General features: G+C 39.7%; 57 protein-coding genes, 1 tRNA gene and 1 pseudogene (1 of these 59 cut by a window edge). 34 read left to right on the top strand and 25 right to left on the bottom strand.

All coding sequences use genetic code 11. The features are described from left to right. Positions 1–108: 108 nt before the first annotated feature. The 6 genes from B1201_RS17060 (at position 109) to rapA (ending at position 6,236) form a co-directional block, all read left to right on the top strand. Positions 109–348 carry a hypothetical protein gene (locus B1201_RS17060; RefSeq protein ID WP_213032934.1) on the top strand — a complete coding sequence of 80 codons (240 nt, stop codon included), beginning with the start codon at positions 109–111 and terminating at the stop codon, positions 346–348. Continuing rightward, a complete protein-coding gene (locus tag B1201_RS11250; protein ID WP_213032933.1) occupies positions 270–893 on the top strand; it encodes a hypothetical protein in 624 nt (207 codons plus the stop codon). The genes B1201_RS17060 and B1201_RS11250 overlap by 79 nt, the downstream gene beginning before the upstream one ends. Before the next feature lie 387 nt (positions 894–1,280). Beyond that, positions 1,281–1,613 carry a hypothetical protein gene (locus B1201_RS11245; protein ID WP_078193595.1) on the top strand — a complete coding sequence of 111 codons (333 nt, stop codon included), beginning with the start codon at positions 1,281–1,283 and terminating at the stop codon, positions 1,611–1,613. A gap of 161 nt (positions 1,614–1,774) precedes the next feature. Then, positions 1,775–2,479, top strand: coding sequence for a phosphopantetheine-binding protein (locus tag B1201_RS11240; protein WP_078193717.1), 705 nt, complete (start codon positions 1,775–1,777; stop codon positions 2,477–2,479). Between the two features lie 133 nt (positions 2,480–2,612). Then, complete coding sequence (locus B1201_RS11235; protein ID WP_078188821.1) at positions 2,613–3,257, top strand: RluA family pseudouridine synthase; 645 nt, start codon at positions 2,613–2,615, stop codon at positions 3,255–3,257. Positions 3,258–3,398: 141 nt separating this feature from the next. Further along, complete coding sequence (rapA, locus tag B1201_RS11230; RefSeq protein WP_078193594.1) at positions 3,399–6,236, top strand: RNA polymerase-associated protein RapA; 2,838 nt, start codon at positions 3,399–3,401, stop codon at positions 6,234–6,236. 111 nt (positions 6,237–6,347) lie between these two features. Here the strand turns inward: rapA and B1201_RS11225 are convergent, their stop codons facing one another. Continuing rightward, on the bottom strand, positions 6,348–6,785 hold the full coding sequence (locus tag B1201_RS11225; protein WP_078193593.1) for a hypothetical protein: 438 nt from the start codon (positions 6,783–6,785) through the stop codon (positions 6,348–6,350). A gap of 511 nt (positions 6,786–7,296) precedes the next feature. Between B1201_RS11225 and B1201_RS11220 the strand changes: the two genes are divergently transcribed. Together B1201_RS11220 and B1201_RS11215 are read left to right on the top strand one after the other, a co-directional pair. Further along, positions 7,297–7,560 (top strand): PAAR domain-containing protein, encoded by a 264-nt coding sequence (locus B1201_RS11220; protein ID WP_078193592.1) that lies wholly within the window; start codon positions 7,297–7,299, stop codon positions 7,558–7,560. Between the two features lie 106 nt (positions 7,561–7,666). After that, positions 7,667–8,464, top strand: coding sequence for an alpha/beta fold hydrolase (locus B1201_RS11215; protein WP_078193591.1), 798 nt, complete (start codon positions 7,667–7,669; stop codon positions 8,462–8,464). 61 nt (positions 8,465–8,525) lie between these two features. Here B1201_RS11215 and fabR read toward each other — a convergent pair whose 3' ends face one another. Beyond that, positions 8,526–9,200 (bottom strand): HTH-type transcriptional repressor FabR, encoded by a 675-nt coding sequence (fabR, locus tag B1201_RS11210; RefSeq protein ID WP_372491111.1) that lies wholly within the window; start codon positions 9,198–9,200, stop codon positions 8,526–8,528. Between the two features lie 168 nt (positions 9,201–9,368). On the opposite strand from fabR, the gene B1201_RS11205 reads away from it, so the two are divergent. Together B1201_RS11205 and B1201_RS11200 are read left to right on the top strand one after the other, a co-directional pair. Next, entirely contained in the window at positions 9,369–10,436 is a 1,068-nt protein-coding gene (locus B1201_RS11205) for a ferredoxin reductase (RefSeq protein ID WP_078193589.1), read from the top strand. Positions 10,437–10,448: 12 nt separating this feature from the next. Further along, a complete protein-coding gene (locus B1201_RS11200) occupies positions 10,449–11,543 on the top strand; it encodes a fatty acid desaturase family protein (protein ID WP_078193588.1) in 1,095 nt (364 codons plus the stop codon). 84 nt (positions 11,544–11,627) lie between these two features. Here B1201_RS11200 and B1201_RS11195 read toward each other — a convergent pair whose 3' ends face one another. The 3 genes from B1201_RS11195 to B1201_RS11185 all read right to left on the bottom strand — a co-directional run bounded on the left by B1201_RS11195 (position 11,628) and on the right by B1201_RS11185 (position 13,809). Then, positions 11,628–11,831: a hypothetical protein gene (locus B1201_RS11195; RefSeq protein WP_078193587.1), complete on the bottom strand. Its 204-nt coding sequence runs from the start codon at positions 11,829–11,831 to the stop codon at positions 11,628–11,630. Positions 11,832–12,007: 176 nt separating this feature from the next. Further along, the gene (locus B1201_RS11190; protein WP_078193586.1) at positions 12,008–12,637 is read right to left on the bottom strand and encodes an HAD-IB family hydrolase; all 630 of its coding nucleotides are present in this window, start codon (positions 12,635–12,637) and stop codon (positions 12,008–12,010) included. Beyond that, positions 12,604–13,809: a DUF1615 domain-containing protein gene (locus B1201_RS11185; protein ID WP_078193585.1), complete on the bottom strand. Its 1,206-nt coding sequence runs from the start codon at positions 13,807–13,809 to the stop codon at positions 12,604–12,606. Before B1201_RS11185 ends, B1201_RS11190 begins: the two co-directional genes overlap by 34 nt. A 276-nt stretch (positions 13,810–14,085) precedes the next feature. Here B1201_RS11185 and B1201_RS11180 point away from each other — a divergent pair, with 276 nt between their 5' ends. Both B1201_RS11180 and B1201_RS11175 read left to right on the top strand, forming a co-directional pair. Beyond that, on the top strand, positions 14,086–14,268 hold the full coding sequence (locus tag B1201_RS11180) for a hypothetical protein (RefSeq protein ID WP_078193584.1): 183 nt from the start codon (positions 14,086–14,088) through the stop codon (positions 14,266–14,268). A gap of 115 nt (positions 14,269–14,383) precedes the next feature. After that, entirely contained in the window at positions 14,384–14,599 is a 216-nt protein-coding gene (locus B1201_RS11175; protein WP_306670021.1) for an acyl-CoA thioesterase, read from the top strand. Between the two features lie 91 nt (positions 14,600–14,690). Here the strand turns inward: B1201_RS11175 and B1201_RS16995 are convergent, their stop codons facing one another. After that, positions 14,691–14,858: a hypothetical protein gene (locus tag B1201_RS16995; RefSeq protein ID WP_171263782.1), complete on the bottom strand. Its 168-nt coding sequence runs from the start codon at positions 14,856–14,858 to the stop codon at positions 14,691–14,693. A 317-nt stretch (positions 14,859–15,175) separates the two neighbouring features. Continuing rightward, positions 15,176–15,550 (bottom strand): hypothetical protein, encoded by a 375-nt coding sequence (locus tag B1201_RS11170; protein WP_143221693.1) that lies wholly within the window; start codon positions 15,548–15,550, stop codon positions 15,176–15,178. Positions 15,551–16,024: 474 nt separating this feature from the next. Between B1201_RS11170 and dusB the strand changes: the two genes are divergently transcribed. Further along, positions 16,025–17,029 (top strand): tRNA dihydrouridine synthase DusB, encoded by a 1,005-nt coding sequence (dusB, locus tag B1201_RS11165; protein ID WP_265734189.1) that lies wholly within the window; start codon positions 16,025–16,027, stop codon positions 17,027–17,029. Between the two features lie 216 nt (positions 17,030–17,245). Here the strand turns inward: dusB and B1201_RS11160 are convergent, their stop codons facing one another. Further along, the gene (locus tag B1201_RS11160) at positions 17,246–18,289 is read right to left on the bottom strand and encodes an NAD(P)H-dependent flavin oxidoreductase (RefSeq protein WP_078193582.1); all 1,044 of its coding nucleotides are present in this window, start codon (positions 18,287–18,289) and stop codon (positions 17,246–17,248) included. Positions 18,290–18,503: 214 nt separating this feature from the next. On the opposite strand from B1201_RS11160, the gene B1201_RS11155 reads away from it, so the two are divergent. From B1201_RS11155 to B1201_RS11145, 3 genes are all read left to right on the top strand, one after another. Then, on the top strand, positions 18,504–19,763 hold the full coding sequence (locus B1201_RS11155) for a putative DNA modification/repair radical SAM protein (RefSeq protein ID WP_078193581.1): 1,260 nt from the start codon (positions 18,504–18,506) through the stop codon (positions 19,761–19,763). A 9-nt stretch (positions 19,764–19,772) separates the two neighbouring features. Further along, on the top strand, positions 19,773–20,552 hold the full coding sequence (locus tag B1201_RS11150; RefSeq protein WP_078193580.1) for a TIGR03915 family putative DNA repair protein: 780 nt from the start codon (positions 19,773–19,775) through the stop codon (positions 20,550–20,552). A gap of 65 nt (positions 20,553–20,617) precedes the next feature. Further along, a complete protein-coding gene (locus B1201_RS11145; RefSeq protein WP_078193714.1) occupies positions 20,618–21,139 on the top strand; it encodes a hypothetical protein in 522 nt (173 codons plus the stop codon). Between the two features lie 38 nt (positions 21,140–21,177). Here the strand turns inward: B1201_RS11145 and B1201_RS11140 are convergent, their stop codons facing one another. The 5 genes from B1201_RS11140 to metK all read right to left on the bottom strand — a co-directional run bounded on the left by B1201_RS11140 (position 21,178) and on the right by metK (position 25,644). Next, a complete protein-coding gene (locus tag B1201_RS11140; protein ID WP_078193579.1) occupies positions 21,178–22,389 on the bottom strand; it encodes a YeeE/YedE family protein in 1,212 nt (403 codons plus the stop codon). A gap of 135 nt (positions 22,390–22,524) precedes the next feature. Continuing rightward, positions 22,525–23,226: a VIT1/CCC1 transporter family protein gene (locus B1201_RS11135; RefSeq protein WP_078193578.1), complete on the bottom strand. Its 702-nt coding sequence runs from the start codon at positions 23,224–23,226 to the stop codon at positions 22,525–22,527. A gap of 145 nt (positions 23,227–23,371) precedes the next feature. Then, complete coding sequence (locus B1201_RS11130) at positions 23,372–23,716, bottom strand: hypothetical protein (protein ID WP_078193577.1); 345 nt, start codon at positions 23,714–23,716, stop codon at positions 23,372–23,374. Positions 23,717–23,867: 151 nt separating this feature from the next. After that, positions 23,868–24,308 carry an SMI1/KNR4 family protein gene (locus B1201_RS11125; RefSeq protein ID WP_078193576.1) on the bottom strand — a complete coding sequence of 147 codons (441 nt, stop codon included), beginning with the start codon at positions 24,306–24,308 and terminating at the stop codon, positions 23,868–23,870. 169 nt (positions 24,309–24,477) lie between these two features. Beyond that, positions 24,478–25,644: a methionine adenosyltransferase gene (gene metK, locus B1201_RS11120; protein WP_078188779.1), complete on the bottom strand. Its 1,167-nt coding sequence runs from the start codon at positions 25,642–25,644 to the stop codon at positions 24,478–24,480. A gap of 444 nt (positions 25,645–26,088) precedes the next feature. Here metK and B1201_RS17305 point away from each other — a divergent pair. From B1201_RS17305 to B1201_RS11100, 5 genes and pseudogenes are all read left to right on the top strand, one after another. After that, positions 26,089–26,185, top strand: a pseudogene (locus B1201_RS17305) (prepilin-type N-terminal cleavage/methylation domain-containing protein); the annotation flags it as partial. 32 nt (positions 26,186–26,217) lie between these two features. Further along, entirely contained in the window at positions 26,218–26,514 is a 297-nt protein-coding gene (locus tag B1201_RS11115) for a pilin (RefSeq protein ID WP_228144781.1), read from the top strand. Between the two features lie 463 nt (positions 26,515–26,977). Beyond that, positions 26,978–28,966 carry a transketolase gene (gene tkt, locus B1201_RS11110; RefSeq protein WP_078193574.1) on the top strand — a complete coding sequence of 663 codons (1,989 nt, stop codon included), beginning with the start codon at positions 26,978–26,980 and terminating at the stop codon, positions 28,964–28,966. Between the two features lie 183 nt (positions 28,967–29,149). Next, complete coding sequence (locus B1201_RS11105) at positions 29,150–29,365, top strand: hypothetical protein (RefSeq protein WP_078188774.1); 216 nt, start codon at positions 29,150–29,152, stop codon at positions 29,363–29,365. 187 nt (positions 29,366–29,552) lie between these two features. Then, positions 29,553–29,996, top strand: a complete 444-nt coding sequence (locus B1201_RS11100) for a GNAT family N-acetyltransferase (RefSeq protein WP_227591806.1) — start codon at positions 29,553–29,555, stop codon at positions 29,994–29,996. A gap of 65 nt (positions 29,997–30,061) precedes the next feature. Here the strand turns inward: B1201_RS11100 and B1201_RS17195 are convergent, their stop codons facing one another. Then, positions 30,062–30,577: a nuclear transport factor 2 family protein gene (locus B1201_RS17195; protein ID WP_227591805.1), complete on the bottom strand. Its 516-nt coding sequence runs from the start codon at positions 30,575–30,577 to the stop codon at positions 30,062–30,064. Positions 30,578–30,863: 286 nt separating this feature from the next. On the opposite strand from B1201_RS17195, the gene B1201_RS11090 reads away from it, so the two are divergent. Further along, on the top strand, positions 30,864–31,460 hold the full coding sequence (locus B1201_RS11090) for a YceI family protein (protein ID WP_078188771.1): 597 nt from the start codon (positions 30,864–30,866) through the stop codon (positions 31,458–31,460). Positions 31,461–31,541: 81 nt separating this feature from the next. Here B1201_RS11090 and B1201_RS11085 read toward each other — a convergent pair whose 3' ends face one another. Together B1201_RS11085 and B1201_RS11080 are read right to left on the bottom strand one after the other, a co-directional pair. Then, the gene (locus tag B1201_RS11085; RefSeq protein WP_078193572.1) at positions 31,542–32,171 is read right to left on the bottom strand and encodes a LysE family transporter; all 630 of its coding nucleotides are present in this window, start codon (positions 32,169–32,171) and stop codon (positions 31,542–31,544) included. Between the two features lie 66 nt (positions 32,172–32,237). Beyond that, positions 32,238–32,945, bottom strand: a complete 708-nt coding sequence (locus B1201_RS11080) for a glutamine amidotransferase (RefSeq protein ID WP_078193571.1) — start codon at positions 32,943–32,945, stop codon at positions 32,238–32,240. A gap of 418 nt (positions 32,946–33,363) precedes the next feature. Here B1201_RS11080 and B1201_RS11075 point away from each other — a divergent pair, with 418 nt between their 5' ends. After that, positions 33,364–33,639 carry a hypothetical protein gene (locus tag B1201_RS11075; protein ID WP_078193570.1) on the top strand — a complete coding sequence of 92 codons (276 nt, stop codon included), beginning with the start codon at positions 33,364–33,366 and terminating at the stop codon, positions 33,637–33,639. A gap of 87 nt (positions 33,640–33,726) precedes the next feature. On the opposite strand, the gene B1201_RS11070 is transcribed toward B1201_RS11075, so the two are convergent. The 3 genes from B1201_RS11070 to cysS form a co-directional block, all read right to left on the bottom strand. Beyond that, the gene (locus tag B1201_RS11070; protein ID WP_078193569.1) at positions 33,727–35,826 is read right to left on the bottom strand and encodes a TonB-dependent receptor plug domain-containing protein; all 2,100 of its coding nucleotides are present in this window, start codon (positions 35,824–35,826) and stop codon (positions 33,727–33,729) included. 628 nt (positions 35,827–36,454) lie between these two features. Further along, positions 36,455–36,530 (bottom strand) — tRNA-Gly (locus B1201_RS11065). 62 nt (positions 36,531–36,592) lie between these two features. Next, positions 36,593–38,014: a cysteine--tRNA ligase gene (gene cysS, locus B1201_RS11060; protein ID WP_078193568.1), complete on the bottom strand. Its 1,422-nt coding sequence runs from the start codon at positions 38,012–38,014 to the stop codon at positions 36,593–36,595. Between the two features lie 356 nt (positions 38,015–38,370). On the opposite strand from cysS, the gene B1201_RS11055 reads away from it, so the two are divergent. The 11 genes from B1201_RS11055 to B1201_RS11005 all read left to right on the top strand — a co-directional run bounded on the left by B1201_RS11055 (position 38,371) and on the right by B1201_RS11005 (position 49,061). Beyond that, positions 38,371–39,348 carry a KpsF/GutQ family sugar-phosphate isomerase gene (locus B1201_RS11055; RefSeq protein ID WP_078193567.1) on the top strand — a complete coding sequence of 326 codons (978 nt, stop codon included), beginning with the start codon at positions 38,371–38,373 and terminating at the stop codon, positions 39,346–39,348. A gap of 4 nt (positions 39,349–39,352) precedes the next feature. After that, on the top strand, positions 39,353–39,892 hold the full coding sequence (locus B1201_RS11050; RefSeq protein WP_078188762.1) for a KdsC family phosphatase: 540 nt from the start codon (positions 39,353–39,355) through the stop codon (positions 39,890–39,892). A gap of 35 nt (positions 39,893–39,927) precedes the next feature. Further along, a complete protein-coding gene (lptC, locus tag B1201_RS11045) occupies positions 39,928–40,470 on the top strand; it encodes an LPS export ABC transporter periplasmic protein LptC (protein ID WP_078193566.1) in 543 nt (180 codons plus the stop codon). Beyond that, the gene (gene lptA, locus B1201_RS11040) at positions 40,460–41,026 is read left to right on the top strand and encodes a lipopolysaccharide transport periplasmic protein LptA (protein WP_078193565.1); all 567 of its coding nucleotides are present in this window, start codon (positions 40,460–40,462) and stop codon (positions 41,024–41,026) included. Before lptC ends, lptA begins: the two co-directional genes overlap by 11 nt. Beyond that, positions 41,026–41,769: an LPS export ABC transporter ATP-binding protein gene (gene lptB / locus B1201_RS11035; protein ID WP_078188759.1), complete on the top strand. Its 744-nt coding sequence runs from the start codon at positions 41,026–41,028 to the stop codon at positions 41,767–41,769. The genes lptA and lptB overlap by 1 nt, the downstream gene beginning before the upstream one ends. A 166-nt stretch (positions 41,770–41,935) precedes the next feature. Then, positions 41,936–43,459, top strand: coding sequence for a TolC family protein (locus B1201_RS11030; protein ID WP_171263793.1), 1,524 nt, complete (start codon positions 41,936–41,938; stop codon positions 43,457–43,459). Next, positions 43,456–45,582, top strand: a complete 2,127-nt coding sequence (locus B1201_RS11025; protein WP_078193563.1) for a type I secretion system permease/ATPase — start codon at positions 43,456–43,458, stop codon at positions 45,580–45,582. Before B1201_RS11030 ends, B1201_RS11025 begins: the two co-directional genes overlap by 4 nt. Before the next feature lie 3 nt (positions 45,583–45,585). Beyond that, entirely contained in the window at positions 45,586–46,776 is a 1,191-nt protein-coding gene (locus B1201_RS11020; RefSeq protein WP_078193562.1) for an HlyD family type I secretion periplasmic adaptor subunit, read from the top strand. Positions 46,777–46,878: 102 nt separating this feature from the next. Beyond that, positions 46,879–47,478: an IMPACT family protein gene (locus B1201_RS11015; protein WP_078193561.1), complete on the top strand. Its 600-nt coding sequence runs from the start codon at positions 46,879–46,881 to the stop codon at positions 47,476–47,478. Further along, entirely contained in the window at positions 47,471–48,088 is a 618-nt protein-coding gene (locus tag B1201_RS11010) for an acyltransferase (RefSeq protein WP_078193560.1), read from the top strand. Before B1201_RS11015 ends, B1201_RS11010 begins: the two co-directional genes overlap by 8 nt. Before the next feature lie 130 nt (positions 48,089–48,218). Further along, positions 48,219–49,061, top strand: coding sequence for a universal stress protein (locus B1201_RS11005; protein WP_078193559.1), 843 nt, complete (start codon positions 48,219–48,221; stop codon positions 49,059–49,061). Positions 49,062–49,272: 211 nt separating this feature from the next. Here B1201_RS11005 and B1201_RS11000 read toward each other — a convergent pair whose 3' ends face one another. From B1201_RS11000 to B1201_RS10975, 6 genes are all read right to left on the bottom strand, one after another. Beyond that, the gene (locus tag B1201_RS11000; RefSeq protein WP_078193558.1) at positions 49,273–49,938 is read right to left on the bottom strand and encodes an O-methyltransferase; all 666 of its coding nucleotides are present in this window, start codon (positions 49,936–49,938) and stop codon (positions 49,273–49,275) included. A 131-nt stretch (positions 49,939–50,069) separates the two neighbouring features. After that, positions 50,070–50,792: a D-Ala-D-Ala carboxypeptidase family metallohydrolase gene (locus B1201_RS10995; RefSeq protein ID WP_078188751.1), complete on the bottom strand. Its 723-nt coding sequence runs from the start codon at positions 50,790–50,792 to the stop codon at positions 50,070–50,072. A gap of 138 nt (positions 50,793–50,930) precedes the next feature. Continuing rightward, the gene (gene fdxA / locus B1201_RS10990; protein ID WP_004651686.1) at positions 50,931–51,254 is read right to left on the bottom strand and encodes a ferredoxin FdxA; all 324 of its coding nucleotides are present in this window, start codon (positions 51,252–51,254) and stop codon (positions 50,931–50,933) included. Between the two features lie 387 nt (positions 51,255–51,641). Further along, entirely contained in the window at positions 51,642–54,272 is a 2,631-nt protein-coding gene (gene mutS, locus B1201_RS10985; protein WP_078193557.1) for a DNA mismatch repair protein MutS, read from the bottom strand. Positions 54,273–55,263: 991 nt separating this feature from the next. Continuing rightward, positions 55,264–57,270 carry an esterase/lipase family protein gene (locus tag B1201_RS10980; protein ID WP_078193556.1) on the bottom strand — a complete coding sequence of 669 codons (2,007 nt, stop codon included), beginning with the start codon at positions 57,268–57,270 and terminating at the stop codon, positions 55,264–55,266. Between the two features lie 128 nt (positions 57,271–57,398). Then, on the bottom strand, positions 57,399–57,671 hold the end of the coding sequence (locus B1201_RS10975; protein ID WP_078193555.1) for an ABUW_2363 family tetratricopeptide repeat lipoprotein. It continues 642 nt past the right edge of the window; 273 of the gene's 915 nt are visible here — the last part of the coding sequence; the start codon falls outside the window, past its right edge; it ends in the stop codon at positions 57,399–57,401.

The raw sequence follows: 57,671 nt of genomic DNA, 5'->3' as shown, positions 1-57,671 counted from the left end.
AAGGTCTTTTTCAAGAATTTATTTTCGATAAAGTGGGTTTAACAGCTGATTCAGCACTGGCTGAGAGCAATTATTTATACAACTCCACAACGAATATCGGAGATACATATGGCGATTCTCAACTACGAAACAGGCCCGATTCAGGCAGAAGCAGCGTTTACTTCAGACTTCCCAGTTGCAAGTGAAATCAAGATGCATGATTTAGTGAATATGCAGGAAATTGAACGTCGCAGCATGGATGTGCGCCCGGGCATGCGCCACAAAAATATATGCCACTTGGTTTTGACCGTTTTAGTGGTGCGCTTTGGACTGGTGGACGCTACTTATTTGATACTTGGGAAAATGTAAAAGATTATGAGCGTTTCACCAGTGAAGAATTGGAATTTGAGCCGAATGTAAAGTTTTGGAGCCGTCCATTTTTCTTGAATGTACAGCGAAATATTTGGCGTGTTGCTGGTGCTCATGATTTTAAACCCTTAGCAACATCACATCATGTTGTGCGTTTTGAACGGTTTTCTACACAGCATGATCAGTTAGATCAGCTGCTAAAAGAGGTTTGGCCGACTTTGCGAGAGCATGCGCAGGCGCTAGGTTTGTCCAGTGCTTGGCTGATGTTTAATCAAGATGAAAAGCAAGTCAGTATTGTGACTGTGGCTGCCAAAGTGGATACAGGTAATGCGGCTGAAGATAGCATCAAGGCTTTGGCTAAACTTGAAAGCATGAGCTCTTTGAGTGAATTGTTACCTTCTGAATTAAAGTTAACTCCACTATTTGATCGAACCAATCCAATACTTGCACAGTGGCTGCCTCTGTCTCGTGTTGCAGGCGGTGAACCTTCGGTACATCCGATGTCACCACCTTTGGCTGCACTGAATGTCGAACCTCAGAAATAAACACGATAAGCTGACAGGAGTACTGCTCTTGTCAGCATTAACATTTAAGAAACTTGCCCAGCAAATCTTGTCGTTTGAAGTATCAGGGTTTATTAGGGTACTATCAGTGCTAGTTTTATATGCTATGTAATATACTGATTTAGGAATTACATTAAATAATGTAATTCTTGATGCGATGTATATTAGGGATGAGCTGCAGCGATACATATATTTTACAATGATGAGTATTGATGTATCTCGAATATTGTTTGGGGATGAAAAGAATATTAAAGAAATTATCGTAAAATAAAAAAATGATATTTGAAGAAAAATATCTATATTTGAAAATTTTTTATGCTCATTTAAAAAAAAATGGCTGTTATACGAAACTAAAATAAAGGGAAAGGTATGGACTCAAAAGAATTAGCTCATCTGCTCAAAAAAGGAATTATTAACGAAAACCTAGAAATTTATAAAGGATTGTTCACAGACTGCTCACCATCAGAAATAAAAGATCCTTATTTTATTGAAGCAATAAGTTTTTTTAATACTTTGCCAGACGAACATAAGAGAATTTTTTTCTCTATCTTACGACAAGTAATGATTGATTCAATTAGTAATGTATTAGGTGTTATTGATGGCAGCTCAAGTTTAGAAGAGCACGATGGTGATTTTTCTTTGCTGTATGAGGGTAAATCACTTGAATATTTACAAGATTATTTTTTATCCGAATTTGAATAAAACCAAAACTTAGGTTTATCTAATAAACTTAATAGAATTAAAAAAATCTATAAGTTTAAAGTTGACCAAAAAGTAAATTATCAGTAGCCGAAAGTCACTTTCAGATATGATTCTGCGTTAGCATATCAATTGTTCCAACTTGAGTTATGTACCGAGTCTGTATGCTTTATCCCATGCCTAAAAAAATCCAATTTGCACCATCTCAAGCAAAATGGCAGCTGTCATCAACACAGTCAGTATTGGTACTGGTTGGCTTACAAAATTTACGCATGCAGCAGGGTATACAAGATACGCAGTTGATGGAAAATTTGATCCAACTGACCAATAAAGCCAAAGCTTTAGAGATTCCAATTGTCGATTTATATGGTGATGATTTACTTCAAGGCATGCAGCAGCTTGGTGAATATGCAACAACACACCCGCAGCTCATCTTTGCAGGGCAAATCACGCCTATGCTGAAACAGATCTTGCCGTATCTATACAGCGTAACAGAGCAAATCTGTATTGTTGATGACGCAATTGTGCTAAATAATCAGGAACAGCATATTCAGTGGGTGGACTCCATGTCAGGCCAAGGTATTCATCACATGAGTAGTTATAATTTGATGCGACTTTGGAATCTGTCAGCACCAACTGAATTCGTTTTGTCAGCCAAAGGCATATTATTGGCTATTGCAGAGCAGCTAGATATGGACGCATTGGAAATAGATCCCTTAATCGATTTACGTAGTTATGGGCTCGATTCCGTTGCCATGGTCAGCTTAATTGGTTTGTGGCGTGCCAATGGTGCAAACATCCGTTATGAAGACTTTTTAGATGATGCAAGTCTAAAAGCATTGCTAGAAAAATTACTCAGTACAGACTAAACAAAGCCAATTGGAATTATTTTTGTTCTAAATCGGAAAATACGTCGGGAAATATGCCTTTGTGCATTGTAATTGTTGGCTAAGCTTTTTATTATTGCCGCCTTGTTTTTCGAGATCAGAACTGGATTGAACTTTGAGTAATTTTCTAACCGAACACCTGATACATCGTGACACTGACTTTATGGTGATCCATAAACCAGCAGGTTTACTCACAGTTCCGGGAAAAACAGCAGATTTACAAGACTGTGTTATCAATCGATTATTAAAAATTGAACCGAATACCTTGCTCATCCATCGTTTGGATCGTGATACTTCAGGTATTTTGGTTTTTGCATTAACCCGTCAAGGGCAAAATCGAATTTCACGCCAGTTCCAAGAACGTCAAACTTCAAAAACATATCAGGCATTGGTTGCGGGTACGCTCGAAGGTGAAGGTACTGTTGATGTACCCGTCGTGTATGACCCAGAACATCCGCCACTGCATATTGCCGATCCTGCACATAATAAGCCTGCACTTACGCATTGGAAAGCCACTGAACATTTTGAGATTCAGGGTCAAGCCGTAACACGTGTAGTGTTAACTCCTATTACCGGTCGATCCCATCAGCTTCGTGTTCATATGCAATATTTAGGTCATCCTATTGTTGGTGATACTTTGTATGCAACACCTGAGCAACAGCAGCTGATGCCGCGCTTATGTTTACATGCTGAGCGTTTAAGTTTTAACCATCCTGAAACAGAGCAAACAGTGGAATTTCACTGTCCTGTCCCATTTTAGGAAAATCATTTAAATCCCTAAGAATTCTGCTCACTATTTAGTGGGCTTTATGTCAAAATATATTGCTTTATGGTCTAGATTTTTGCTCAAATAACGTTCACAGTTTGAGCATAATATTTTCAGACCGAACTTGAGAAAAAGGTGGAAAAATTGCAGCAGTTTGCTATTGGTCAACGTTGGTTATCAGATACAGAAACGGAACTGGGTTTAGGTGTTCTTATTGATGTTGATGAGCGATCGGTCAGCATTTTATTCCCGAAAAGTGATGAAACTCGTGTCTATGCCCGTCACAATGCACCTTTATCTCGTATTGTTTTCAATGTAAATGACGAAGTCCAAGACCAAGAAGGTCAAATTTGGATTGTCGAATCGCTTGAAGACCGTGGTGGTGTGGTTCGTTATAACGCGGTACGTAAACTTGCCGATGGCACAGAAGAGCGTAAAGCACTGAATGAAACACGTATTGGTGCAAGTATTCAGTTAGCAAAACCATTAGATCGTTTGCTTGCAAGCCAAGTGGACTATAAAGAATGGTATGACCTGCGTATCGAAGCACTGCTTCTTCAAGCCAATATGAAGTCTAGCCCTCTACGTGGCTTGGTAGGTTCACGTGTGGGTCTCATTCCACACCAACTGTATATTGCGCATGAAGTGGGTAAACGTTTTGCTCCACGTGTATTACTTGCTGATGAAGTGGGTCTAGGTAAAACCATCGAAGCAGGTCTGATTATTCATCAGCAACTCAAAACGGGTCGTTCAGAACGTATCTTGGTCTTAGTACCTGATTCATTGCAATATCAATGGATGATTGAAATGCGTCGTCGTTTCAATCTTGAGTTCTCATTATTTGATCTGACACGTACAGCATCGATTAAAGAACACGATCCAGATCTCAACCCATTCTTAACAGAACAATGCATCATTGCCAGTGTCGATTTGATGATCGACCATGATGACTTGCGTGAACAAGCGCTTGAAGCTGGGTTTGATTTGCTCGTAGTCGATGAAGCCCATCATTTAATGTGGTCAGAAGAAGAAGGCGGCAATGACCGTTATGACCTTGTTGAAGAACTTGCTGAAAAAACGCCGGGTGTCTTGTTATTAACCGCAACGCCTGAACAATTAGGTGTGGAAAGTCACTTTGCACGTTTGCGTCTGCTCGATCCACAACGTTTTAGTTCGCTTGATCGTTTCTTGGATGAAGAAGAGCAGTATCACCAAACAGCTAAAATTGCTGAAGTGCTAATGTCTGATCTGCCACTCGAAGAAGGGCATTTGGCAGCGATTGAAAGCCTATTAGGTCATCGTATTACTGATGAACCTGAACAACGCTTCCGTGCCATTCACGAATTATTAGACCGTCATGGTACTGGTCGTATTTTATTCCGTAATACCCGTGAAGCGATTCAAGGCTTCCCAGGTCGTGATTGCCAACCAGCACCATTACCAGCACCTGAAAACTGGTCAATGGATGGTAAATTGCGTGAGCAAATGTGGCCAGAAGAAATGCAGCTTGATGGCTCGTGGATGGAAACTGATCCACGTGTGATGTGGCTGATGGAACGTCTGCGTACAGACTTGAAACACAAAAAAGTGTTATTAATTGCACGTAGTGGTCCAGTGGTTGAGTCTTTAGAAAATGTACTTCGTTTGCATGCGGGTATTCGCACAGCGATGTTCCATGAAGGCATGAGCTTATTAGAGCGTGACCAAGCAGCAGCTTATTTTGCTGAAGAGTCATACGGTGCGCAAATTTTACTATGTTCAGAAATTGGTTCTGAAGGTCGTAACTTCCAGTTTGCATCGGACTTAGTTTTGTTTGACTTGCCTGCAAACCCAGATGTACTTGAACAACGTATTGGTCGTTTAGACCGTATTGGTCAAGAAAATCGTATTCAAATTCATGTGCCTTATCTGGTTGGTACTGCTCAAGAGCGTATGTTCCGTTGGTATAACGAAGCATTAAATATTTTCTGTAATATCTCGCCGACTGCGCAAACCTTACAAGAAAACTTCATCGTCAATCTGAAAGATTGCTTGTTGGCAGATAAAGGCCAAGAGTTTGAAGATTTGCTCGAAGCGGTGAGTGTACAACGTGAAGCACTTGAAGCTGAACTTCAAGAAGGTCGTGACCGTTTACTTGAGTACAACTCTTGCCGTCCAATCGTGGCACAAGAAATTGTGACTGCACTTGAAGACTACGACGACAATACTACGTTACCAATGTTCATGAAGCGCTTCATGGCGTCTACAAACATTGATTTTGATGAGCAAAGTAATGGTACCGTGATCATCAAGCCAACGGATCAAATGCAAGTTCAAGGTCTGACTTTGGACGAAGAAGGTATGACGGCGACGTTCTATCGTGACCAAGCACAGATCCGTGAAGATGCTCAATATTTAACACTTGAGCATCCATTCACTGAAAGTGTGATGGAAATGATTAATACGCAAGGCTTTGGTAGTACCAACGTTGCTGTATTGAAATCGGCCGCTTTACCGCAAGGTTCTGTGTTAATGGAAGTGTGGTTTAAAGTCGATGTCGTTGCACCGAAAGCATTGAATTTGCCATCAAGTTTGCCACAACAGTTGGTTCGTGTATTACTGAGCGAAAAAGGTCAGGATTTATCGCAAAAAATTGCACCTGAAATTTTACGTCCTTATTTACATCATCTTGATGGCAACAGTTGCCGCCAAGTGGTTAAGGCGCGTCGTGATGTCATTGAACAGCGTTATACGCAAGCGCTTGAAATTGCTCGTGGTGCATTACCGGGCTTTAAACAACAAGCCAAAGAAATCTACGGTAGCAAATGGCAATATGAAATTGACCGTTTAACTTATTTGAAGCAGTTCAACCCAAGTATTCGTGAAGACGAAATTGCACGTTTACAAAAACTGCAAAAAGAAGGTTTAACACTGCTTGATGGTTTGGCAGTTACACCAGAAGCAATTCAAATTATGGTAGTGGTTAAGCCATAAGCTAAGAATATTAAAAAAGCACCTTAGGGTGCTTTTTTTATGGCTAAAATTATAACTGTAAAATTAATCACGACAGATTTACGCTAAATCTAAGTTTTGTATTGTTTATTTTTAATCTAAATTGTCGACATCGGCATAAAAAAAGTAACTATTCTTCAGCAATTCTACAGCTTGATCAAAATCTTCATTTTCATCCAACATATAAAATATGCCATCAAGCTTTGTATAGTCAGGATGATTTTTTGCTAACTGAATTTGGATCGTACTTCGTTCTGCTTGGCTGCGTGTTACATAATGAACACTAAGTAAATCAAAGTCGATGTCATTACATAGCGGCTGTTTTAAGGCAATGGCACCACAATAATCATGTATTTCAGGTAATAAGCGTAGAACTAAATCAGCCTCTTTGCTTTCCGCCACGATGAGCTCTGGGTCTGCAGTCTTACACAAGGCCAGTATTTCTGTTAATAGGGTTGTTTCATCTAGTGTATGGTCTAACACGATGACTTTTTGTGGTTGGGTTAAATCAAAGTCATTTATTAAAATCATAAAACCTCCTGAAAATAGAATGGTTATGCTTTATTTATCTGCGTTATAAAATGAAATGGTGCTACGTTTGGAATCTAAAATTTATAAAAATAGTTTTGAATAATGTGTTTAGTCTAAGAATGTTCTAAAGTTAATCATGGCGTAGAAAAGCGCCATTTTCTGATTCGAAGCTCAGTTAAATACTGAAATTGTAAAATAGGGTGCTACGCTTCATGCTCATTGCGATACCCAATATACATGCTTTGATCAGTAAAAGAATCGGCATCGCGACATAAGCTGTCGTGATTGATGTCGATTGAATTATGAAAGTGAAATGATTAAATATATTTGGACATATAGCGATAGCATCATAATCAAATGATTGATCACGAACTGCCTTAATGTCGTGTTTTGATGCTTTAGTTAAGTAAAGTTTTGGCTTGGTTAAATTTATACGTCGATGCTAGCGAGTTGTGGGTAGTTCCGTTAAAATGCTTCAAATTTCAGCAGTTCGTTAGAAGAAAATAAAAATATGAAATCCTTAATTACCTTAGGTAGTAAAACGTCACACGGTGGTGTGGTTTCAGAATGTGAACCTTCATTTGTGATTAATGGTATTGCGGTGCATTTAAACGGCATGAAACATTATTGCCCGAAATGTAATTCGACTGTGGCTGCGATCGCGGCAGATCAAAGTACAACGGTAAAGGGGCGAGGTGTTGTGGTTGCTGGAGATAAAACCACTTGTGGCGCAACATTTTTACCGAATCAATCAATGGTCGGTTCACAAAAATAATCTGCAAACTGACTTTGAGGTCATCTAGATAAACTCATTGAGTCCTGTTTAAATCGTATTGATCTCTTTATGATGTGGCATCATCAGTTGATTGGATGAGTTTTAGATGAAAAGCGCGATCCATTTTACCCATGCCAATGGTATTCCTGCTGCAAGTTATCGAAAGTTTTTATCCTACTTTGCACCGCAATTTGATGTGAAGGCGATTCCGCTTATTGGTATGGATGAGCGCTATCCGATCACCAAAGATTGGCGATATTTGGTCGATCAAGTCATAGCAGATATCGAGCACCAATTTCCAAAACAAAAAGTGATTGGGCTTGGGCATTCTTTTGGCTCTTTAGTCACCCTTATGGCGGCTTATAAACGTCCAGATTTGTTTTCACAACTGATTATTATGGATCCACCTTTCGTAATCGGTCCTAAGTCTGCCATTTTTGAAGGTATGCAAAAATTAAAGCTCAAAGCTGTCGATAAACTTACCCCTGCAGCAATTACGCTGAAGCGTAATGACCATTGGCCAAATTTGGATGAAGCCTATACGGCACTACGGAATAATCGTTTATTTAAAAGTTTTGATCCGCAATGTTTTGAGGATTATTTTGCACAAGGTGTTCGCACTGATGAAAAACGCGGTGGCGTGACCCTCAGCATTCCAAAAGCCGTGGAAGCGCAAATTTTCCGTACAGTACCTGCATGGTGGTGGCGTACTCCACGTAAAGCCCCTCAAATGCCTGTACACCTTATTACCGCAGATAACAGCCATTTTTATAAACAAGGTTTGCCTGACGGAATGAAGAAAACCTATGGTATAGATTATAGTGTAGTTGAAGGTGGGCACATGTTTCCACTTGAGCAGCCGAAACAGACAGCGCTACACGTCATGCAGTACTTACAGCATTAGAAAAATAAATTTTGCTCATAAAAAAGGAGACCTGAACGTCTCCTTTTTTGACCGTTAATTTTTAGCGAATCTGTGCTTCGTCTAAATGGCGAGCGCCTTCCAGGATCATACGAATCATAATCATGGTTTGTTCGGCAACTTCTTTGCGTTGTTCTGTCGGTAGATCAATGACTTTTGCACCCATGTTAAACACCAATTGGGTAATACCACGTGCCACGATGTCAGGATGAGCCAACTTGCTTTGATTTAAACGTTCTAGGACGATTAAATCTTCTCTTAATTCTTGTTGGAAATAGTTAAGTTGACGCTCAACTGCATTTTTATAGGAATGCGAACCAGTATAGCCTTCACGAAGTAAAAGGCTTAAGTTGCCTTCATCGGCATCTAGCTGCTGAATAAATACTTCAACTGAACTACGAATAATACTGCTTTGGCGTGATGCCTGAAGGCGTGCTTCATGCAAAATTTGACGTAACACACCACCAGCTCGATCAATCAACTCAATGGCTAATTCATCAATATCTTTGAAGTGACGATAAAAACTATTTGGAGCAATGCCAGCTTCACGTGCAACTTCACGCAAACTCAGTGATGAAATACTTTTTTGTGGACCAATTAAATTAAGCGCTGCCTGAAACAGTTCTTCCTTGGTAATTGTTGCTTTACGACCTACAGTGCGAACTGCAAGTGGAGTTTCAGCTTCAGAATGTAATTCTTCCTGGTACATGTTAACCATATTCGTCTGTGCAGACTGAGTCATATTTTTTAATAGATTAAAAACATTAACATATTATAGCCTCTGCTAATAGCTTTTGTGAAAATGTCGATTAAATGCACAAGCGTATATACAAATATATATACATGTGTATAATAATTAAAAACCTCCCATGAGTTGTATTTGATTATGCATGTACTCGAAAAAGCGAAAAAGCCTTTAAACGCACTCAAAGACAGTGTTATAGACGTCAATGCGGTGAATTTCTGGTTGCAGAAATTTAATCCGTTATGGTCTGGTAATCAGGCACTCGGCAAAATTGTACAAAAAGAAAATGCAGCAAATGAGATGGTCAGCCTAACTATACAGGTGAACCGTTTGTTTAAAATGGGTGAAGCTGGTCAGCATCATCCTGTTTTTGCTCGTGTAAATGGGATCCGTTACGAACGTACTTATAGTTTGACTCAGTTAGATGATCAACACGTATTGCTAAGTGTAAAAAAAGTGAATACGGGTATTGTGAGTACTTGGCTGGTAGAACAAGCACAAGTTGGTGACATCTTAGAATTTGGTCAGCCTTTTGGTGATATGACTTTGGTGTCAAATTCTACACCGTTGCTACTATTGGCTGCGGGTAGTGGTATTACGCCAATGTTGAGTTTGTTGAAAGCGATGAGCAAAACTAAGCAAATTGCGGAGCAACCAATTCAGTTAATGTATTGGGTTAAGTATCACGATGATGCCGCATTCAAATTACGCTTCGAAGCTTTGGCAAATCAATATCCAAACTTTAAATTTCAAATTTTCTTTACCCAAGAAGAAGTTGCTGATCCACGATTAAATGCCGCTCACGCTGCTCAAATTGACGACATTGAGCACAGTACTGTGTTTGCATGTGGTCCATCGGGTTTCGTCACTCAGGCCGAAGCGTTATTTGATCATGCACAATGCTTTATGAGTGAAGCATTTAGCATGAGCCCAATTGCAACGGATGACATTGGCTTTGTGAATGTCACGCTTACACAATCCAATAAAACCGTCAGTATCCCAAAAGGCCAATCAATTTTAGCCAGTCTTGAACAGCAAAATATCAAACCAAATCACGGTTGCCGTATGGGCATTTGTAATAAATGTGCCTGCAACAAAGTTGAAGGTTCGACTAAAAATATGGTCAATGGTAGCCAAAATACAGAACCGGGTAATTTACTCAAAATTTGTGTGAACTCAGCACAGTCAGATCTCGTTATTGATTTATAAGGTAGAAAAAATATGAACATGCCTGTAAAAATTGAATATTTTAAAAATCCTAAAAACCGTGAGTTAACCCAATCGCAATTAGATGAACTTGCGCGTGAGCTTGACGCGATTAAGCAAGAAGTTTTAGATGACTTAGGTGAAAAGGATGCGAAATACATTCGTCGTGTGTATTCGACTATTCGATATTCATCTATGGCAGGTCGTGCATTATTGTTTGCAGGTTGGTTTCCGCCAGCATGGATTTTAGGCACAGGTCTTTTAGGTTTTGCCAAAATCATGGAAAACATGGAATTAGGTCATAATGTCATGCATGGTCAATATGACTGGATGAATGATCCTAAATTCAATGGTCAGACTTATGAATGGGATATTGTGGGTACTGCAGATAACTGGCGCCAAACTCACAATTTTAAACATCATACCTATACCAACATTAAAGGTATGGATGATGATATTGGTTATGGTCTCGTTCGTTTATTCCCAGAACAGCGTTGGAAGCCGGGCTATCTATTACAACCGATTTATAGCATTCCATTTTGCTTATTGTTCCAATGGGGTGTTGCCATTCAAAACCTTGAATTGGGTAAATACTTTAAAGGTCGCAAAACAAAACAGCAGACCAAAGAAGAATGGAAGCCAATGCAAGCCAAAATCGGCAAGCAATTATTTAAAGACTATGTGTTCTTCCCGCTTATTGCAGGGCCTGCAGCATTGCCGGTGCTTACAGGGAACCTAGTGGCAAATGGTCTTCGTAATATTTGGACGTTTAGTATTATTTTCTGTGGTCACTTTACCAAAGATGTTGAAGTTTTCCCGAAAAAAGTACTTGAAAATGAAAGTCGTGGACATTGGTACATGCGCCAAATTCGTGGTTCTTCAAACCTTACCGGTTCAGAAGCATTTCATATTTTGACAGGGCATTTAAGCCATCAGATCGAACATCATTTATACCCTGACGTTCCTGCACGTCGTTATCGTAAAATGGCGCCAAAAGTACAGGCCGTATGTGAAAAATATGGTTTGAACTATAACAACGCAAGTTTAGTGAAACAGTACGGCAGTGTACTAAAACGTATTGTGAAATATGCGTTTCCATTTAAAAAGTAATAAAAGCTACGCTTGAGTGACTGGATCAAAAAAGCCATGCATTTGCATGGCTTTTTTATATTAACTTTGGGGGAAATATTTACTTCACTTTTTGATATGTAAATTGAGGATCTTAATCAAATTCATATAATTTCCTTTTTTAGCCATACGAATGACCAATTCAATTTCTTCTTTCGTCCACATCTGGCGAGTGGCTGAGAAGGCAAATTGAGCAAGGAGAACAAATGGATTTTCGCCAAATTTAATATGGAGGCCTTTGACATATTTCGGTGGATTGAATTGATTCATATTCTTTTCCCGCTTTTAATATTTGACCGCATTATTTCTAATTAATGAGAAAAATAGCACACTATAAAGTCAAAATAAAAGCAGAATTTTCAAAATTTAATCATATATTAGAGCGACTTAAATTTAAGTTTGTGATTGTTAACTTTGATTAATAAACCAAACTAAATCACTCGACTTTAGTCGAGTTCCGGTAGGAGCTTATCCTGTCCATTCATGAAATGGTGGGTGGCCAATTCAAACATGGCGAGGTCTTCATCGCTATTTCCATAGGCATAAACATGCTCATAGTCTTGAAGGTTAAATTGCTCCAAAACTCGAATTTTCTTTTGCTCGCCACTACAGTCTAAGGTTTGATACAAACCAGTCAGTATTTGGTCATTGGCTGCTGTTTCGGTACAAATCAGTTTGACCCCAAGCTTTTTGGCCACAGGTTTAAGATATAAATCGACGGATGCAGAAACCAATACGACTTCATGACCGCGTTTTTGGTGTTGCTGTAATTGTTCATACAGTGAAGGATTGAGTTCTGCCATCAAATGTTCAGCATATTGCGCTGCTTGATTTAAAACCTGCTCATGATTGGCTTGGCTAAACATTGCGGCATATAGGCGAGGACGCATTGCATGTGCAGGATATAGCTTGAGATAATAGCCTTGAATCCAAGGGAGAATTTTAATCCCTTGGCGCACGATATGCCTTTTAGGCAGGGAATAGAAGATGAACCCTGTAAAACTGTCTTTGTTACACAGGGTTCCGTCAAAATCAAATAAGGCTAGAGTTTTAGGTTTTTGATGCGGCGCATGCATGTTTGATAACGTCCATCGACTCGTGTGGCAAACCAATTGGTATTGTAATCACGGCTTAATTTCGGCCCAGAAATTACGACTTCAGGCATCATGGCATAAAATGGTTCTTTTCCGGTCTTTTCTTGGTACAACTTTTTGACCGCTTTATACGTCAAAGTATCTTCAAAGTCCTGATCTTTTTCTTTTTTAAGATCTGAACGAATTTGACGTGGCGTCGCGATCACATTGTTTTCTGCAAAAACGGCAATCAGCGCGGTTTCAGACTGGCTTTTTGCTGAACGTGGAGAACCATCTTTATTATAAAGTAAGAGGTCACCATCTAAGCCGAGCTCAGCAGGGGTTAAGTCATTCAACATGCTCTGGAATGCTGCATTACGACTTGAATAACGACCCGAGTTATAATCTGCAAAACGATAAATCGGTTTGTCATATTCAGCCGGGTACATCATTAAACGGTGAATGCCGTAATACAAACCGCCATATTGGCTATACATGTCTGTACGGAGTGCCGCAATATTTCCACCTTGGCGCTTATGGTCTTTGGCATAGCCTATATGGACCTGCATCGAACCTAAAGTGGTAATGGGGTTGAGCTTTTCACCAATATCTTGTCCAACCAATTTCGCCGCGCCTGTTAACGCACTCACGTGATAGTGTTTAGACATATAGTCAAAAATTTCACGATATAGCTCGTCTAGCTCACGTTCAGTTTGAACGCGGCGCATTTGGCTCAAATAGTTATCTTCAGGACTCGGCTGATTTTTTAACACATCTTGGAAATAGCCAGCGACTGTACCACCGATGCCATCACCCAATTTATCTTTAAACTTTTCTTCAAGACGATCTTGAACTTCTTTAACGGCTTTTTCACCGAGCCCCGGCACATGCGGATCAGCAACAAAATTGGACTCTTGATCGACCACAGCAACAATCGTACAGACATTTTCTTTCGTGGTCGGAATACCGAGCTGATCACTAATGTCGTAGATATCATTGGCCCATGACAGACGATCATTCACGCGAGGTGGAATGGCTTTTTTAATCTGTTCCGCTTCCATAGTGGGTTCATCTTTGCTCCACCATGAACCATTACCACAGGCAGCCAAGCCAATGGATAAAGCCAGTACAGAAAGGGATTTAAAGCATAATGTGGTCGAAAAAGTTTTGTTCATATTTTCCAATAAACTCAGCCATATGGGGGCGACAAAGCAGGAGCAGTATACTATGCAAAATACATAAGTAATGAATAAATATGTATATGCCTCATAGGGGACTGTCAATCTATTTATGGAGATCTACGCGTGTAAAAACAAGCAGTTTGGTTAGGATGATTGGAAAAAGAATGCTTTTTGAGCTAAATAGATGAATATTCCAATATCATTTTCAACAGATTATAAAAAATGAAGGTATATACTAGCTGAAATCCATAATTTTTTAAGGGGATTATTATGCCAGCTAAATTTTTCAGTCGTTTCTTAGGTTTGATTGCGTTAGTTATGGTATTGGGGGCAATCGTTATTAACTTTGTTGTGGCTAAACCGATGGTGGAATATTGGATCTTACTCTTACTACCTTGTTTTGCTGTTCCAATTTTAACATCTGTGATGATCACGAAGGATGAAAATCTTTAACGTCATTGCACAGTGAATCAATATTTCAATCTATATAAATGAAGAATAAACAGTCTTTGCGTAAAGCTCACCTAGGGTGGGCTTTTTTGTGAATTAGGCAAAAGTCTTTTATACTATGCAAATGAGAAAGTTAAAACGTCAGCACAAATTAACGGTATCAACCGTGATTTGGTCAACGGAACAAGATGCCGTGTTGATCGAACATGCAGATTTAGCTATGTCTGAATTAATCCAGCGCTTGGGATTTAGTGAAGAAGACATTTTACAAAGAAAAGAAGTATTAGGTTTAAACCGGCGGGCACGTCAAATTCAACGTTTATATTTTAAATAATTGAAATCAAATTCATTGAATGCTGCGACAGATCTAAAATGTCTGTGAATTTAAAAACCCACAAACTGTGGATTTTTAAATTTTTGCTCAATTATTTTGCAACAGCTTCAGAAGCAGAGGCTACTTCAGTCGCGTCCTGAGCAACTTCAGTCGTTTGAACTTCAGATGCAGCAGCTTCAACTTTTTGTTCTTCAGCAGCAAATGTAGTTGTAGCAGCAGAGATAAGTGTAGCGAAAAGTACTTTGTTTAAAGTTTTCATGATTCAATATTCAGTCTATTTTTTTGGAAAAAACAACTTAATGTATTAATCATGAGAAAAGTGTAATTAAAATGGGTTGTTATGTGGCTAGATTGTGAACTTTAACGAAAAATTTATCACAATAAATCAATGGCTTGAAATCCATCACAAAATAATATGTGTCATTCAAATATCGTTTAATATTTTAAAGACTTTAAAAAAAGAAAAACCCGAATAAATCGGGAAGTGTATTTTACGTTGTTATTACAGCGAAACTTACACACTTTTCGCTTAATAACAATTTATCGCACAATTATGACGCCATGATGAAACGGAGGTTATTCAGCAGGGCATTCAATTTTGAGTTTTTCTTTGTAATAGTCCTGTGCAATCTTCAAATCATTCAACATTTTATCTTGAGTATAGTCTTGGGCTGCGAGTTTGAGCATGGCAGGCATGTAGTTAGTTTTATATTCATGAGGGTAGTCATGACATAAGACTTGTGTTTTTTCCTTAATAGATGTGCTTGGGGTATCTAAAACATCAAGGTATTGACTGATTTGCGCATCTGACTGCTCAAATTGTTGAGTCGCTTGTTCCGTTGTTAAATCAGCGTTTTGGCTTTCAGCTGCAGCCGCATCGTCATTGGGTTGTTGGCAGGCAGTCAAAAAAGTAGCGAAAAATATAAAAGAGAGAATTTTCAATTTTTTCATAAAGTTCAACTCACTGATGTGAATTTATAGATTTAAGTTTTCAATGATTTTAGCAGTATCCCTCTATAGTAACACCTGTACAGGCAGATCTGCTGAAAGTCTGATGTTGAATCGATAGTGTGTTAGCTAGAAGGTATATGCATAACTTTCAACGACTCTTAAGCAAAAGCGTAGAAATTTTTGTTTGGAATTACTAAACTATCGCATTGCAAATTTGCCGTCCAATTCCGAAGCTTCAAATTCCTCAATTCAATCGTTGAGCAATGTTGATATTCATTGTCATCATTCAATTGCATAATCATTGCCATGAAACGTTTTTACGCTCAACAGATTTTGCGAACATACATTTGAATTTAGCATTGTAAAAGTGGCTTGGAAGATTTCGAATGTGGTTCGGGCATCATTTGCTAAATATAGCTAGAGGTTAAAACATTGAGTCAACATCCTGTCATTCAAGAATTATTCGATCGTCCCATCGAGAGAAAACTGTGGGTGGCACCTATGGCAGGGGTTACAGATCGCCCATTTCGTACACTTTGCAAATACTTTGGCGCAGGTCATGCTGTCAGTGAAATGATGACGGCAGATAAGACCTTACGCATGAGTAAAAAGAGTCTTTATCGTGCCAATTTTGATGGTGAAATAGCGCCTATTTCTGCTCAAATTGCAGGGTCAGATCCAGCTGAACTGGCTGAAGCTGCACGCTATCAAGTGGCAAATGGTGCGCAAATTGTCGACATTAATATGGGATGTCCGGCGAAGAAAGTCTGTAATAAATTGGCAGGTTCAGCGCTACTCAAAGATGAAGACTTGGTGGCTCGTATTTTAGATGCTGTGGTCGAAGCAGTTGATGTGCCTGTGACCTTAAAAACCCGTTTGGGCTATCTCAATGGTCATGAAAACATTATGCGCGTTGCGAAGCGTGCCGAAGAAGCTGGGATTGCTGCGTTGGCGCTTCATGGTCGTACACGTGAAGATATGTATCTGAATACGGCGCGTTATAGCTTAATTAAAGATGTGAAATCGTTGATCAATATTCCTGTGATTGCCAATGGTGATATTGATACACCTGAAAAAGCTAAATATGTATTGGATTATACCGGTGCCGATGCAGTCATGATTGGTCGTGCAGCTCAAGGTCGCCCATGGATATTCCGTGAAATAGGACATTACCTGACGACAGGTGAGCATATGGCGGCACCAAGTATTATGGAAGTCCGTGACGTATTGCTCGGACATTTATCTGAGTTATACGGTTTTTATGGTGAATATTCAGGTTGTCGAATTTCACGCAAACATATTGCTTGGTACACCAAAGGTTTACGTTCTAGTAATGAGTTCCGCCAAAATATGTATAAAGTTGAATCTACAGCAGATCAATATAAAGTCGTCGAGAATTATTTTAATCACTTACTTGATCATGGTCAGATCATGAGTGATGTTCAAGTTGATCAGGTCAATTTGCTTGAAACCAAATAACTTAAAGCCAAACGAAATATGTTCAATTCGATAGAATGTAGGTCGACTTAAATTAGCTGGATTTATTTGAAATAGATTTAACTAACTTGATTCACATGATCTGAAACAATTCTTGAATTGTGCATCGATGATGGCCTAAATTACATAAAAAAAGCCCTCGTTTTAGAGGGCTTTTTTTATAGGCATTCATGTTTGAATGTCGCGTTGAGCGAGGTCTTAGTTAAAGCGCATTTCTAAAATCAATTGATTGATCAAGTCAGGTGCTTCCAATTCACGTATTTGAGAGACGTTGGTTCCCGCCCAAAAAGCACCATATTCATGTACACCATGCTTGCTAGCAGCGGCATGTAATTGTTTGCCTAAATCATAGCTATATGGGTAAGCCGGAACGGTCGGGCGTGTTGGTGTGTCAATATCTGTGTGCCAGTTATTGATAATGCCACGAGCAGGGCGGCCTGAAATACTTGATGTAATCTGCGTGATGGGTGCATCAAATAATGCTTTGCGATAAGCTTCATTTGCATTTGATGTTTTGCATTGCACAAAAGCAGTGCCCAATTGAACAGCATCTGCACCCAACTCCATAATTTGATAGGCCTGATGTCCATTCATAATACCACCAGCCGCAACGACTGGACATTGAATATGGCGTTTCAAGAGCTGAACCAAGTCACGTGTCTTAACGCTACTATCAAAGTTTTCATTGAAAATGCCACGGTGACCACCAGCTTCAATACCTTGAGCAATCACGATATCAATGCCTGCAGCTTCGATCAGTTTAGCTTCTGCTAAGTTGGTTGCAGAAACTAGAGTCAAAATACCCGCTTGTTTCAAGGCTTGGATTTGATGTGGATGTGGAATACCAAAATGGAAGCTTACCGCTTTAGGGCGCGTTTCCAGTACGAGGTTTAGAAAATGGTCATTGTCTTTAAAGCTTGGATAAATACAGTTCAGTGCTTCTGGAGCTTCTGCATTATATTGAGCAAAGCGTGATTTAAATTGCATGATCCATTTGGCAGCAACTTGTTCATCGAGTTCTACTGTGTCATGACAAAAAAAATTGACCTGAAAAGGTTGTTCAGTGAGTTCTTGAGTTTGTAATATTTGTTGACGTGCATTCTCAACACTGCTTGCACCTAAACCCAGTGAACCAAGTCCACCTTGATTTGACACTTCTGCAGCAAGTTCAGGTGTAGAAACACCTGCCATTGGGGCAAGAAATATAGGGTGTTTGATGCCAAGTTTTTCTAATAAAGTCATGTGCATACTCCAATCACTCTAAATACTTTGCCCAAGCGAGTGAAATTAAGCAAATAATATTCATTATTTCATATCAAAATGGTCTTATGCTTACACGAAAGTTGTACTTGAAATTAAGCGACACCTCGTGTCGTAGTAATGATGTATGACCCGACTTTTGAGGTGGATCCTTTTAAAATAATGCTGTGTTCACTTTAAATTTTATAATTCTCCCATGTCTGAACGTATCCGTGAAAAACTGCAAATTTTAGCCGATGCTGCCAAATATGATGTCTCATGTTCTTCGAGTGGTAGTAAGCGCCAAAATAAAGACAAAGGTCTGGGTAATACTGGAAACGGTATTTGCCATAGCTATACCGAAGATGGTCGCTGCGTTTCGTTATTAAAAATTCTATTTTCCAATGTCTGTATTTTTGACTGCGCATATTGTGTGTCCCGTCGAAGTAACGACGTAAAGCGCGCAGCATTTACGGTACAGGAAGTGGTCGATTTGACTATGAATTTTTATCGTCGGAACTATATTGAGGGGCTATTTTTAAGTTCGGGGATTTTTAAATCGGCGGATTACACCATGGAACGTATGTTGCAGGTGGTAAAAAAACTGCGTTTAGAAGAAAATTTTAATGGTTATATTCATCTGAAGACTATTCCGGGGGCATCTCAGGAAATCATTACCGAAGCAGGTTTATATGTTGACCGTATGAGCATTAATTTAGAAATGCCGACAGAAGATGGTTTAAAAAAATTTGCACCTGAAAAAAGTCATGTCGAAGTCCAAAAAGACTTAGGTATTGTGCGAGATCGTTTGATTCAATTCAAAGATGAACGAAAAATAATACGTACAGTCCCTAAATTTGTACCCGCAGGACAAACGACGCAAATGGTGGTGGGCGCACATCAAGAGTCTGACCGTGATGTAATACTGATGGCAGACCGTCATTACAAAGAGTTTAAGCTCAAGCGTGTGTATTACTCAGGTTATATTCCCATTAATGAAGAGGAGCGTGCGCTGCCAGCTGTGGGGTCTGCGCCACCTTTATTACGAGAAAATCGGCTGTATCAAAGTGATTGGTTAATGCGTTTTTATGGATTTGAAGCGACAGAGTTGGTCGATGAAGAGCATCCAAATTTAGAATTGGATATTGACCCTAAGTTAGCGTGGGCACTGCGTCATCCCGAGCAATTTCCCGTGGATATCAATCGTGCTGAATATCAAATGATCTTACGTGTGCCGGGCATCGGTGTGCGTTCTGCTAAAAAAATTGTTCAAGCACGACGTTTTGGTAAAATTCATATCGACCAATTAAAACGTATGGGTATTTCCTACAACAGAGCACAACATTTTATACGCTGTGAAGATTCACCTAAATTTATTCGTGAACAACAGCCTCATCAAATAAGACAGCAGATTTTGCAAAGTGGCCAGTCGAAATATACGCAGCAAATTTCTCCACAATTGAACTTCGGTTTTTAGGATACAGTCGTGAGTATTTATGTCTTTGATGGCACGATGACAGGATTGTTGAGCTGTGTTTTTCGGGCCTTTCAATTTAAGCAATTTGACATTCAGATTTGTACAGATGGGCAAGTGCAGGCAGGTCTTTTCGCCGAAGTCAGTGATGTGGCTAGTCACGATGAACAAGCACAGCGGGTATGGCAAGGATTAAAGCTTAAAGCATCTGAAAGTGCTTTGAAGCAGTTTTATTATGCGTTTTTATCCGAGCAGCAGCAGGCTTTTCAACATTGTTTTAATTTTGCGATTTATGTGTTCCAGCAACAGCGTGATGTGTCTAAAAACTATGGTCATGCTGATGTATTAGGGATGAGTCAGTGGGCGAAGCAAGTGGGGCGTGAAAAGCACCGAATGGAAGCTTTTGTGCGTTTTAAAAAATGTCAGGATGGCTTGTTTATCAGTTTAGTCTCACCTGACTTTAATGTATTGCCTTTGATCGAACGGCATTTCAAATCACGCTATCAAGATCAACGTTGGCTGATTTACGATGAAAAACGCAATTATGGCATTTATTATGATTTAAAACAGGTGCATCAAGTGGATATGGATGCCACAACCATAGATAGGCAAATACAATCAGGCCATAATCAATCCTTTAATATCGAACTGGATGATGATGAGGTTTTGTATGATCAGCTTTGGAAAGATTATTTTAGAAGTGTCAATATTGAAGCCCGACGTAATATGAAATTACATGTGCAGTATGTGCCACGTCGTTATTGGCGTTATATGAATGAGAAAGCGATTTAAGTGTGAATCATCTAGTTGTTTTCGGGCATAATGATCGAGCTTTTGATTGTTTAAGTGAGACTTTGATGAAATTATTTCTTGTTACAACCGTTCTGACGGCAATGACGCTCACGGCGTGTTCTGCAAATGAACAAGAAAAGAAAACATTCAATCCAAAAAGTTATCAAGTTGCCGATACAGCGGGATTACAACAACGCTTTGAACAATTAAATCAAACTCTAGCAGCCGATTTTAGTCAACTAAAAAAAGTAGAAAGTATGGCTTTTTCAGATCAATCCGCTTTAGATGTTCAGAACTTAAAAACTTTAAATCAGCATTTTGTTGCTAATACCGCTTTAAAAAGCTCCAAAATTGCCTATTGCGAAGTAATGAATCATTATTTTTCTGAAATGTATCATCTCGGACATGTGAACTTAGCCTTGGTGAAAGACGTTAAACTGCCAAATGCCGCAAACGAAGATTTGAGTCAGGTATTTGCGAATGCAGACCAATTTTATGATTTTATTATCAACCGCTATACCACATATAAACAGGCACAAGAAACCATGCAATATGGTTGTAATCTAAAAGCCGCACTAGCAGATTAAAAAAAAGCCCCTCAATGAGGGGCTTTTATTTACAGAAATTAGCAGCCTGTTAACTTTTCCGGTTGTGGACGTTCGCCAGGGAAGAAGATTGGACGTAGTTTGACGCCAATACCGTTCCCAATGAAGGCAAATACTAACCATAACCAACCGTGTAAACTACCTGAAGCAATACCGCTGAAATACGCACCAATGTTACAGCCGTATGCTAAACGTGCGCCGTAACCCAACATCAAACCACCGATCACAGCCGCTAGCAGTGAACGTTTTGGGATATTAAAGTTTGGTGCAAATTTACCAGCTAGGCTTGCTGCGAGTAAGGCACCGAGCATGATGCCGAAATTCATCATCGACGTGATATCAAACCATAATGATTCGGTGAGTGCTTTGGCATTTGCAGGTTGCTGCCAATATGCCCAAGATGCAACATCAATCCCCATAACACTTGCTGATTTTGCGGCCCAAACGGCTAAGGCAGAGGTCACGCCCCAAGGACGGCCTGCAAGTGCGAGTGTGGCAAAGTTCAGTAAAGTTAGGATAATTCCGCCCCAAACCAATGGCCATGGTCCACGTAGAAAACGTTTCCAGCCGTGTTGCATTGCTTGCGGCTCAACCTCAAGCTGACCATGGCGTTTCTTTTCAAAGTAAACTGTTGCTGCGGCAATCAATATAAAGAGCACAAAGTTTAATGCCAGTGCAGGGACTACACCAAAGCTTTTGACTAAAGAAATCGGCTCAAAGTGGGGAAGGTCAAACCACCATTGAATATGTGAAGTTGCAATCAATGAACCTGTACAGAAGAAGATTAGCGTTACAATCATACGTGCGCTACCTGCGCCCACAGTGTACAGGGTCCCTGATGCACAGCCGCCGCCAAGTTGCATACCAATACCAAAAATAAAGGCACCGATCATCACGGACATTGAAACAGGATTAACGTTACCTTTGACTGGGTTGCCAAATAATTCACCCGCACCTAAAGCAGGGAAGAAGAGCAGTACAGCCAAAGCCAACATGATCATTTGTGCACGCAAGCCACGACCACGACGCTCTTTAATAAAGACACGCCAACTCGAGGTGAAACCAAAAGATGCGTGATAAAGGGTCATACCCAAAGCACCGCCAATTAAAAATAGCAATGCTTGGTTAACGCCTACAACCAGATAAGCACCAATGGTGCCTAAAATTAATAAAACAAAAGCCACCCAAATCGATACATTGGATCGATTGGCTGGCGCAGCAATAACAGACATGGAGAAAAAAGCTTAAAAAATGTAGCTCTATTTTACGGTTTTTATATATTGTAAAAATGAATATTGTTGAAAAATCACACAATTATTGCTGCGTATAATTGATTTAACATATATAAAAAACTGATAAAGCGAGCGTTAAACTGGATTTACATTAAATAAAGAACCAATCCAACTAGAAAAAAGCATGGCTGCAATGCCCCAAAGCGCAACACGTAGACTGCCTTTCAACATAGAAGTGCCAGCTGCATAACTGGCTAAAGCACCGAGGAGTGCTAGGGAAATCACGCCAACGGCCATAACAGTTTTTTCAATATGCATGTCAGCACTGACCATGATCGCAACCATCGGAAATATTGCACCTATTGAAAAGGCTAAAGCCGATGATAGCGCTGCTTGAACAGGTTTTGCTGCTGTATTGTCATGGATTCCAATTTCATCTCGGGCGTGGGCTTCAAGTGCATCATGTGCAGTTAATTGGACTGCGACTTCATGGGCAAGTGTAGGCTCTAAACCACGTTGAATATAAATTTGGGTAAGTTCTTTAAGTTCTAGCTCAGGGTTCTTTTGTAGTTCTTTATGCTCCATGTGAAGATCTGCTTTTTCGACGTCTTCTTGAGATTTCACAGAGATATATTCGCCCGCCGCCATAGAGGTTGCACCAGAGATGAGTCCTGCAATGCAGGTAATGAGTAAGGTATGGCTAGAAGCACCACTTGCAGCCATGCCCATAATTAAACTAGTGACGGAGATAATGCCATCATTTGCACCGAGTACAGATGCACGTAGCCAACCTGTACGTTCCATAAAATGTTTTTCGGCATGATGTGAGTAAGACATTATTTTCTCTAAGTTTGTTATTTATATGACCTCATAAGATTGACCTGACATCAGTTAAATTTCAAGTTAAAAATAGATTGAAACAGTAAGTTGAATAAAATACAGATGTAAAAAAAGCACCCGAAGGTGCTTTTTTATAAAATGCTTATTGCTGCGCTTTTTCTTTCACGTCAGCTGCACCTTGTTCAACAGCACCTGCTGTTGCAGCAGTTGCGTCTTTAGCTGCTTCTTTGGCATTGTGTGCAGCAGCTTCAGCATTTTCTGCAGCATTTTCTGCAGCTGTCGCAGTTGCAGTTGCAGCATTATCAACAGCAGTCGCTGTCGCAGTTGCCGCATCTGAAGTTGCATCAGCGATGTCATGGCCTGCTTGGTCAGCAGCGTTTTCTAGGTGTTCACCAGTTGTTGCACCTGTTTCTGGCGCTTTGTCTTTATTACAGCCAACAAGTGCAACAGTTGCAGCCAAACCTAAAGCAACAAGTAATTTATTCATTTTGATCTTTCCTTTTTTTGTTATGCCCGTAGCATGGGCTGAATTTATATTAGCTGAAAAAATATTCGATATTTGATCAAAAATTGTTGATTTAGTGTAATTTTATTCAGCTTATTTTGTAGTTTGAAAGGCTTTATATCTGCTTATGGCGTTAAGGGTTTTGAGTAAATAATTCTTCAATTGAGTTAACAAGTAGATAGATAAATTCACTGTCTTCATGGCGCCATAAATATATTTCTTCCCCCAATTGTGTATCGTCTACCGTACGCATCAATAAATAATCGCCATCGCCGTTATGTGCAATAGCAATGCTGTTTTCAGGGAAGTCTTCAATTTCACTGATGGATTGATGTTCTGCGGCTAGATGATTCATCGTACGCTTTATTCTTTTCACATCGCTGGTGTCTTGGAAGGGAAAAAGCCACCATGCTTCGATGTCATCACCATCTTTAAATTCATCCGCGCTAGAAAAGCTAATGCCGAATTCGCCACCATTTTCAATTTGCATTTTGACTTTATATTTTTCTGGAAACTTAAATCCTAATTGTTCTTCAGTTGCAGTAATAAATTTTAAGTCTAATGGAAAGGGCATGATGTTGTTCTTAAATTATTTTGGTGTTTTATGAATAAGCTAGGCGTAAATTTTAGTCAATATTTTTTACACTCGTTATTTTTATCCTAGATGTTTTTGTTATGGACATACGGGCCATAAAAAAGCCTGCAATCAATGCAGGCTTTTTTGAGAAATTAATCTACTAAGATTAAAGACCAGCAGATGCTTTAAGCGCTTCCACTTTGTCAGTTTTTTCCCATGTGAATGCGGTATCAGAACCTTCACGACCAAAGTGACCATACGCAGCAGTTTGTTGGTACATCGGTTGGATCAAGTTCAACATACGAGTAATACCGTATGGACGTAAGTCAAAGTGTTCACGTACAAGTGCAATAATCAAATCTTCAGATACTTTTGCAGTATTGAATGTGTTGATCGAGATAGATGTTGGTTCTGCAACACCAATCGCATATGACACTTGAATTTCACATTTGTCAGCTAGACCAGCAGCCACAATGTTTTTAGCAACATAACGGCCTGCATAAGCAGCAGAACGGTCAACCTTTGATGGATCTTTACCAGAGAATGCACCACCACCGTGACGAGCCATACCACCATAAGTATCTACAATGATTTTACGGCCTGTTAAACCACAGTCACCTACAGGGCCGCCAATGACGAACATACCTGTTGGGTTGATGTGGAATTTAGTGTCTGCATGGAACATTTCAGCAGGAATCACTTTTTTCACGATTTCTTCAATTACCGCCTCTTTCAATTGAGCTTGGGTAATTTTTGGATCGTGCTGAGTTGAAAGTACAACTGCGTCTAAGCGAACTGGCATACCATTTTCATAAGCAAATGTTACTTGGCTTTTTGCATCAGGACGTAACCAAGCAAGTTTGCCTTGTTTACGTAGTTCAGCTTGTTTTTCCATTAAGCGATGTGCATATGAAATAGGTGCCGGCATAAGCACATCAGTTTCACGACTTGCATAACCAAACATTAAACCTTGGTCGCCCGCACCTTGATCTTCAGGTTTTTGACGGTCAACGCCCTGAGCAATTTCAGGTGATTGTTTACCGATCATGTTGATCACGGCACAAGTTGAACCATCAAAGCCAAGATCTGAATGGTGGTATCCGATACCATTTACGGTATTACGAACAATCGCTTCAAAGTCAACATTTGCAGTTGTTGTGATTTCACCGGCAAGTACAACCGCACCCGTTTTTACAAGCGTTTCACAAGCAACCCGTGCATATGGGTCTTCTTTTAAGATTGCATCCAAAATAGCATCACTGATTTGGTCAGCCATTTTATCCGGATGGCCTTCGCTTACAGATTCCGAGGTAAATACAGCGTACTCGCGCATAAGTCCTATCACAGTTAAATTTAAAGACGCAATATGTTACATCGAGAAAGCGTTTAGGACTAGCTTAACATGACCAAATTGGATGAAATTAATTCATTTCAATGACTTTTTAATTGATATGGGCATCTAAAAAATTGATATGAGCTATGGATTTATCAATTTAATTTTTTATGATGAGATAAAACTGAGATATTTTGTTTTGGCACAAGCAACAATGTGATTAGGCGTTAAAATGCCTAAAGTGGCATTTTAAGTGAATTAATTATAAGAAAAAATCAAATCAATATCCTGAGATTTATCAATAATGAATGTCATGAACTGCCAGAATATGACTGTAAACGACAATTATTCGTTTAATTTGAAAAATAAAACACAATAAGTGCGGGCTTTTGAGACTTGGTACGCAAATTGCCTATTTGTCATTACGTTGAATGGGGAAACGTAATGAAACAGTCTGGTTTTACACTCATTGAAATTATGATCGTGGTGGCAATCATCGGTATTTTGGCTGCAATTGCTACTGTATCTTACAATGGCTATGTCGCTCGGGCGCAAGTAGCTGAAGTATTAACAATGATTTCATCCTATAAATTGAAACTGATTGAAAATTATTCAGAGGAACAAAGCTGTGTAGATTTGAATACAGCGCTGAATGAAAGTATCAGTACCAAATATATTGCGAGTAGTGACATTATTGATGTGGCAGGAACGTGTTCAGTGGTTTTTACGTTTAAATCAACAGATGTCAATTTTGCTCTTCGCTCAAAGCAGATCTATTTTAATATTCCAGATGATTTAAATGGTGCTTGGAATTGTCAATCGGATGATATTTCGAAGCGAAATTTACCTGCTACATGTCGTGGTATCTAAAGTTCTGTATCTAGGGTCTCGAAGATATTGGATCAGTGTTGATTTCACAGGGATGAGTATGCTCTTAGAGTTTCATAAATATTCATAGGTTTTTTTATTGAATATATTTCATATTTCTAATGGCCATTTATCTGGATCGGCTTTGGCTGCTATTTATATTCACAATTTCCATTCGATGTATTGGACTTTTATCAATTACGAAGCGTTTGCTTTCGCCACTAAACTCTAAATATGCATTGCGCTGTCATTGATTCGCCATATAAAAGCGTCACTGTATACAAAATAAACGACATGCATAGGCTTGAAATTGAGCAATAAGCGCCCAAAATACAGGTGGTGCAGGAATAATTAGCGAAAATTTGCCCCTGAGGCTTTACCCATTCCGCTTTTTTTAAGACAATATGCGCATCTTTGAATTCTTATTCATCTTACTCTTTTAAACCATTTGTTTGGACTCTGACCTATGACAACCCCGCTTAACGAACGTCGTATTGCAAACGCAATTCGTGTATTGGCAATGGATGCTGTGCAAAAAGCAAATTCAGGACATCCAGGTGCTCCAATGGGGATGGCAGATATTGCTGATGTGGTATGGCGTGAATTCCTCAACCACAACCCTGCAAACCCACAATGGGCAAACCGTGACCGTTTCGTATTGTCAAACGGCCATGGCTCTATGCTGCAATATGCGTTATTGCACTTAACAGGTTATGACCTTTCAATTGAAGATTTGAAATCTTTCCGTCAATTGCATTCTAAAACGCCAGGTCACCCAGAATTGGGCTATGCACCGGGTATCGAAACAACGACTGGTCCATTGGGTCAAGGTATTGCAAACGCTGTAGGTTTTGCACTTGCTGAAAAAACTTTAGCGGCTCAATTCAACAAAGAAGACATCACAGTTGTAGATCACAACACTTACTGTTTCTTAGGTGATGGCTGTTTAATGGAAGGTGTTTCTCACGAAGCATGTTCATTGGCTGGTACTTTGGGTCTAGGTAAATTAGTTGTTTACTACGATGACAACGGCATCTCGATTGACGGTGAAGTAGAAGGCTGGTTCTCTGATGATACAGAACAGCGTTTCCTTGCATACGGCTGGCAAGTACTTAAAGTTGACGGCCATGATGCAGACGCAATCCGTGCGGCAACTGTTGAAGCAAAATCTGAAACTGCGAAACCAACCTTAATTATCTGTAAAACCATTATTGGTTTAGGTTCACCAAACAAACAAGGTAAAGAAGATTGCCACGGTGCGCCGCTTGGTAATGACGAAATCGCTTTGACTCGTGAAGCTTTAGGCTGGACTGAAGGTCCATTTGAAATTCCTGCTGATGTTTATGCAGCTTGGGATGCAAAAGCCAAAGGTACTGCTTCTGAATCTGCTTGGAACGACACATTTGCTGCTTATGCTGCTAAATATCCAGCAGAAGCAGCTGAACTAAAACGTCGTCTTTCTGGTGACCTTCCTGCTGACTTCGTAGCAAAAGCGGATGCTTATATTGCTGAAGTAAATGCTAAAGCTGAAACAATCGCTACTCGTAAAGCTAGCCAAAATGCCATTCAAGCATTTGCACCACAGCTTCCAGAAATTCTAGGTGGTTCTGCTGACCTTGCAGGCTCTAACCTGACTTTATGGAAAGGCGCAGAAGGCGTTGAATCTAACCCAGCGGGTAACTACGTTCATTACGGCGTACGTGAATTCGGTATGACTGCGATTGCTAACGGTGTTGCACTTCATGGCGGTTTCGTTCCTTATGTAGCAACATTCCTGATGTTTATGGAATATGCGCGTAATGCAGTACGTATGTCTGCATTGATGAAACAGCGTGTGATTCATGTGTATACCCATGACTCAATTGGTCTAGGTGAAGATGGTCCTACACACCAACCTGTAGAGCAAATTGCATCTTTACGTGGTACACCAAATCTGAACACTTGGCGTCCATGTGACACTGTAGAAGCGTCTATTTCTTGGAAATCTGCGCTGCTTCGTTCAGAAGGCCCTACAGCATTAATCTTCTCTCGTCAAAACTTGCCATTCCAAACTCGTACAGCAGATCAAATTGCTGACGTTGCGAAAGGCGGTTATGTACTTGCAAAAGAAAAAGGCGAATTGAAAGCAATCATTATTGCGACTGGTTCAGAAGTTTCATTGGCAATGGATGCTTACGCACAGCTTGACGGCGTACGTGTTGTTTCTATGCCATGTGCTGAAGAATTCGTAAAACAAGACGCTGCTTACCGTGAAGCGGTTCTTCCTGCTGCGATCCGTGCGCGTGTTGCTGTTGAAGCTGCGCATGTGGACTACTGGTGGAAATTTGTAGGTCTTGATGGCCGTGTAATCGGTATGACGACTTACGGTGAATCTGCTCCAGCAAAAGACTTGTACAAACACTTCGGTATCACAGCTGATGCTGTTGTTGCTGCAGTGAAAGAAATTACCGCTTAATCTATAAAGATTAACAGTAAAAAAGACGCCCCAGAGAAGGGGCGTTTTTTATTGCAGAGATTAAATATATTTTTTAATTGTGAAATAACGATTTGTAACGAATGAATTAAAGCATTGGTTTAAAATTAATTCATTCATGCAGTATTCAGCCACGGGTGCAATGTTGCCCCAAGTGAGGAAACGATGAGCCTTTACGATCAGATAAATGATGAAATTGTACTGATGGATGCTGGTGAACAGAAATGGATAGGCACGGACTTAGAGCTTGAAGCCATGGTTGCAGTAGAATTGATGTTGCAAGATTTGCAAGAAGACAAAGTGATTAAGATTCGCCGTAAGAACCATGAAAAGCATACAGGTTTAAAGCAGGTAGATCGGATCTTGGTTGAAAAGCTATAAGCTGAATGGTTAAAAAGTCCGAATCTTCGGGCTTTTTATTTGTCTATTGTATTTATAAAACAGATAAGAAAACGTTCTTTCAAGACTCATCATGTTTAAAAAGAGCGCATAAAATACAGTGTTTTCAACACAAAAAGCTTTATTTCAGTTATAAAAATCCAGTGATCATTTAAAAAAGACATTGAATGTGCAAATACAAATTAAAAATTTAACTGAAATTTCAAAAAGCCAATGGCAGCCGCTCTGGGAGCTGTATTTAGAATTTTATAAAAGTCAGGTGGCGGATGCAGTGACCGAGCGAACATGGCAAAGGTTACATGCTGCTGAGTGCGAACATATGTATGGCTTTGCAGCCGTAATTGAACATCAAGTGGTTGGGATCGTGCATGTCATTGAACATGAGAGCTGCTGGACATTGCAGCCTTATGCCTATTTGCAAGATTTATATACGCTTGAAGAATATCGCGGGCAGGGTATTGGCAAGGCGCTGATCGCGAAAGTGAAAGAATATTGTGATCAGCGGCAGTGTGACCGTGTGTATTGGCTTACGCATCAGGACAATGAAACAGCACAAAAGCTGTATGATCAAATCGCGAGAAAAACTGGGTTTATCCAATATCGCTGTCATTAACTTAATGTAAAAGGCCATTCCAAATCAACAGCAGCTCTTGCGTGAAGAGCTGCTGCATCTAAGTATTAAGCTGAAACTTTAAAGTTTTTAGCTGAGTCTGCATCTTGCTGAATGATCCATTCTCCGCCTACGCGGAAAGATGATGCTGAGGCATAGGTATCTTCCATGAATTGGAAATAGCTGATTAAACCATTTTGAACTTTGGCTTTGATTGAAAAAGGCGAGGTAAATGTATTTTTAGCATACACTGAGGTGTAGGTGAATTGACCAAATACAGCTACGGTTTCATCTTCAGCGATCATATCCGTGATTTGAAAGTCATCGATATTCCAGTAAGTGCCGACATTGGCAAAGGTATATATATAAATGTCTCTACCTGTGCCAGACCCAGCCCATGGCTCAATTTGTTTCAGTTCTGGGTTGCTAAAGTTAAGGGAAACATATGCTGCGTCTTCGGCTACCAGTAGCTGAGTTGCATTTTCAATGAGTTCTTTTGAAGTATTCATAAGAAATGCCAAAACCACATCTTTGGGTGTTTTAGTGTTTAAGGCTTTTTCAATAGCCAGCGATTGTTCTGTCATTTTTCGGTACTCAGATTTTTATGATGTCTAAAAATCTTAAGTGGATTTGTATTGAAAACCTACGACTCAGATGGGTTGATGTTTCCTAAATTTAGGATAAATAGCTCATAGCCTAAATTAATTATTTGAAATATATGGGAAATTTAATAATTGAGAGTAGTTGTGGATGCTGCTACAGATTTTACAAAACTATCGTTCTAAACATGCAACAAAACGTTTTATCTTTAAAGCTGTAATACGGCTAAAAATCTATAGACTTAATGGTATTCGAAAGTGAGATAAAAACATGAACTTTAAAGCATTAACAATCGGTTTGGCGGTAGCATCAGTTACAACAATTTCTATGGCAAAACCTGTTGCCTATCAAATTGATCCTACTCATACAGCAACAGTATTTACTTGGAATCATTTTGGTTTCTCAACGCCTTCTGCAAACTTTAGTGACATTCAAGGGACAATCAATGTCGATAATGCAAAACCTGCAAATTCGTCTGTGAATGTGACGATTCCATTATCGAGCTTAAATACCAATGTCAAAGCATTAGATGATCATTTAAAAACAGCTGATTTCTTTGATGCTGAAAAATATCCAAATATCACGTTTAAAAGTACAAAAGTTCAAGCGATCAGCAAAACTAAATACAAAATTACGGGTGATTTAACAGTTAAAAATGTGACTAAACCAGTGGTATTGGACGCTGTATTGAACAAGCAAGCCGTTCATCCAATGACTAAGGCTGAAACGATTGGTTTCAATGCAACGACTTCTTTTGATCGTTCAGCATTTGGTGTCGGTGCATATGTACCAAATGTAGGCGACAAAATTACGGTAAATATTACGACTGAAGCCGCTGTGTCTACAGCAAAGGCAGCAGCGAAATAAGATTTAGCTTCCTCAGCTAAGTTAGGAAAGCACCCATTTGGGTGCTTTTTTATGTCTCGTAGATGAGTATTTGATGAGTGGTCAATCGCGATTGAGCAGCAATAGGCAGCCAAAACTGATGAAAATTCCACCGGTAATGGCGTCAATTTTTTTACTAAATTTTTGATAGTAATGGGTCATTTTAGGTGTTGAGAATAAGACCGCAACCAATGCAAACCAAATCAAACTTTCAATAAAGACTAAAGCCAATAAAGAGCTTTGATCAAAAATGCTGACCTTTGCACTGATCCCAATGGAAAATACACTAGTGAAATAAACCAATGCTTTAGGATTGGCCATATTGGTCAAGAAACCTTGGAATAACAGCGTCAAAGGCGATTTTTTCTGTATGGCTTGCTCGGTTGGTTTTGTTATTGTGCCGAGGTCTTTACTCCACGCGGACTTTAATAACTGAGAACCTAAATATAAAAGATATAGACCACCCAAAATCATGAGGCATTGTTGTAACCAAGCCATTTTTTGAAATAGAAAATGTAAGCCACTTATTGCACAAATTGACCAAACTAAAATACTGAGTGATATACCTAATGCGGCAAATAATGCATGTGATCTGGATTGTCGAATAGCACTTTGAGTGACAAAAAAGAAGTCTGGGCCTGGGCTGATGAGAGCAAAAAAGTGGATGAGCGCAATGCTGAGTAAGGGAGTCATTCTAATGGCTTATACGTTTTGAAGTGCAACTGTTATAAGCCATTTAGCTTTAAATTAATAGCTGTTTTAAAGCTCAAGCTGTTGTAAGAATTGTTGCAAAATAAGGGGAGCAACACGTTCTAAATGAGGTGCATGTTGTTGGCTTTCCATGCGTAAATTTGGGATGTTAATTTGTGCTTTATGCAGTTCACATGTATGCCCAATTAGCCATTTTTCCATGGCCTGTGTTTCTGCTTCAATATGAAACTGTAGAGCTAGAATATTGGGCCCATAGCTAAACGCTTGATTTGGATAAATTGCTGAGCTGGCGAGTAACTGTGCATTTACAGGTAAATCAAAGGTATCACCATGCCAATGCAGTACAGGCACTTGATCTAATGGCGCTAATATATTGTGAGTAATATCATCAAGTTCTAAGTTGCTCCAACCGATTTCTTTGCTATGACCTGCATAAACTTTCGCTCCCAATGCATGCGCAATTAGCTGAGCACCTAAGCAAATGCCTAAAGTCGGTAAATTACTCTCTAAACGTACTTTAAGTAAGTCTATTTCTTTTTGTAGGAAAGGGTAGTCATTAGTTTCATAAACTCCGATCGGGCCGCCCAAAATGATGGTAAGCCCTGTATGTTGCATAGCTTTACTGAGGTCATCGATACCAGCTTCGAAGTATCTCACCCGATAACCCAGTTGATAAAATACATCTTCCAATGAACCCAAATCTTCAAATGCAAGGTGTTGAATGACGTAAATGGTTTCGTTTAATGCAGTACTCATAGGGATTTTTCAGGATTAAAATTTCAAAATAGAATGTAGCTTGAATTGTCGGAGATTAAAAAGGAAAACTGTAAATTTTTCACAATTGCGAAAAGAGATAAATATAGAAGTTGGCTGAAGCATATTTTTTTTTCTTTGAATGATTAGGTTCGATCGTTGAACTTAGCATTTAAAACCTTTGTATTGTGAATTAGGGGATTCCCGAAAGGCTTTATTGGTAAAATTTATGAGAAAAAGTGCATGATATTTTGATAAAGCTTTGGTTTGCTATAAAAAAAAGATGAAAAACCAATGGAAAAGCGTTTAGAGATGCGTATGATGAAATCTTCGACAAACAACAGTTCATTTTTCTTTTAATATCATCACATAATTAGATAACTGATTTTAAAAGTAAAAAAATATAAGCCAGGGAACTTGTATGCAGTCAAAACATAATCGAGATGCCAGTCTCTTGCATGCGATACATAAAATTTTATTGAAGGAATGGGACCCGTTAGGGATTCGCCGTATTCCTGCTTTACGTGATGAATATGATGATTATTTGCCCAATATTTTTAAATTAATTCAAGAGGATTCAAGTGAATCAGAAATTTTTGAATATTTATGGTGGGTTGAGCAAAAGGTCTTAGAGAAAAAAGGGCAGAAGGAACATACCCTAAAAATTGCGAAAATGTTGAAGGCAATTGAGCGCTAGTTTGCGGTCGTGTACGCATAAAAAAACCGATACGTTGCTCGTATCGGTTTTTTATTTTGAATTTCTTAGCAGTCCCTTAGAAACGGTTTAGAATTTCTTTTCTAAGGTAAACATAAAGCTTGGAATGGCTTCATTAATACGAGATTGGTATAGCGCGCCAGAACTTTGTTCTTTTAACACTTCTTTATAATCTGAGCTGAGAATATTACGTGCATTGACCGATGCAGACCAATTTTGATCAAAGCGTTTAGTAAAACTCACATCCATGTTGACACGTTCATTGCTGGTGCGATTGTACGGTTCGTTACTCAGCGCACGTGTATATTCAGGGGTATAATTGAGGTTCACACTTGTTGCAATACGCCACGGTTGATAGTTATAAGATAAACCAGCACTTGCGGTATAAGGTGCAACATCACTTGCCAAACGGTCAGAGCCGTCAGTTTCTTCAATTTTTGCACGTACAGTTGAAAGTTGAGCATTCAACATAAATGAATGGCCAATCTCCGTTTGCTTCAGTGCATAGCGTCCAGAAATTTCCACACCATAGGTGGTTGCACTGTCTTGGTTATAAGGACGTTCGACAAAACGGCAATCGGTATTTCCTGTTTCACAACGACCGCCTGTAGCATTTTCTGACAGGATCGATTTTTCGATATAGTCATTAATTTCTCGATAATAGGCAGTGATATTTACACCGCCAGCAGGGGTGTTATAGCCTAAGGTTGTTTCGTAAGCATTAATAGTTTCAGGTCTTAGGTCAGGATTACCACCACGATCAGGGTTGTTTAGTGTCCCTGCATCGCTATCTGTAGAAACTGAAACCGTCGGCATTAATTGATTGCTACGTGGGTTTTTAAAAGCCTGACTCAAATTGGTTTGAAGTGACCATTGGTCATTAAAGTCAAAACGGTGTGCTAATACAGGACTTAAATGCTGATCTTGATAATCCACTAAACCTGAACGATCAATCCACTCTTGGCGTACACCTAAAGTTAAGGTTTGGCGCGGCGTATATTTCCAACTTCCTTCAACATAAGCAGCATACAATTGTTCATCTAAGGTCTCTGCAATATTGCTTTCAAGTTCATTGCTTCGTAGGTCGGTACCAAATTTTATTTGGCGTTTTGAATCGAACTTTCGGACACCGTCGTAGCCTAAACCATATTCATTAATTTTTTCATCAATATATGATTGGGAATCTCTATACTCTGTTAATTCTGTTTCATTTTGCTGCTCAATTGATAAGCGAATTTTGTCGGAATTACCTTGGTCTTTACGCTCATATCGTGTGCTGAGTCGAATACTGTCATTTTTATCTTTTTGGACTTGGGAGCCACTTGTGCCTTCGCTTTCATTGTTGCGATAAAACATTTCAGCGACCAATTTTTGTTGATCATCAAGTTGATATTCAACACGTGGGGTGAGCATTTGCGACGTACGATTGGTGATGCGTTTTTGAGTTTTCGTCCCTGTTGCATCTTGTGTGCGGGTGAGCGTATCTGAATCATTCCACATTTGGCTCCCAGATAAACTATAGATCCACGGGTCTGAACGACCATCCATTTGAAAGTTTAAATTGGTGCGATCTTCTTCACGTGTATTTGACTTTGTTAGGCCATAACCAGCTCGTACAGATCCACTCAAACGCGTGCCATTCAATGGTTCTTTTAAAATAATATTAATGATAGCAGATGAAGCAACCGAGCCTTGAGCAACGCTCGGTTGTTTGGTGATTTCAAGGCGTTCGATCATTTCGGGTGTAATGCTATCAACAACTGACATGCCACCACGAGGACCACCTTGTACAGGTTCACCATTGATTAAGAACACGGGTGCGCCACCACCACGAAAACGCATACCGCCAGCACCTGCACCACCACGTGGACCACCGCCAGCACCGGGGAGTTGAAACCCTGCAGCACGACGCAGTGCATCATTGATGGACTGATCGCCAAATTTCAACATTTCATCACGGCTTATGATGGTTTTTGCGACAGCACTGATATCTGGGTCTTTGGGTTTGGTGCTTGCTGTTGGAACTTCAAATGTTAAAGCTTCCATTTGCTGAACTGCTGCAGATTCTTGGGGATTTTGAACAGTATCTGCGGCCCAAATTGATGTTGAGATCGTAAGTAATGCGTAACTTAAGCTGCTCAGTTTGAGTGTGGTGTGCGCGCCGTGCATTATTTGGTTGTCCAAATGTAATTTTGGCAAAGAATAACGGAAAATTATGGAGAAAAATTGAGGAAAATAACCAAGATGAGCATTTCATCAGATTATTTTTTAACAGGTAGGCGAAAGGTCATATTGCAATAAGGAAAGCCTTAATCTTTGAGAGGAAATTAAGGCTTATTAACGTCGCTACAATATAATAAATCACTGATGTTACACAGTAACATCAGAAGCGAACTTTGCTTCAAATAAAAATGATACGCGGTAATGTCATCCGCAGTTGTTTGAGACAGGGCGACTTCTAATCAAAAGTGTTTTTGCTATACGTTGAATAATTTGACGGTAGTGAACGAGTTTTGTCTGTGAGGTGCATTGCGCCGCAAGATGGTTTCCTTGCGAAGCTTCGCAACTCATTTTGCCGAGTGAGAAACAATGTTTTGTAAGAGTGCTTCCAGCCGAAAGCTAATCCCTTTATTTAATTCTTAAATGTAAGACTTCGTCGAATAGATTTAAAATTATTTTAAAAATGCGAAATGGCTTTCATATGCATAACATGAGTAAATAAATCTAAAAATAAGCCTTTGAAGAAAAATTTAGACATAAAAAAACCCTCATCTTTCGATGAGGGTTTTTCGTATTCTGGAGCGGGAAAGGAGACTCGAACTCCCGACCCCAACCTTGGCAAGGTTATGCTCTACCAACTGAGCTATTCCCGCAATGAGGTGAATTATAGAGAATTTCACACAACTGTCAACTCTCTATGCTTCTGTTTGCTTAATTAATCAGCACGACGCCAAATAGTGCCTTGACGAGTATCTTCAAGAACAATCCCTTGATCTAACAAAGATTGACGAATGTCATCTGCTTTGGCAAATTCTTTGGCTTTTTTCGCATCTTTACGTTGTTGAATTAAATCTTCAATTTGCTCTTCAGAGAGACCTAGTGCTTCTTGACCAATATCTGATTTTAAAAATTCATCAACATTGTGCTGAACCAAACCTAAAATATTGGTCAAGTGACGCAATGTCGAATAATACACAGCCGCTTGTTCAGCATTTTCATCTTTTACGGCACGGTTCAATTCTTTGTTGACTTCAAACAATACCGCAATTGCTTCTGCGGTGTTGAAATCATCACGCATAGCTGCATTAAAGCGCTCAACCAAAGCATCATCTAAAGTTTCTACGGTTTTTTCACCATAGGCTTGTTGATAAGCTTTAAATGAATGATAGAAACGGGAAAGGGTATTTTTCGCTTCTTTTAAAGCAGTGTCAGAGAAGTTTACTGGGCTACGGTAATGTGATGACACAATAAAGAAGCGAATCACTTCAGGGTGGAATTTATCCATCACATCACGAATAGTGAAGAAGTTACCTAAAGACTTCGACATTTTTTCGCCATCGACATTAATAAAGCCGACGTGCATCCAGTAATTGACATACTGTTCGCCAGTAGAGGCCTCAGATTGCGCAATTTCATTTTCATGATGCGGGAAAGTTAAGTCTGAACCGCCACCATGAATATCAAAATGGTTACCTAAGCAGCAGGTCGACATCGCTGAACATTCAATATGCCAGCCCGGACGGCCATTGCCCCAAGGCGAAGCCCAAGAAGGTTCATTTTCTTTGGCATGTTTCCAAAGCACGAAGTCAAAAGGATGTTTCTTTTCTACTTCTACATCAACGCGTTCAGAAGCACCAGCCTGCATATCGTCAAGTTTACGACCCGAAAGACGACCATATTTGGCAAACTTTTCAACTTCAAAATAAACATCGCCATTTGCAGATGGATATGCTGTACCTTTGTTGACTAAGTTACCAATCATATTCTGCATTTGATCGATATAGTCTGTTGCACGTGGTGCTTCATCAGGTGCTGCACAACCTAAATTGGCAGCATCTTCGTTCATGGCCTTAATAAAACGGTCGGTTAAAGCAGTAATGCTTTCGCCATTTTCATTGGCACGGGCAATGATCTTATCGTCAATATCGGTAATGTTTCGAACGTATTTAACGCTCCAGCCCTGACTGCGCAGGAAACGGATAATATAGTCAAATGCAACTATAACTCGAGCATGACCAATATGACAGTAGTCATACACAGTCATTCCACAGACATACATGTCGATATGTCCTTCTTTGCGAGGTACGAATTCTACTTTTTTACGTTGCTCTGAGTTATATAGAACAAAAGGTTGCATAGGTCTTCAAATTGTTTCTACCAAAAGATGGCTCATCTTAACCTAAGCATTTTTTTTCATAAAGTTAAAACCCAAAAAAGCAGATATTTTTTAATGCTTGATGTAATTGTACTGCTGGAAAAAGAAGTTGAAGGCTCATTTGATTCGGGCTGAATTTCATTTTAGAGTTTAATTCAATTTATCTGTTCCTAAGATAAAAAAGAAGAAATGCATCTTTTCTGCATAATTCATGAATTCTTATACATTTGGAAACGTGCTATTTGCATAGATATGATAAAATTGTGAAAATTTTTTATTTTGAAAGTGAGAGCGCACCTCTCACGGCTTAAGGTATAACAACTTTGAATCCACCAAATATGCCGAATCAAGTCGATTTTCAGAAAGTCGCATTAGAAACTTTGCGTATTGAAGAGCATGCTTTACAAGTATTAGCGACGCAAATAGATGATCGTTTTAGCCAAGCCTGCGAAATCATTTTACAGTGCAAAGGGCGTTTAGTGATTACTGGTATGGGTAAATCGGGTCATATCGGTCGTAAAATGGCCGCTACGTTTGCCTCGACAGGTACGCCATCTTTCTTCATGCATCCGGGTGAAGCTGGACATGGTGATTTGGGCATGTTGGTTAAAGGTGATGTGCTCATTGCAATTTCAAACTCAGGTAAGAGTGATGAAATTATGATGCTGATGCCATTGATCAAACATTTGGGCATTCCTCTAATTACCATGAGTGGCGACAATAAAGGCCCAATGCCACAAAATGCCGATGTCGCATTGACCTTGGGTAATATTCAAGAAGCATGCCCTTTGGGTCTAGCTCCGACCTCCAGTACCACTGCAACATTAGCCTTAGGTGATGCACTTGCAGTTGCATTATTGGATGCACGTGGCTTTACTTCAGATGATTTCGCACGTTCTCATCCTGCTGGAGCGTTGGGTAAACGTTTGTTATTGCATGTAAAACATCTTATGCATACAGGTGAAGACTTACCAAAAGTGTCGCCAGAGACACCAATGAATAAAGTTCTGTATGAAATTTCAAATAAACGTTTGGGTCTCACCACGATTGTCGATGAAAACGATACCTTATTGGGTATCTTTACTGACGGTGACTTACGTCGTTTGATTGATAAACAGCAAGGCTTTGATGTGAATATGAAAGTCTCAGAAGTGATGATTAAAAATCCTTTGACCATTTCACAAGAAGAACGCGCGGTACATGCTTTAGAACGTATGAACGAAAAGAAAATTACACAATTTGTAGTTGTTGATGATGTCAATAAAGTGATTGGGATTATCAGCATGCATGATTTGATTCAGGCTGGGGTAAATTAAGAAAATGGCATCGTATGTATTGCTAGAACAAGCGCGTCACATAGAAGCACTAGTACTGGATGTAGATGGAATTTTAAGTGATGGATTTGTAACGTTGACCAATAGCGGCGATGAAATCAAATCCTTTGATATTCGAGATGGCTTAGGCATGAAGTTGGTGCAAAAAGCGGGTATCAAAGTCATCATTATTACTGGCCGTAAAAGTAATATTGTTGAAAAACGCATGTCTGACTTAGGTGTGGACTTGGTTTTTCAAGGTCGTGAAGATAAAGGTGTTGCCTTGACTGAAGCCTGCGCACAGTTTGGTATTGATCCTTCAGATTGCCTATATATGGGCGATGATTGGCCCGATCTTTCAGCCTTTGCTATTGCAGGGATGAAAGTGACCGTACCGAATGGACATTTAGAAGTACGTCGCCGTGCAGATCTTGTTACTCAGGCGATGGGTGGACGTGGTGCTGTTCGTGAAATCTGCGATATGCTTTTAGTTTCTAAAGGTGTATACCAGGAACTACTTGAAAAATATGCAAGTGCACCTTATTAATAAATTGATGCAGTCATTGGATTGAATCTCCGCTTATGGATACTAAAGTTTTATACGTGACAGCTGTGGTCATTGCTACAGTAAGCGGTGGTTTTTACTATTTCGGTGGAAAGGGTAATAAGCTTCAGGCGGACTCTTCGAAAAGTATGACTTACTCAGCTGAAAACATTAACCTGACGCAGACTGATGAGCAGGGAAAATTGCATATTCGTGCGCAAGTCGATCGACTTGAGCAGGATTTGCAAAAGCAAACGTCTCATTTGGTGAATCTGAAAGCATCGACCTATCTGGATGGTGCTGTCGATGCCACGTTCTTTGCCAAACAAGCCAATGGTATGGATGATAACCAAAAAGTCGTACTGAGTGACAATGTGGTTGCAACGAAATTGATGCGTGAAGGGCAAATGGAGTTTCGTACTGAGGAACTCACTGCTTTTCCAAAAAAGCGTGAAATAGAAACGGACAAGACTGTAACGGTGATTTCACCACAAGCCGAATTTGTCAGCCAAGGTTTAAAAGCAAATTTAAACGACGGTCAATACGAATTTTTTAATATTCGAGGAAAGTATGAACCATAATTTTAATCGAAAAACTGCAATAACTTTCCTAAAACGTACAGCGCTACTCGGTTCACTGGCGTTATGTTCGGTTGCAGCTTTTGCTTTGCCTTCAGATCGTAATCAACCGATTTCATTGGTTGCCGATCGTGCAACGTTTAATGAAAAAACCGGGATTACGACGTATACCGGTAATGTCATCATTGAACAGGGTTCAATGAAGCTGCAGGCAAACTCAATCGTTGCGAACTTAAACAGCAAAAAAGAGATCAGTACGATTACAGCAACGGGTGGGCCAGCACATTTCCAACAAAAAACTGACCCTGCCAAAGGCTTTGCAAAAGGCCAAGCTCAGAAAATCGTCTACAATGCTGAAACGGGTATTATCACCATGACGGGTGGTGCTTTGTTGCAACAAGATGGTGCAAGTATTCGTGGTAATAGCCTGAAATACAGTATGAATAAAGGCGATATCGTTGCTGAAGGTACACCAAATAAATCTGGATCTTCTTCAGGTCGTGTTCAAATCGTGATTCCACCGTCAAGCACTAAGTCCTTCCCAGGAGCACGTGATTAATGGAGCAAACCTCGCAAGTTCAAACTTTATGTATTAAACATTTAGCCAAAAACTACAGTAAGCGTTGGGTGGTAAAGGATGTATCCTTTAGCATGCAAAGTGGTCAAATTGTGGGTTTACTTGGTCCAAATGGTGCAGGTAAAACCACAAGTTTCTATATGGTTGTTGGCCTGGTGCGTATGGATAAAGGTGAGATTCATTTAGATGATCTTGATTTGTCTGACTTGGCAATGCATGAGCGCGCACGTAAAGGTATTGGTTATCTACCCCAAGAAGCATCTATTTTTAGAAAATTAACCATTTCTGAAAATATCATGTCGATTTTAGAAACCCGTAAAGATCTAAATAAGCAACAACGTCAGCAACGTTTAACGGAATTGCTTGCCGACTTTAAAATCACACACATCAAAGATTCTCTTGGTATGAGTGTGTCGGGTGGTGAGCGTCGTCGTGCGGAAATCGCGCGTGCGTTAGCGGCAGACCCTAAATTTATGTTGCTAGATGAACCTTTTGCAGGGGTTGATCCTATTTCAGTGGGTGATATCAAAGACATTATCAGAACATTGAAAGATCGCGGTATTGGTGTATTAATTACCGACCATAATGTGCGTGAAACCCTTGCGATTTGTGAGCATGCCTATATCGTGAGCGAAGGTTCAGTGATTGCAGAAGGTACTCCAGAAGAAGTGCTTGCAGATGAAACGGTACGTAAAGTTTATCTTGGTGATGATTTTACCGTTTAATTGAATAAAATAAGAAATTTCCCGTTGAATGGTGCTAGTTTCATTCAGCGGGTTTATGTTATTGTCTGAAATGACAAAAACTGAGCGATTAATCTAAAAAATTAACAAGAATTCAGTATACTTTAAACTAAAAATACGACCTGCAAAAATCATGCGATTACGAAAGATGAATGGTCCAGAAGTTGGGCGTCCGCGTAAAAATAAGTGCAATTTCTTTTGTATATTATTATTACCCTTTTCCATTGGTTCAGTGTATGCAGCAGATACTAGCACTACACAATCGACCATTCAAAAGACATTAGATAAGATTTTTTTACCTAATAAGCCTAAACCTTCTGCTGAAAAAATTAACGTCACCGAACTGAGTAAATATAATCTTGATACCTCACGTGTCCAAGAAATGCCAGCCGTTGCTTATGGTCGAACGCAACAAGGCAGCTATAATCCAAACACAGTAGCGAAGAATCTAAGTTTTATTGATGCGATACATATCGCCGTCCAAAGACGTCCAGAAATCACACAAAGTATTGCTACAGTCGCATCGCAAAACGCCAATATTGACCTTGCGAATGCTGCATATTATCCCCAAATTTCAGGTGGATTAAGTACCGCAGATCTGACAAAAGGCGAGCGTGGACGTCAGTTGGTGTCTTTAAATGCGACGCAGATGTTATATGACTTTGGTAAAACCAAAAGTGCTGTCGGTATCGAAGAAGCAAAAATGTTACAAGAGCAGGCTAATGTACTTGTAAATTTAGATGAAGTTTCTTTTGATGTTGCAAATGCAATTATCAACATTAAACGATATCAAGAAGTGGCTAAAATTGCGCAGCAGCAAATTGCCGGTGTGAGTCGGATTGCTGAGATTGCTAATTTACGTGCAACCGCAGGGATCAGTAGTCAAGCAGACCCTATTCAAGCCAAGTCAAATTTAGAAGCTGCAGAATCAAATTTAATTGTGCAAGAAACTCAACTTCGACAGTACCAACAGCGACTTCGTACCTTGTTAGGTTTTGATGTAAGTCAGATCAATTGGGTGATCCCAGATCGCATCTTAACGGCTGCAGCTCTATATGAAGATCCGGATTTCAAGATGATTCCGAGCATGATGAAAGCACAGGCTGGGGTTGAAATTGCCAAATTGCAAAAGCAACAGTCAAAATTAAGTGCTTATCCAACCCTCAATGTCAAAGGCAGTCTGAGTCAGGCGGTGAATGGCCGTAATCCAAATAATGATGAAGATGATGGTTTATATAATTCAATCATGTTGGAAGCCACCAGTAATTTTTACCAAGGTGGAGCAATCGCAGCACAAACACGTGCCGCAAGCTATGCTGAAGAAGCAGCTAAAGCACAAGTGAATACAGTATATTTGGATGTGATTGATCAAGTCCGAATGATTCGAGAACAAATCGAAAATAAAAAGCGTCAAATGTCGATATTGGTGCAGCGGCGTGAAACAACGGTAAGAACCAAAGAGCTGTATCAAGAACAATATAAATTAGGAACTCGAACGGTTGTCGATCTACTGAATGCAGAGCAAGCCATACATAGTGCCGCACAAGAAATTGTGACATCGCAATATGATATCTACTCAGCACTTGCACAGTACATCCAAGTGACAGGGCGTTCACGAAATATCTATGAACTTAATAATATATCTATTCAGGGGTTTGAAGTTCAGCCATGAGTAATACAATAAATTATCAACCGTGGCTGCAAGCGGTTCTGAATATTGCAAAGCATTATCGAATTGAACCCTCTGAAGAACGTATACGGTTGCAGTTGGACTGGGATCAACACAAAAATGCCGATGAACTGGTCGCAGTTATGGCACGCCAAATTGGATTAAGTGTTCGTAAAAACAAATACGACATAAATCTGCTCAATCCATGGCGCTTACCTGTATTGGTTGAGTTTATCAGTGGTGAAGTGGGTGTGGTAGAACGCATCGACGTAGACGGTAATGCCAGTGTCCAATTGAGCGGAGATGAAGGTTTATCTCAAGTCTTCTCTATTGAACGATTGAGCCATGGCGTTCGCAATATTTATATTCTGCGTCCAGAGTCATCTGTACCCGATGCACGTGTCGATGAATACATCAAGCCGTTTGAAAAAAATTGGTTCTGGTCGATCGTTTTAAAAGACTGGAAACGTTATATAGACATTATGTTTGCTTCATTAATGGCGAATATTTTGGCCCTAGCCACTATTTTGTTCTCAATGAACGTGTACGACCGCGTCATTCCATCTCAATCTGTACCGACTTTATGGGTACTTGCGGGTGGGGTGTTAATTGCAGCGATATTTGAGTTTGCACTACGTGTTTCACGAATTTATTTGTCGGATATTATTGGTAAACGTGCCGATTTAAAAATATCTGATCGTGTGTTTGGTCATGCATTAAGAATTAAAAATAGCGAACGCTCAAAATCTACAGGTACTTTTATTTCACAGATTCGTGAATTAGAAGGGGTACGCGAAATGGTCACCTCGACGACTGTTACTGCGATTGCCGACTTACCGTTTTTCTTCTTGTTCCTGTTCATCTTCTGGTTAATTGGCGGCAATCTATTTTGGGTTATGCTGTTGGTGGTTCCTTTGATGATTATTCCAGGGATTTTGGCGCAAAAACCATTGGCTAAACTTGCACAAATGGGTATGCGCGAGTCTTCGATTCGTAATGCCTTATTGGTTGAATCTGTGCAAGGTATGGAGGATATCAAATTACTTCGTGCTGAATCACGTTTCCAAAACCAATGGAACCACATGAATGAAGTGTCTGCTGATGTCAGCATGCGTCAACGTAAAATTGTAGGCTTAATGTCGGCATGGACGCAAAAAATTCAGGGTCTAACGTTTGCAATTGTTGTACTTGTCGGCTGTTTTGCTGTGATGAAAGGTGAAATGACCACAGGTGCTTTGGTGGCTTGTTCGATTTTGTCTTCACGAATGTTGGCACCGATTTCTGCACTGGCAGGGGTATTAGGTCGTTTACAACAGGCTAAAGTGGCAAAAGCCGGTCTGGATGAGCTCATGAAGAAACCTGTCGATCAACCGGATTATTCTCATCTTATTCATCGACCATCAATTAATGGTCATTATGAACTCAATGGTGTGTCATTTAAGTATGGTGAAGATGACCCACGTCCAAGTCTTTTAATTCCAAAACTGGAAATTAAGGCTGGAGAAAAAATCGCAATTTTGGGCCGTAACGGTGCTGGTAAGTCTACGTTACTCCAATTGTTATCGGGTATGCAAACGCCAGTACAAGGCAAAGTTAAATTAGATGGGATTGAGCTGTCTTTAATTGACCCCGCAGATGTACGCCGTGATATGGGGCTATTGAACCAAAATGCACAGTTATTTTATGGTACGATTCGTGAAAACTTGACCTTGGGTGCTCCGCTGGCCACGGATGAACAATTGATTGAAGTACTGAAAATTACGGGTGCAATTCACTTTGTTCAAGAGAAAAAAGAAGGGCTAGACCATATCATTTTAGAAGGTGGTGTAGGCTTCTCTGGCGGTCAACGCCAAGCTTTGTTGCTTGCACGCTTATTGATTCGTCAACCCAATATTCTATTGCTTGATGAACCTACAGCAGCCATTGATGACGTATCTGAGAAGCAGTTGATCGATCATTTAAAAGGTTATTTACAAAACCGAACTATGGTGGTAGCAACACATCGCCGTGCGGTACTTGAGTTGGTTGACCGCATTATTGTGGTGAATGAAGGTAAAATTGTCATGGATGGGCCTCGTGATCAAATTCTGAATCAGAATGCTCAGAAAAAAGTAGCTGGGGCTTAAATCATGAGTGAAAATAAACAAGAAATACAACGCTCGACCAAAGTCAGCTTTAAAGAGCCACCATTACCGAAATCGAGTTTAATCATTTGGATTATTACGATTGGTCTGGCAATCCTTTTAGTTTGGGCTTGGTTGTTTAAATTAGAAGAAGTCTCTACAGGGACAGGTAAAGTGATTCCATCTTCGAAAGAACAAATTGTTCAGTCGCTTGAGGGAGGGATTTTAACCAAGTTGAATGTGAAGGAAGGTCAAATTGTTGAACAAGGTCAAGTCCTTGCGCAACTCGATCCAACACGCTTCGCATCAAATGTTGGTGAAACCGAGTCTTTACTTGTGGCATCACGTGCGACAGCAGCACGTTTACGTGCAGAAGTGAATGGTACACCATTAACCTTTCCTGAAGATGTTCAAAAGATTCCAGCTTTAGTGAAGGAAGAAACAGCTTTATATCATTCACGTCGTGCAAACTTGGAAGAATCTGTTGCCGGCTTAAAACAGGCATTGGTGTTAGTTCAACAAGAATTGGCCATGACTGAGCCGCTTGTTGCCAAAGGGGCAGCAAGTGAAGTTGAAGTACTTCGTTTAAAGCGTTCAGCGAATGACTTACAAAATCAGTTAAATGATGTCCGTAACCAATATTTGGTAAAATCACGGGAAGAATTGTCGAAAGCCAATACTGATATTGAATCGCAGCAACAAGTGGTGAAAGGCAAATCGGATACGCTGAGCCGTACCGTTTTTAAATCTCCAGTTCGTGGTGTGGTCAAAGAAATTGATGTGATGACATTGGGTGGTGTGATTCCGCAAAATGGTAAATTGATGACCATCGTACCTTTGGATGAACAGCTTCTGGTTGAAGCACGTATTTCACCGCGAGATATTGCTTTTATTCGTCCGGGTCAAGAAGCCTTAGTGAAAATTACGGCATATGACTATTCGATCTATGGTGGTCTAAAAGGTAAAGTGACCGTCATTTCACCAGATACTTTACGTGATGAAGTGAAACAAGATCAGTTCTATTATCGTGTTTATATCCGTACAGATAGTGATAAATTAAGCAATAAAGAAGGTAAAAGTTTTAGTATCACTCCGGGTATGGTGGCGACAGTTGATATCCGTACCGGCTCGAAAACTGTACTTGAATACTTAATCAAGCCATTCAATAAAGCAAAAGAAGCACTTCGCGAACGTTAATAGCGCAGTGCCAATCAAGCCTCCAGCATTGGGGGCTTTTTTGTGGATGTAAGTCTTTCAAAAAACGCTATAATATCCTTTGATACAGGATCTAAAGACGTTATGCCATTTACACTCGCCGCACAGTTTGAATATGAAGAAGACATTAAAAAAAGTCGTTTTCAAGCCATCGCAGTTCCTGTGGAAAATGAACAAGCCGTTAAAGAATTTCTCGAAGCCAATAAAGATATCTCAACAACACATCAGTGTTGGGCATGGAAAATTGGACATACCGTACGTTTTAATGATGATGGTGAGCCTTCAGGCACAGCAGGTCGGCCCATTCTAGCAACCATAGAAGGGAATGATCTGACCAACGTGTTGGTCTTGGTTAATCGTTGGTATGGCGGAATTAAGCTCGGGACAGGGGGATTGGTACGTGCCTATGGTGGCTGTGCAGGTCAATGCCTTTTACAAGCTGAAAAAATTGAACTTATTGAGAAGAAAAAAGTGCAATTTAGTTGTCAGTTTAATGAATGGGCAATTTTCCAATATGAACTCAATCAGCAGCAAATTGAATTTCAGGAAGAATATACAGCGCAGGGCGTAAATGTACTTGCATCATTGCAAATTCATCAAATCCAACCGCTACAGTTAAAGATTCAAGATGTAACTCGCGGACGTGAACAATTGCATATCGTTGAGGCTGCTGAAGATGAATGAACAAGATCCATTATTGAAATATCGAGAGCAACATAAGCATCGTCTAAATTATATGCCTTGGTTGTATTGGTCACTCAAACCGAAAAATCGTGGTTGGGCCGAAGCTTGGCAACAGGAATATCAAGACTATCTCAAATCGATGGAAACTGTTGAAATTGGTGAAAACTGTTTTATATCGCCCTTGGCTCATATTTTTGCCGAACCGGGACGTAAGATTGTTATTGGAGATAACAGCTTTATTGCGGCGGATTGCACTTTGCATGGCCCAATAGAAATAGGCAATGAAGTGGCGATCAATCATCACTGTATTTTAGATGGTGGGCGCGTGGGCATCAAAATTCATGATCAAGTTCGTATGGCGGCATATTGCCATTTATACGCTTTTGATCATGGAATGGATGCCAATCAACCGATCTATCAACAAGCTGTACGATCACAAGGGATTGAGATAGAGCGTGATGTTTGGTTAGGTACGCATGTTGGAATTAAGGATGGTATTCACATTGCTGAGCAGGCTGTAGTCGGCATGAACAGTATGGTGACGAAAAATGTTGAAGCGCGTGCAATCATTGCGGGAAATCCTGCAAAATTCATTCGATATCGTGAATAAATAATCGCCAAATACTTCATAAAAATTTTTTATGCTTACACAAATGCATGCACAGTGAAACAGAGTTGTGATAAGTTAAAAATAACAAACAACATTTTATAGCCAAGCAATAATAAAACGAGGGTTAATCATGAAACGAGTTATCGCCTGTATCGACTCTTCTCCATGCATTAATGCACTAGCTGATGCTGCTGCTTGGGTTGCTAAACAAACTCACCGTGAGTTGGTTTTACTGCAAATACTTGATTACTATCCGGCAAGTTATCACTTAGGTGAAATTAGCGGCGTGATTGGGTTTGAAAGTAATGCCATGCTCTTAAAAGAACTGGCGGAGTTAGAACAAAAACAAAGTGATTTAGCGCTAGATTATAGTAATAACTTGCTCAAACACATTTCTGAAATGATCCAAGATAAGCATGGGATTCAAACCACCCATATTCAGGAAAAGGGTGACTTCTTAGAGCAAAGTTTTAATATTTTGCAAGATGACGATATTGTTTTAATTGGTCGCGTTGGTGAACGTTCAGCAGAGCGTAATAAGCCGCTGGGTAGTAATGTTGAAAACTTTATTCGTGGTGCAAGTTGTACAGTTATGACCGTAGGACCAACGTTTAAACCACCGACTCGCTTTATTTTTGCCTATGAATATTCGCCTAAATGCGTTGAGTTAATGAAGCGTGTGGCACAAAGTGATCTACTCAAACTCTTACAATGTCATTTGGTTTATGTTGGAGATCACCCACAAATCTTGGATGATCCAAAAAATTATTTAACCAATGCCGGTCTCGATGTGGTGACAGAATACCGTTATGGCGATGTTTCGGAAAATATTCTGGACTATCAACAAGAGCATGGCATTCAGTTAATCGTACTTGGCGCTTTTAGCCACAGTAAAATCCATCAGTTCTTCTTGGGCAGTATCACCACCAGTATTTTCAGAAATTCGAGTGTTCCATTGTTGGTTGTAAAATAAGTTGAGCAAACGAACAGAGTTGATTTAATAGACGGACAATTACGAGTAAATAAATAATAAGTTGTTGATTTAAAAATAATCAGAGTTATCCTCAAAAATTGTGGATAACTCTGTGTGTAGTATTTGTAGGTAATTGTTTTTAAAATAAAATATTATATTGATTGTTTTTTATACCTTTATTCGAGGTGTTTAAAAAACACCTCGATTGAGATTATTTAACGATTGCAATCGCAAAACCATCATGACCTTTACAACCTACAGTTTGAAGTGCCGTGCAAGATAAAATTTTTGGATGATTTTGCATAGCTTTGAACATATCACGGATACCTTCAATGCTTGGTTTATGGTTTTCAGCGTTCAGAATCTCGCCTGCACGAATCACATTGTCTAAAACTATCACTGTACCTGAATGAGATAAATTTAAACTTAATTCTAAATATTCAGGGTAGCTCTGTTTGTCTGCATCGACAAAAATAAAGTCAAAAGGTTCGGTATCTTCAGGAAGGGCACGTAAAATATCTGCCGCACGACCACATTTCAGTTCTATCGTTTGTGCAAGCTTTGCATTATCAATATTTTCTTGACCGAGGGCAGCATGTGTATCACGACCTTCAATGGTCAGAATGTAACCATCTTCAGGTAATGCACGTGCTAACCACATGGTGCTATAGGCTGCAAAAGTTCCAAGTTCTAAAACGCGTTTACACTTGTTCATTTGGATTAACATTTGAAGCAGCATGCCTTGATTAGCCGCTACAGCAAGATGATCAGGAAAGCCACGTTCATCCGTATGTTGAAGTGTTTGGGTCAATATTGGATCTTCAGGAATTAAATGTGAATCGATGTAAGCATCAATGTCTGTCCACATTTGTTGCATGTTGTCGCACCTCGTGATTGATGCAAGCATTTTAAACCTTTCCACTAACATCGCAATTTATTGTTCTGTATTTGAATATTTTATGTACAAAAAAGACCTCCGAAGAGGTCTTGATATGACGATGTAATGTTTTAGTAATTACACATTGAAGAGCGACTTGAGTGATCAGGTCCCCAAGTACGGTAGCCTTGAGTATCAATATGAATTTGTCCGCTGGCATATAAACCTAATCCCATATTGAGACTCTGCCCGTGTTGTGACCAAAATTGGCATAAACGGAACTTGGTATTTTCAATATAACTGTAGTCTTCGGGCTGCGGGTACGCAGGTCCAATACGGAAATCAATCGCCGAGTTATATAGGTGACGAGATGAACTTGCACCACCGGCACATTGGTTCAAAGGCAAATCACGATAAACCGAAGTCACTTCAAAGTCCGTTAAAATATTGGCCGCAACTAAATATTTAAAGACACGTAAGGTTGCAATTTGGTTTTGCCATAATTCACGGTTAGGCACCATATATTCTGAGCGACCACATTTTTGCCAATCACGTGCAGTACGCATCAGCTCAAATGAAGGGATGATATTGCCTACACCATTTTTCTCTAAAAAGACTTCATAGTCTCGAACGCGACGTAAATTATCAACAGACGCGACCCATGAGTTGTATGCATAAGGCACCACTTTAGGCGGGGCTTGTCTGATGGTCGTCACTTTTTCTTGAGGTATGTAAATACGTTTACCGTCGGGAGTTGTAATAGTGTGACCTTGTTTTTGTGGTGTAGTTGTACAACCAATGAAAACAAGCGGGAATATTGCAACGGACAATAATCCCTTGAGTAAATGCTTCATTATAGAAATCAATTATTTATAAACTCGTTCTATTTTAATCCAATTTGATTGATAAAATTTGAATAATTTGCAATGAAATGTGTGCTTTAAGTATAAAAAAAGATCAGCATGTGCTGATCTTTTCATGAAAGCGTAAAATTACTTTTCAAGATATTGTAATTTATCAGCTTTACCGTTCCACTCTTCACGGTCGGCAGGTTGATCACCAATTTGAGTGATGTTCGGCCATTTTTGAGAAAGTTCAGTATTAAGTTCGATAAATACTTCTTGACCTTCAGGTAACTCATCTTCAGAGAAAATCGCGTTAGCTGGACACTCAGGTTCACATAGCGCACAGTCGATACATTCATCTGGATTAATAACAAGGAAGTTTGGACCTTCATAGAAACAGTCAACAGGGCAAACTTCTACGCAGTCTTGATATTTACATTTAATACAGTTTTCAGTGACAACAAAGGTCATGGCGACAGCTACCTAAAAAATATGGTTCTAATAAACTAATGGTGTATTTTAGGCAAAAAATAGGGTAACTAACAATTCCTTTTATTGATAATTATTATATGCAGTGCTGTTAAAATCACTAAAAACTGAACAATTTATGTAAATTTCACAATGAATGAGAATCATACTCAAAAACTGATTAAATTACATCTGTTTATCGAACAATATTTTTAATGTGGATTTTAAGCATGAAACATTTTAGAACACTAATTTTTTTATCAATTTATTGCTGAGTAGCCGCATAAGTAAATAGCAAACATTCACTAATTTACGCGCTTGAATGGTATCAATGCAAAGAATACCTTCATAGGTGTTCTTTGCATATCTCATCTATCGCTTCTGCTCAATTTAGATCTTAAGTAAATCCTTTAAAGCGTAAAGCTGTTGTAATGCTTCACGTGGACTTAAGTTATCGATATCAATATCTGCTAAGGCATCAAGTACGGGCGATGTTTTTTCAACTTCAACTACGCGTTCGATGACTTCAGGCTCTGCGAGTGCCGAGAATAGATCGGTTTGTACAGCCGTATTGAGTTGCTGTTTTTGTTGAGTTTCTAAAATACGAAGTCGGTTTTGCGCTTCTTTGATCACAGCTGCAGGAATCCCCGCAAGCTTTGCCACTTGTAGACCATGACTTTGACTCGCAGGGCCTTGTTGGACCTTATGTAATAGGATCAAGTTGCCATTAAGCTCACGAGCAGTTACATGATAGTTATCGATATTAGCGTCTTTGCCTAATTCAGTGAGCTCAAAATAATGCGTTGCAAATAGGCATAAACATTTAATGCGACGGGTGAGATCGAGCACACATGCCCACGCTAGTGATAAGCCGTCATAGGTACTCGTACCACGCCCAACTTCATCCATCAGTACCAATGATTGATTGGTCGCATGATGAAGAATTTGAGAGGTTTCAGTCATTTCCACCATGAAGGTTGATTTGCCTGTAGACAAGTCGTCGGCAGATCCTATACGGGTAAATATCCGATCGATCGGCCCTAAAATGGCAGATTGGGCAGGGACAAAGCTACCACAGTAGGCCAATAAGCTGATTAAGGCAGTTTGGCGCATAAAGGTCGATTTACCGCCCATATTTGGCCCTGTGATAATCGCCATGCGGTGATTAAAGTCCAAACTAGTATCATTTGGAGTAAATGCTGATTTGCTCAGAGATTCCACAACTGGGTGACGACCGGCTTTGATTTTGATCCCAACTTCAGGGCTATATTCAGGACGTGACCAATTTCGTAATCGAGCTTGATGGGCAAAATTAGCCAGTAAATCAATTTGCGCTATAGCGGCGCTCATCATTTGTAAGTTGCCAATATCTGCACGTAACTCATCAAGTAATAGCTCAAAGAGCATTTTTTCGCGCGCTAATGCACGTGACTCACTTGAAAGCACCTTATCTTCAAAGGATTTCAGCTCAGGGGTAATGTAGCGTTCAGCATTTTTAAGGGTTTGGCGGCGTATATAATGATCAGGCGCTTGCTCAGCCTGCGCTCGAGTGAGTTCAATATAGTAGCCACTGACACGGTTATAGCCAATTTTTAAGGTTGAAATTCCGGTTTGTTCACGCTCTTTAATTTCAAGATCAATGAGGAATTGTCCTGCATGGTCACGAATTTTGCGTAGTTCATCAAGTTCAGTGTCGAAACCCTCAGCAATCACATTTCCATCACGTAAAAGCACTGGCGGGTTTTCTACGATGGCAGACATAAGACGCTCATGTAAGCCGTGAAAATCACCCATTTCATCATTTAACTGAGCGATCAGCTTAGATTGGTGTGACTGAATGATCGGTTCAAGTGCATGTCGAAGATAGGGAATTTGTGCACAAGTTTGACGTAACTGAACTAGGTCTCGTGGTCGAGCGCTGCCGAGCGCTACACGAGATAGCACACGTTCAATATCACCAATTTCTTTGAGAACTAAACGTATCGGAGACTCATGATAGCCTTGCAGCATCGCTTGTGAGGCATCTAAACGCGCATCCAATAAAGCGGTATTTCGTAAAGGCTGCATCAAGGTACGACTCAATAGGCGGCCGCCCATCGCAGTTTGGCAATCATTGATTAGTTGGAACAGGGAAGTGCCATGTTCAAATAGGGGATCAATCAGTTCTAAGTTACGACGAGTGACGGGGTCGAGCGCCACAAAATCACTACTTTGTTCGAGTTGAATGCTGCGGATATGTGGTAAAGCAGTTTTTTGAGTCACTTTTGCATAGTGAATCAAAGCCGCTGCGGCAGCTTTCGCCAAAGGTAAATGGTCAATACCAAAACCTGAAAGTGTGGCAACTGCAAATTGGTCACACAGCGTTTTTTGTGCGTTATTTAAATTGAAGTCGACGTTTGGACGCTTGGTAACAGGGCAGTCTAATTGACGTTTAATTTGTTCGACAATATTCGGATCAATAAGATCTTCATCAATCAAAATTTCGCTCGGCATTAAACGTGAAAGTTCGATTGCCAATTGTTCCAGCTGATAGTCCATTTGCTGAACTTTGAAAATACCTGCACTGAGGTCTAGTAAAGCAATCCCGATCTGATTTTGTTGTAAGCAGATCGCGACTAAATTTGAACTTTGATGAGAGGCAATTAGTGCATCATCCGTTAATGTCCCCGGGGTAATGATACGAACAATGCCGCGCTCAACTGGACCTTTACCTGATACCTCACCAATTTGCTCGCAGATCACCACCGTTTCACCTTTTTTTACAAGGCGGGCTAAATAGCCTTCAGCTGCATGGTACGGGACACCAGCCATAGGAATAGGCTCACCATTGGCTTTACCACGATGTGTTAGTGTAATTCCTAAAAGTTTTGCTGCTTTATGCGCATCTTCAAAAAAGAGCTCATAAAAATCACCCATCCGATAAAACATCAGTGAATGCGGATTTTGCATTTTGACTGACATGTACTGTTGCATCATTGGGGTCAGCGTTGAAAGGTCAACTTTGGAATTATCAGCTTGCATGAAACGAAATACCTTAAAATAAAAATTTGTGCGCTGCTAAACGAAAAACACTGTTTTGATGAAAATTGGATTTAGAAAAAGTCCTTATATTTATATTGTCTCTTCGTTCAAAACCACAGGTGTACGTTAACAAATCGTGTTGCTGATTCTAGCAAAAAAAGTGACAGGAAAATGCCAGAAAAGGTTTGTCTGCATGTAAAAAAAGCAGTCAAAATATTATTTATAAACGCTAAAAAAGTCTGTGTGTAAATTCAACAATGGATAAATTAACAATGCGATAAACTGACTCAAACATCAAGCTGCGCTTCAGCCTGAGCTAATCGATATTGGTTGCGACCGCTACCTTTTGCAAGGTAAAGTGCACGATCGGCAGCCTATATAAATTTCTGAATTTGATCAGATTTGGATGGAATGATCGTTTCCGTACCGATGCTAATCTTCACAAATTTAGACATATGGCTGGCTGGATGTGGAAGTTCGAGTGATTAAATTCTGCGTAATAAATCGGCTGCCAAAGGTTCAATTTTCAGCTTCAGTTAACACCCTAAAGAGGAGTAAAAAACCTTCGCTGCCATAGTGTGCAGCTAACTCACCATTTCGATTGGTGATTTGAGACAAAACCTCACGGTAGAGCGGTTGATAAATGGATTATAAACTTGACGTAAAATATACTTAATTTTATATAGTTATGATTTAACCCCCAATTTCATCCAGATGAAGTGACTTTAAGCCTTATAATTTCATAATTCGATATGCTCATAAAATAATTAGGAAAAGCGCACAATATTTTGTCTTTATTTTACAATAATTTATCTCCAATATAAGGTTTATATAAAGTTTAACGAGTGCCTATGAGTTTTAAAATGATTAAAAAAAAAGCTTATATAGTAATTACGTGAATAATGGCATGTTCAAGTAAATGCAGAAATAAAAAAAACCAATCCTGAGATCGGTTTTAAAATATGTAGATCGATTTAAATGCTGTATTGCCTTATGGTTTATAGAGGCCAAGTTCAATCAAATGCAAACGTAATATACGGCGTAGTTCGAGTACAGCTTCAGGGGTTTCTTGAATCGAATGCCCCCCTTTAATGATTTTTTCTGAAACAGCACCCTCTAGATGAGCACTAGTGTATGGTACAATATCATCCGTCATAATATTTTTATCTTGACTGTTGGTGTTATTTCCCATAATTGAATGAAACTTCAAACCCTTACGCGGCTGAATATCTTCAGTGAGCGCGATAAATTTTGATTGATGACTTAAGTCACTTGGTCCATTTTGGATCAAGCCATGGTCAATTTCACGAAATAAATCTTTCAGGTCTTCTTCTTGAGTTAACACATCACCCATAGCCGATAAAAAAGCTCCTGGGAGTTTAATAATTTTTCGAGCGGCTTTGGTAAACCAGCGATCTGCATATTCTGTACCACGATGAGGTGCAGCCAAAAAAATTGCACGGCTGAAATTAGGAATATCATCAATCACCATACGTTGCTTCACGACTGGAATATTTCGGTACTGATTTAATTGACGTGAATTCATCATTTTCAAAGCTGCTTGCGTGGTATCGGCTTGGCTGACCAGTAGTCGTGCAATAATGCCGCCCATACTATGACCGACTAGAACAGCATCTTTTTTAGCTGCGGCATTGGCGTCTACTTTGCTAAAGGTCTGAGTCAAAATGGAATAAATTTGGAAGCGGCTTTCAATAATCGGCATATTCGTTGAATAGAAGACTTGCCACACTTGATAATGTTCACGTAGCACTGAATCGCCCATAATATCGTTAGTCAGACGAATCCATGCTTCAGGGCTGCTAGCAAGACCATGTACCAAGACGATAACTTTCTTGTCAGGATTATATGGTTCAAGCATGTAGAGATGCGGCATCGTCAGTTTTTCATCTCGGTCAATCAGTGATAAATAAGCTGCCTTACCCAAGTTATTTTGTGCTAACCAAAGACCATATGGAGCAGAAAAATTGGCAGCAAGCGCATAGTTTTTATTGGCAATATTGACCTGTTCATACTTATACGGGTCGTAAGCTTTAATTTGAAACTCATGTTGATTCAAAATTTGATCAACTGTAGTTGCAGCGCTTAGTGGTTCAGCCGTTAAGGTTGCAGCTAAATAGCGCGCTTGATGGATATTAGGATTTGAACCAGACGGATATTTAAAATCAATCGGATTGATAATATATTTGGCTTTGCCTGTTTCAATCGTATGTTCTTCGGGTAAAACCACAAGAAATTCGGAGCCAAAACCATCTCGACGGGTAATTGAACGTAAACCTGAGAAGTTAAGATTATAGGTTGACATCAATTGTTCAATTTTACGATTTTTGAGTTCTGGGTAGTGGCTGAAGTCTATGTGATAGGTGGTTTGTCCGACTTTAATCTGTTGGGTGACTTCTTGCGGCTTATAACGTAGTGCATAGCTGCTAACCAATTTGGCAATCCCTTGATTATAGAAATCACGGATTTGAACTTGACGGTTATCAAAAATACGATCAGCAGGCGCACGTTTGGTTTTAAACATGTACGCATAGCTATAGCGAATACTTTTATCGAGAAGTATCAATTGTTGATCTAAGCACTTATTATAAGTGTCTTGTTCAATTTTTTGTTTTTCTTCAGATTTGTGACTACTGAGCACACCTAACTTGCAGGCTGAAGAAGATTCATATTCTATAGCTTTAGCTAAATATAATTCACTTGCTGTAGAAAGTAATTGTTCATCTTGAATCTGAGGAATTTGTTGTAACTCATCAACACAGGCTTTCGGGTCTTCTGTGCAGGCTTTGGCTTCCCGACCTGTCATCGACAAGACATTTAAACTGGCTTCGCTAAGTTTGTTTCGAGAAATAATACTTTCACGTTCATTGGCAATCGAAACATTGAGTTTTTGATTTTTGACACTGACGACCTGACATCCACTCAGTACGCTTGTACTTATGATTCCAAGGAGCAGTATTTTTTTAATATTTTGCTGCATAAAGAGGCCGCGCATAAGGTTAAGTATTTTCAAATCATACGATAATTGTCAGGATTTTCAATTCACCTTAAATGAAAAAAGACCGTTAGAACGGTCTTTTTTCAAAAGAATTTTTTAAATCGTCAGATTTAAGACGCAGCTTTAGGTGGATTTAAAACTTGCCAAACATTCCAGCGACCTTGCTTTTCAATTTCTTGAATTAAACGATCAGCAACTTCTGCTTCTTGTGGATATTTAACTTTATAGTTCTTTAAAACCTGAATGGCGTTCTTTTTTTGTTCCATGGCAATATAGTTATTTGCTGCAGAAAGATACGCTTCTTGAACACCGGCTTTCATTGCTTTGTCTAAGTATGGAATCGCTTCACGTTGACCACCACCTTCAGATAAACCAAAACCGAA

Source organism: Acinetobacter sp. ANC 5600, assembly GCF_002018395.1.
GTDB classification, from domain to species: Bacteria; Pseudomonadota; Gammaproteobacteria; order Pseudomonadales; family Moraxellaceae; genus Acinetobacter; species Acinetobacter amyesii.
Note: the sequence above shows the minus strand (reverse complement) of the source record. Positions and strands in the feature narration are given on the sequence as shown.

Bases quoted from the DNA above. Each gene is read 5' to 3' on its own strand.
- B1201_RS17060 (WP_213032934.1), top strand. From the start codon at position 109: ATGGCGATTCTCAACTACGAAACAGGCCCGATTCAGGCAGAAGCAGCG.
- B1201_RS11250 (WP_213032933.1), top strand. From the start codon at position 270: ATGCCACTTGGTTTTGACCGTTTTAGTGGTGCGCTTTGGACTGGTGGA.
- B1201_RS11245 (WP_078193595.1), top strand. From the start codon at position 1,281: ATGGACTCAAAAGAATTAGCTCATCTGCTCAAAAAAGGAATTATTAAC.
- B1201_RS11240 (WP_078193717.1), top strand. From the start codon at position 1,775: ATGCTTTATCCCATGCCTAAAAAAATCCAATTTGCACCATCTCAAGCA.
- B1201_RS11225 (WP_078193593.1), bottom strand. From the start codon at position 6,785: ATGATTTTAATAAATGACTTTGATTTAACCCAACCACAAAAAGTCATC.
- B1201_RS11220 (WP_078193592.1), top strand. From the start codon at position 7,297: ATGAAATCCTTAATTACCTTAGGTAGTAAAACGTCACACGGTGGTGTG.
- B1201_RS11215 (WP_078193591.1), top strand. From the start codon at position 7,667: ATGAAAAGCGCGATCCATTTTACCCATGCCAATGGTATTCCTGCTGCA.
- fabR (WP_372491111.1), bottom strand. From the start codon at position 9,200: ATGGTTAACATGTACCAGGAAGAATTACATTCTGAAGCTGAAACTCCA.
- B1201_RS11205 (WP_078193589.1), top strand. From the start codon at position 9,369: ATGCATGTACTCGAAAAAGCGAAAAAGCCTTTAAACGCACTCAAAGAC.
- B1201_RS11200 (WP_078193588.1), top strand. From the start codon at position 10,449: ATGAACATGCCTGTAAAAATTGAATATTTTAAAAATCCTAAAAACCGT.
- B1201_RS11195 (WP_078193587.1), bottom strand. From the start codon at position 11,831: ATGAATCAATTCAATCCACCGAAATATGTCAAAGGCCTCCATATTAAA.
- B1201_RS11190 (WP_078193586.1), bottom strand. From the start codon at position 12,637: ATGCATGCGCCGCATCAAAAACCTAAAACTCTAGCCTTATTTGATTTT.
- B1201_RS11185 (WP_078193585.1), bottom strand. From the start codon at position 13,809: ATGAACAAAACTTTTTCGACCACATTATGCTTTAAATCCCTTTCTGTA.
- B1201_RS11180 (WP_078193584.1), top strand. From the start codon at position 14,086: ATGCCAGCTAAATTTTTCAGTCGTTTCTTAGGTTTGATTGCGTTAGTT.
- B1201_RS11175 (WP_306670021.1), top strand. From the start codon at position 14,384: ATGCAAATGAGAAAGTTAAAACGTCAGCACAAATTAACGGTATCAACC.
- B1201_RS16995 (WP_171263782.1), bottom strand. From the start codon at position 14,858: ATGAAAACTTTAAACAAAGTACTTTTCGCTACACTTATCTCTGCTGCT.
- B1201_RS11170 (WP_143221693.1), bottom strand. From the start codon at position 15,550: ATGAAAAAATTGAAAATTCTCTCTTTTATATTTTTCGCTACTTTTTTG.
- B1201_RS11160 (WP_078193582.1), bottom strand. From the start codon at position 18,289: ATGACTTTATTAGAAAAACTTGGCATCAAACACCCTATATTTCTTGCC.
- B1201_RS11155 (WP_078193581.1), top strand. From the start codon at position 18,504: ATGTCTGAACGTATCCGTGAAAAACTGCAAATTTTAGCCGATGCTGCC.
- B1201_RS11145 (WP_078193714.1), top strand. From the start codon at position 20,618: ATGAAATTATTTCTTGTTACAACCGTTCTGACGGCAATGACGCTCACG.
- B1201_RS11140 (WP_078193579.1), bottom strand. From the start codon at position 22,389: ATGTCTGTTATTGCTGCGCCAGCCAATCGATCCAATGTATCGATTTGG.
- B1201_RS11135 (WP_078193578.1), bottom strand. From the start codon at position 23,226: ATGTCTTACTCACATCATGCCGAAAAACATTTTATGGAACGTACAGGT.
- B1201_RS11130 (WP_078193577.1), bottom strand. From the start codon at position 23,716: ATGAATAAATTACTTGTTGCTTTAGGTTTGGCTGCAACTGTTGCACTT.
- B1201_RS11125 (WP_078193576.1), bottom strand. From the start codon at position 24,308: ATGCCCTTTCCATTAGACTTAAAATTTATTACTGCAACTGAAGAACAA.
- metK (WP_078188779.1), bottom strand. From the start codon at position 25,644: ATGCGCGAGTACGCTGTATTTACCTCGGAATCTGTAAGCGAAGGCCAT.
- B1201_RS11115 (WP_228144781.1), top strand. From the start codon at position 26,218: ATGATTTCATCCTATAAATTGAAACTGATTGAAAATTATTCAGAGGAA.
- tkt (WP_078193574.1), top strand. From the start codon at position 26,978: ATGACAACCCCGCTTAACGAACGTCGTATTGCAAACGCAATTCGTGTA.
- B1201_RS11105 (WP_078188774.1), top strand. From the start codon at position 29,150: ATGAGCCTTTACGATCAGATAAATGATGAAATTGTACTGATGGATGCT.
- B1201_RS17195 (WP_227591805.1), bottom strand. From the start codon at position 30,577: ATGACAGAACAATCGCTGGCTATTGAAAAAGCCTTAAACACTAAAACA.
- B1201_RS11090 (WP_078188771.1), top strand. From the start codon at position 30,864: ATGAACTTTAAAGCATTAACAATCGGTTTGGCGGTAGCATCAGTTACA.
- B1201_RS11085 (WP_078193572.1), bottom strand. From the start codon at position 32,171: ATGACTCCCTTACTCAGCATTGCGCTCATCCACTTTTTTGCTCTCATC.
- B1201_RS11080 (WP_078193571.1), bottom strand. From the start codon at position 32,945: ATGAGTACTGCATTAAACGAAACCATTTACGTCATTCAACACCTTGCA.
- B1201_RS11075 (WP_078193570.1), top strand. From the start codon at position 33,364: ATGCAGTCAAAACATAATCGAGATGCCAGTCTCTTGCATGCGATACAT.
- B1201_RS11070 (WP_078193569.1), bottom strand. From the start codon at position 35,826: ATGCACGGCGCGCACACCACACTCAAACTGAGCAGCTTAAGTTACGCA.
- cysS (WP_078193568.1), bottom strand. From the start codon at position 38,014: ATGCAACCTTTTGTTCTATATAACTCAGAGCAACGTAAAAAAGTAGAA.
- B1201_RS11055 (WP_078193567.1), top strand. From the start codon at position 38,371: ATGCCGAATCAAGTCGATTTTCAGAAAGTCGCATTAGAAACTTTGCGT.
- B1201_RS11050 (WP_078188762.1), top strand. From the start codon at position 39,353: ATGGCATCGTATGTATTGCTAGAACAAGCGCGTCACATAGAAGCACTA.
- lptC (WP_078193566.1), top strand. From the start codon at position 39,928: ATGGATACTAAAGTTTTATACGTGACAGCTGTGGTCATTGCTACAGTA.
- lptA (WP_078193565.1), top strand. From the start codon at position 40,460: ATGAACCATAATTTTAATCGAAAAACTGCAATAACTTTCCTAAAACGT.
- lptB (WP_078188759.1), top strand. From the start codon at position 41,026: ATGGAGCAAACCTCGCAAGTTCAAACTTTATGTATTAAACATTTAGCC.
- B1201_RS11030 (WP_171263793.1), top strand. From the start codon at position 41,936: ATGAATGGTCCAGAAGTTGGGCGTCCGCGTAAAAATAAGTGCAATTTC.
- B1201_RS11025 (WP_078193563.1), top strand. From the start codon at position 43,456: ATGAGTAATACAATAAATTATCAACCGTGGCTGCAAGCGGTTCTGAAT.
- B1201_RS11020 (WP_078193562.1), top strand. From the start codon at position 45,586: ATGAGTGAAAATAAACAAGAAATACAACGCTCGACCAAAGTCAGCTTT.
- B1201_RS11015 (WP_078193561.1), top strand. From the start codon at position 46,879: ATGCCATTTACACTCGCCGCACAGTTTGAATATGAAGAAGACATTAAA.
- B1201_RS11010 (WP_078193560.1), top strand. From the start codon at position 47,471: ATGAATGAACAAGATCCATTATTGAAATATCGAGAGCAACATAAGCAT.
- B1201_RS11005 (WP_078193559.1), top strand. From the start codon at position 48,219: ATGAAACGAGTTATCGCCTGTATCGACTCTTCTCCATGCATTAATGCA.
- B1201_RS11000 (WP_078193558.1), bottom strand. From the start codon at position 49,938: ATGCAACAAATGTGGACAGACATTGATGCTTACATCGATTCACATTTA.
- B1201_RS10995 (WP_078188751.1), bottom strand. From the start codon at position 50,792: ATGAAGCATTTACTCAAGGGATTATTGTCCGTTGCAATATTCCCGCTT.
- fdxA (WP_004651686.1), bottom strand. From the start codon at position 51,254: ATGACCTTTGTTGTCACTGAAAACTGTATTAAATGTAAATATCAAGAC.
- mutS (WP_078193557.1), bottom strand. From the start codon at position 54,272: ATGCAAGCTGATAATTCCAAAGTTGACCTTTCAACGCTGACCCCAATG.
- B1201_RS10980 (WP_078193556.1), bottom strand. From the start codon at position 57,270: ATGCAGCAAAATATTAAAAAAATACTGCTCCTTGGAATCATAAGTACA.